General features: G+C 44.9%; 55 protein-coding genes and 1 pseudogene (1 of these 56 running past the window's edge). 37 read left to right on the forward strand and 19 right to left on the reverse strand.

What is annotated here, in order from left to right; genetic code table 11:
• Positions 1 to 85: 85 nt before the first annotated feature.
• Positions 86 to 349, forward strand: coding sequence for a hypothetical protein (locus tag RIE73_RS17020; protein WP_446402305.1), 264 nt, complete (start codon positions 86 to 88; stop codon positions 347 to 349).
• 144 nt (positions 350 to 493) lie between these two features.
• A complete protein-coding gene (locus tag RIE73_RS17025; protein WP_446402306.1) occupies positions 494 to 3,148 on the forward strand; it encodes a DEAD/DEAH box helicase in 2,655 nt (884 codons plus the stop codon).
• A 211-nt stretch (positions 3,149 to 3,359) separates the two neighbouring features.
• On the opposite strand, the gene RIE73_RS17030 is transcribed toward RIE73_RS17025, so the two are convergent.
• The 5 genes from RIE73_RS17030 to RIE73_RS17050 all read right to left on the reverse strand — a co-directional run bounded on the left by RIE73_RS17030 (position 3,360) and on the right by RIE73_RS17050 (position 8,054).
• Entirely contained in the window at positions 3,360 to 4,028 is a 669-nt protein-coding gene (locus RIE73_RS17030) for an HAS-barrel domain-containing protein (RefSeq protein ID WP_446402307.1), read from the reverse strand.
• Between the two features lie 263 nt (positions 4,029 to 4,291).
• Positions 4,292 to 4,477 carry an NAD(P)H dehydrogenase subunit NdhS gene (locus RIE73_RS17035; RefSeq protein WP_446402308.1) on the reverse strand — a complete coding sequence of 62 codons (186 nt, stop codon included), beginning with the start codon at positions 4,475 to 4,477 and terminating at the stop codon, positions 4,292 to 4,294.
• Between the two features lie 242 nt (positions 4,478 to 4,719).
• Entirely contained in the window at positions 4,720 to 5,979 is a 1,260-nt protein-coding gene (gene rodA, locus RIE73_RS17040) for a rod shape-determining protein RodA (RefSeq protein ID WP_446402357.1), read from the reverse strand.
• 368 nt (positions 5,980 to 6,347) lie between these two features.
• Complete coding sequence (locus RIE73_RS17045; RefSeq protein ID WP_446402309.1) at positions 6,348 to 7,415, reverse strand: Mrp/NBP35 family ATP-binding protein; 1,068 nt, start codon at positions 7,413 to 7,415, stop codon at positions 6,348 to 6,350.
• A gap of 156 nt (positions 7,416 to 7,571) precedes the next feature.
• Positions 7,572 to 8,054 carry an SRPBCC family protein gene (locus RIE73_RS17050; protein WP_446402358.1) on the reverse strand — a complete coding sequence of 161 codons (483 nt, stop codon included), beginning with the start codon at positions 8,052 to 8,054 and terminating at the stop codon, positions 7,572 to 7,574.
• Between the two features lie 194 nt (positions 8,055 to 8,248).
• Here RIE73_RS17050 and RIE73_RS17055 point away from each other — a divergent pair, with 194 nt between their 5' ends.
• The 3 genes from RIE73_RS17055 to RIE73_RS17065 all read left to right on the forward strand — a co-directional run bounded on the left by RIE73_RS17055 (position 8,249) and on the right by RIE73_RS17065 (position 11,759).
• Positions 8,249 to 9,508 (forward strand): RNA-guided endonuclease InsQ/TnpB family protein, encoded by a 1,260-nt coding sequence (locus RIE73_RS17055; protein ID WP_446402359.1) that lies wholly within the window; start codon positions 8,249 to 8,251, stop codon positions 9,506 to 9,508.
• A gap of 298 nt (positions 9,509 to 9,806) precedes the next feature.
• Positions 9,807 to 10,841: an oxygen-dependent coproporphyrinogen oxidase gene (gene hemF / locus RIE73_RS17060; protein ID WP_446402310.1), complete on the forward strand. Its 1,035-nt coding sequence runs from the start codon at positions 9,807 to 9,809 to the stop codon at positions 10,839 to 10,841.
• 549 nt (positions 10,842 to 11,390) lie between these two features.
• The gene (locus RIE73_RS17065; protein ID WP_006101536.1) at positions 11,391 to 11,759 is read left to right on the forward strand and encodes an STAS domain-containing protein; all 369 of its coding nucleotides are present in this window, start codon (positions 11,391 to 11,393) and stop codon (positions 11,757 to 11,759) included.
• Between the two features lie 76 nt (positions 11,760 to 11,835).
• Here the strand turns inward: RIE73_RS17065 and RIE73_RS17070 are convergent, their stop codons facing one another.
• Positions 11,836 to 12,438 (reverse strand): CpcT/CpeT family chromophore lyase, encoded by a 603-nt coding sequence (locus tag RIE73_RS17070; RefSeq protein ID WP_446402311.1) that lies wholly within the window; start codon positions 12,436 to 12,438, stop codon positions 11,836 to 11,838.
• A 178-nt stretch (positions 12,439 to 12,616) separates the two neighbouring features.
• Between RIE73_RS17070 and psb29 the strand changes: the two genes are divergently transcribed.
• Positions 12,617 to 13,345 (forward strand): photosystem II biogenesis protein Psp29, encoded by a 729-nt coding sequence (gene psb29 / locus RIE73_RS17075; RefSeq protein WP_446402312.1) that lies wholly within the window; start codon positions 12,617 to 12,619, stop codon positions 13,343 to 13,345.
• 62 nt (positions 13,346 to 13,407) lie between these two features.
• Here psb29 and trxA read toward each other — a convergent pair whose 3' ends face one another.
• Entirely contained in the window at positions 13,408 to 13,725 is a 318-nt protein-coding gene (trxA, locus tag RIE73_RS17080; RefSeq protein WP_446392443.1) for a thioredoxin, read from the reverse strand.
• Positions 13,726 to 13,814: 89 nt separating this feature from the next.
• Here trxA and fabG point away from each other — a divergent pair, with 89 nt between their 5' ends.
• A complete protein-coding gene (fabG, locus tag RIE73_RS17085) occupies positions 13,815 to 14,576 on the forward strand; it encodes a 3-oxoacyl-[acyl-carrier-protein] reductase (RefSeq protein ID WP_446402313.1) in 762 nt (253 codons plus the stop codon).
• A gap of 109 nt (positions 14,577 to 14,685) precedes the next feature.
• Here the strand turns inward: fabG and RIE73_RS17090 are convergent, their stop codons facing one another.
• Positions 14,686 to 14,838, reverse strand: coding sequence for a hypothetical protein (locus RIE73_RS17090; RefSeq protein ID WP_446402314.1), 153 nt, complete (start codon positions 14,836 to 14,838; stop codon positions 14,686 to 14,688).
• A 317-nt stretch (positions 14,839 to 15,155) separates the two neighbouring features.
• Here RIE73_RS17090 and RIE73_RS17095 point away from each other — a divergent pair, with 317 nt between their 5' ends.
• The 19 genes from RIE73_RS17095 to RIE73_RS17185 all read left to right on the forward strand — a co-directional run bounded on the left by RIE73_RS17095 (position 15,156) and on the right by RIE73_RS17185 (position 34,890).
• Entirely contained in the window at positions 15,156 to 15,986 is an 831-nt protein-coding gene (locus RIE73_RS17095) for an ABC transporter permease (RefSeq protein WP_446402315.1), read from the forward strand.
• A gap of 128 nt (positions 15,987 to 16,114) precedes the next feature.
• The gene (locus RIE73_RS17100; RefSeq protein WP_446402316.1) at positions 16,115 to 17,416 is read left to right on the forward strand and encodes an ABC transporter ATP-binding protein; all 1,302 of its coding nucleotides are present in this window, start codon (positions 16,115 to 16,117) and stop codon (positions 17,414 to 17,416) included.
• A gap of 52 nt (positions 17,417 to 17,468) precedes the next feature.
• Positions 17,469 to 18,320: a class I SAM-dependent methyltransferase gene (locus tag RIE73_RS17105; protein ID WP_446402317.1), complete on the forward strand. Its 852-nt coding sequence runs from the start codon at positions 17,469 to 17,471 to the stop codon at positions 18,318 to 18,320.
• On the forward strand, positions 18,320 to 19,414 hold the full coding sequence (locus RIE73_RS17110) for a glycosyltransferase family 4 protein (RefSeq protein WP_446402318.1): 1,095 nt from the start codon (positions 18,320 to 18,322) through the stop codon (positions 19,412 to 19,414). The genes RIE73_RS17105 and RIE73_RS17110 overlap by 1 nt, the downstream gene beginning before the upstream one ends.
• A gap of 53 nt (positions 19,415 to 19,467) precedes the next feature.
• Positions 19,468 to 20,682 (forward strand): hypothetical protein, encoded by a 1,215-nt coding sequence (locus tag RIE73_RS17115; protein WP_446402319.1) that lies wholly within the window; start codon positions 19,468 to 19,470, stop codon positions 20,680 to 20,682.
• 172 nt (positions 20,683 to 20,854) lie between these two features.
• Positions 20,855 to 21,673 (forward strand): FkbM family methyltransferase, encoded by an 819-nt coding sequence (locus tag RIE73_RS17120; protein WP_446402320.1) that lies wholly within the window; start codon positions 20,855 to 20,857, stop codon positions 21,671 to 21,673.
• A gap of 26 nt (positions 21,674 to 21,699) precedes the next feature.
• Positions 21,700 to 22,923 (forward strand): glycosyltransferase family protein, encoded by a 1,224-nt coding sequence (locus RIE73_RS17125; protein WP_446402321.1) that lies wholly within the window; start codon positions 21,700 to 21,702, stop codon positions 22,921 to 22,923.
• 165 nt (positions 22,924 to 23,088) lie between these two features.
• Positions 23,089 to 24,027 carry a Stf0 family sulfotransferase gene (locus tag RIE73_RS17130; protein ID WP_446402322.1) on the forward strand — a complete coding sequence of 313 codons (939 nt, stop codon included), beginning with the start codon at positions 23,089 to 23,091 and terminating at the stop codon, positions 24,025 to 24,027.
• Positions 24,020 to 24,982 (forward strand): glycosyltransferase family 2 protein, encoded by a 963-nt coding sequence (locus RIE73_RS17135; RefSeq protein ID WP_446402323.1) that lies wholly within the window; start codon positions 24,020 to 24,022, stop codon positions 24,980 to 24,982. The genes RIE73_RS17130 and RIE73_RS17135 overlap by 8 nt, the downstream gene beginning before the upstream one ends.
• Complete coding sequence (locus tag RIE73_RS17140) at positions 24,979 to 25,551, forward strand: acyltransferase (RefSeq protein WP_446402324.1); 573 nt, start codon at positions 24,979 to 24,981, stop codon at positions 25,549 to 25,551. The genes RIE73_RS17135 and RIE73_RS17140 overlap by 4 nt, the downstream gene beginning before the upstream one ends.
• Complete coding sequence (locus RIE73_RS17145) at positions 25,551 to 26,423, forward strand: glycosyltransferase family 2 protein (protein ID WP_446402325.1); 873 nt, start codon at positions 25,551 to 25,553, stop codon at positions 26,421 to 26,423. The genes RIE73_RS17140 and RIE73_RS17145 overlap by 1 nt, the downstream gene beginning before the upstream one ends.
• Positions 26,424 to 26,431: 8 nt before the next feature.
• Positions 26,432 to 27,271: a sulfotransferase domain-containing protein gene (locus RIE73_RS17150; protein WP_446402326.1), complete on the forward strand. Its 840-nt coding sequence runs from the start codon at positions 26,432 to 26,434 to the stop codon at positions 27,269 to 27,271.
• 79 nt (positions 27,272 to 27,350) lie between these two features.
• Positions 27,351 to 28,079: a class I SAM-dependent methyltransferase gene (locus RIE73_RS17155; protein ID WP_446402327.1), complete on the forward strand. Its 729-nt coding sequence runs from the start codon at positions 27,351 to 27,353 to the stop codon at positions 28,077 to 28,079.
• Between the two features lie 42 nt (positions 28,080 to 28,121).
• Positions 28,122 to 29,342 (forward strand): glycosyltransferase family 4 protein, encoded by a 1,221-nt coding sequence (locus RIE73_RS17160; RefSeq protein ID WP_446402328.1) that lies wholly within the window; start codon positions 28,122 to 28,124, stop codon positions 29,340 to 29,342.
• A gap of 111 nt (positions 29,343 to 29,453) precedes the next feature.
• Positions 29,454 to 30,911 carry a hypothetical protein gene (locus RIE73_RS17165; protein WP_446402329.1) on the forward strand — a complete coding sequence of 486 codons (1,458 nt, stop codon included), beginning with the start codon at positions 29,454 to 29,456 and terminating at the stop codon, positions 30,909 to 30,911.
• A complete protein-coding gene (locus tag RIE73_RS17170; RefSeq protein WP_446402330.1) occupies positions 30,908 to 32,035 on the forward strand; it encodes a glycosyltransferase family 4 protein in 1,128 nt (375 codons plus the stop codon). The genes RIE73_RS17165 and RIE73_RS17170 overlap by 4 nt, the downstream gene beginning before the upstream one ends.
• Before the next feature lie 136 nt (positions 32,036 to 32,171).
• On the forward strand, positions 32,172 to 33,353 hold the full coding sequence (locus tag RIE73_RS17175) for a glycosyltransferase (protein WP_446402331.1): 1,182 nt from the start codon (positions 32,172 to 32,174) through the stop codon (positions 33,351 to 33,353).
• Positions 33,354 to 33,374: 21 nt separating this feature from the next.
• Complete coding sequence (locus RIE73_RS17180; protein WP_446402332.1) at positions 33,375 to 34,022, forward strand: class I SAM-dependent methyltransferase; 648 nt, start codon at positions 33,375 to 33,377, stop codon at positions 34,020 to 34,022.
• Positions 34,023 to 34,053: 31 nt separating this feature from the next.
• Positions 34,054 to 34,890, forward strand: coding sequence for a glycosyltransferase family 2 protein (locus RIE73_RS17185; RefSeq protein WP_446402333.1), 837 nt, complete (start codon positions 34,054 to 34,056; stop codon positions 34,888 to 34,890).
• Between the two features lie 430 nt (positions 34,891 to 35,320).
• On the opposite strand, the gene RIE73_RS17190 is transcribed toward RIE73_RS17185, so the two are convergent.
• A complete protein-coding gene (locus tag RIE73_RS17190; RefSeq protein WP_446402334.1) occupies positions 35,321 to 36,601 on the reverse strand; it encodes a glycosyltransferase family 4 protein in 1,281 nt (426 codons plus the stop codon).
• Between the two features lie 677 nt (positions 36,602 to 37,278).
• Here RIE73_RS17190 and RIE73_RS17195 point away from each other — a divergent pair.
• Positions 37,279 to 39,576, forward strand: a complete 2,298-nt coding sequence (locus tag RIE73_RS17195; RefSeq protein ID WP_446402335.1) for a GumC family protein — start codon at positions 37,279 to 37,281, stop codon at positions 39,574 to 39,576.
• 404 nt (positions 39,577 to 39,980) lie between these two features.
• On the opposite strand, the gene RIE73_RS17200 is transcribed toward RIE73_RS17195, so the two are convergent.
• The 3 genes from RIE73_RS17200 to RIE73_RS17210 form a co-directional block, all read right to left on the reverse strand.
• A complete protein-coding gene (locus tag RIE73_RS17200) occupies positions 39,981 to 40,664 on the reverse strand; it encodes a Crp/Fnr family transcriptional regulator (RefSeq protein ID WP_446402336.1) in 684 nt (227 codons plus the stop codon).
• Between the two features lie 29 nt (positions 40,665 to 40,693).
• Complete coding sequence (locus RIE73_RS17205) at positions 40,694 to 41,290, reverse strand: SH3 domain-containing protein (protein WP_446402337.1); 597 nt, start codon at positions 41,288 to 41,290, stop codon at positions 40,694 to 40,696.
• Between the two features lie 223 nt (positions 41,291 to 41,513).
• Positions 41,514 to 42,077 carry a hypothetical protein gene (locus RIE73_RS17210; protein WP_446402338.1) on the reverse strand — a complete coding sequence of 188 codons (564 nt, stop codon included), beginning with the start codon at positions 42,075 to 42,077 and terminating at the stop codon, positions 41,514 to 41,516.
• Positions 42,078 to 42,450: 373 nt separating this feature from the next.
• Here RIE73_RS17210 and RIE73_RS17215 point away from each other — a divergent pair, with 373 nt between their 5' ends.
• Positions 42,451 to 43,299 carry a universal stress protein gene (locus tag RIE73_RS17215; protein WP_446402339.1) on the forward strand — a complete coding sequence of 283 codons (849 nt, stop codon included), beginning with the start codon at positions 42,451 to 42,453 and terminating at the stop codon, positions 43,297 to 43,299.
• A 176-nt stretch (positions 43,300 to 43,475) separates the two neighbouring features.
• On the opposite strand, the gene psbM is transcribed toward RIE73_RS17215, so the two are convergent.
• The 5 genes and pseudogenes from psbM to RIE73_RS17240 form a co-directional block, all read right to left on the reverse strand.
• Positions 43,476 to 43,592 (reverse strand): photosystem II reaction center protein PsbM, encoded by a 117-nt coding sequence (gene psbM, locus RIE73_RS17220; protein WP_446392434.1) that lies wholly within the window; start codon positions 43,590 to 43,592, stop codon positions 43,476 to 43,478.
• A gap of 177 nt (positions 43,593 to 43,769) precedes the next feature.
• The gene (locus tag RIE73_RS17225; protein WP_446402340.1) at positions 43,770 to 44,066 is read right to left on the reverse strand and encodes a 2Fe-2S iron-sulfur cluster-binding protein; all 297 of its coding nucleotides are present in this window, start codon (positions 44,064 to 44,066) and stop codon (positions 43,770 to 43,772) included.
• 456 nt (positions 44,067 to 44,522) lie between these two features.
• Complete coding sequence (locus RIE73_RS17230; protein WP_446402341.1) at positions 44,523 to 45,989, reverse strand: DASH family cryptochrome; 1,467 nt, start codon at positions 45,987 to 45,989, stop codon at positions 44,523 to 44,525.
• A 62-nt stretch (positions 45,990 to 46,051) separates the two neighbouring features.
• The gene (locus RIE73_RS17235; protein WP_446402342.1) at positions 46,052 to 46,873 is read right to left on the reverse strand and encodes a hypothetical protein; all 822 of its coding nucleotides are present in this window, start codon (positions 46,871 to 46,873) and stop codon (positions 46,052 to 46,054) included.
• Positions 46,874 to 46,957: 84 nt separating this feature from the next.
• Positions 46,958 to 47,117, reverse strand: a pseudogene (locus RIE73_RS17240) (Uma2 family endonuclease); the annotation flags it as partial.
• Between the two features lie 217 nt (positions 47,118 to 47,334).
• Here RIE73_RS17240 and nuoH point away from each other — a divergent pair.
• The 9 genes from nuoH (at position 47,335) to RIE73_RS17285 (ending at position 57,265) form a co-directional block, all read left to right on the forward strand.
• Positions 47,335 to 48,453, forward strand: coding sequence for an NADH-quinone oxidoreductase subunit NuoH (nuoH, locus tag RIE73_RS17245; protein ID WP_446402343.1), 1,119 nt, complete (start codon positions 47,335 to 47,337; stop codon positions 48,451 to 48,453).
• Positions 48,454 to 48,575: 122 nt separating this feature from the next.
• Positions 48,576 to 49,199: an NAD(P)H-quinone oxidoreductase subunit I gene (gene ndhI, locus RIE73_RS17250; protein WP_446375203.1), complete on the forward strand. Its 624-nt coding sequence runs from the start codon at positions 48,576 to 48,578 to the stop codon at positions 49,197 to 49,199.
• A gap of 73 nt (positions 49,200 to 49,272) precedes the next feature.
• Positions 49,273 to 49,896, forward strand: a complete 624-nt coding sequence (locus RIE73_RS17255; RefSeq protein ID WP_446402360.1) for an NADH-quinone oxidoreductase subunit J — start codon at positions 49,273 to 49,275, stop codon at positions 49,894 to 49,896.
• Between the two features lie 204 nt (positions 49,897 to 50,100).
• Positions 50,101 to 50,412, forward strand: coding sequence for an NADH-quinone oxidoreductase subunit NuoK (nuoK, locus tag RIE73_RS17260; RefSeq protein ID WP_446375199.1), 312 nt, complete (start codon positions 50,101 to 50,103; stop codon positions 50,410 to 50,412).
• Between the two features lie 491 nt (positions 50,413 to 50,903).
• Positions 50,904 to 51,095, forward strand: a complete 192-nt coding sequence (locus tag RIE73_RS17265) for a DUF928 domain-containing protein (RefSeq protein ID WP_446402344.1) — start codon at positions 50,904 to 50,906, stop codon at positions 51,093 to 51,095.
• Positions 51,096 to 51,114: 19 nt separating this feature from the next.
• A complete protein-coding gene (locus RIE73_RS17270) occupies positions 51,115 to 51,366 on the forward strand; it encodes a DUF928 domain-containing protein (RefSeq protein ID WP_446402345.1) in 252 nt (83 codons plus the stop codon).
• Positions 51,367 to 51,595: 229 nt separating this feature from the next.
• On the forward strand, positions 51,596 to 52,459 hold the full coding sequence (locus tag RIE73_RS17275; RefSeq protein ID WP_446402346.1) for a hypothetical protein: 864 nt from the start codon (positions 51,596 to 51,598) through the stop codon (positions 52,457 to 52,459).
• 163 nt (positions 52,460 to 52,622) lie between these two features.
• Positions 52,623 to 54,671, forward strand: a complete 2,049-nt coding sequence (locus RIE73_RS17280) for an ATP-binding protein (RefSeq protein ID WP_446402347.1) — start codon at positions 52,623 to 52,625, stop codon at positions 54,669 to 54,671.
• Between the two features lie 14 nt (positions 54,672 to 54,685).
• Positions 54,686 to 57,265, forward strand: a complete 2,580-nt coding sequence (locus RIE73_RS17285) for a DNA translocase FtsK (RefSeq protein WP_446402348.1) — start codon at positions 54,686 to 54,688, stop codon at positions 57,263 to 57,265.
• Between the two features lie 113 nt (positions 57,266 to 57,378).
• On the opposite strand, the gene RIE73_RS17290 is transcribed toward RIE73_RS17285, so the two are convergent.
• Both RIE73_RS17290 and RIE73_RS17295 read right to left on the reverse strand, forming a co-directional pair.
• Complete coding sequence (locus RIE73_RS17290) at positions 57,379 to 57,588, reverse strand: hypothetical protein (RefSeq protein ID WP_446402349.1); 210 nt, start codon at positions 57,586 to 57,588, stop codon at positions 57,379 to 57,381.
• A gap of 39 nt (positions 57,589 to 57,627) precedes the next feature.
• Positions 57,628 to 57,671, reverse strand: partial view of an AAA family ATPase gene (locus tag RIE73_RS17295; protein WP_446402350.1) — the final stretch only. Its footprint extends 361 nt past the window's final position; only the last 44 of its 405 coding nucleotides appear in the window; the start codon falls outside the window, past its right edge — the gene reads right to left on this strand; its stop codon occupies positions 57,628 to 57,630.

Consider the following 57,671-nt stretch of genomic DNA (forward strand, 5'->3'; position numbering starts at 1 on the left):
TGCTCATCGCTTGTAGATCTCCGTGTCCTTGTTGCTACAGCCTTTTTTCCAATCATTAGGGCGCACATCAGGACAATCCGTAAAATTGGGAGGAGGATGGGGGGGGGCTTGGGGAGTTGAGGGAGATGAGGGAGATGAGGGAGATGAGGGAGATGAGGCAGATGGGAGAGCTGGGGGAGATGGGGAAGCTGGGGAAGCTGGGGCAGAAAAAATTCGATTTAGAAGTTATAGCAGCTATAGCGGCTACCTTGGCAGGGAAAGGAGATTCTTGACTGTTCCCTGTTCCCTGTTCCCTATTCCCTGTTTCCTAATCTCAACCGTTAACCTTAATGAAAGTCCACCTACTTAGCGCTATATCACAGCAGTATTGGTATGCCGATCTGGGGAATCTACTAAAGAGGATGTCAAAATAGAACTACTGCACACTGAACCCTGTGGGGTACAGTGTTTTTCGCCCAATCCCGCTGTCGTGACCTATTTGGAAAGACCTCGTGTGAACGTTTCGACCCCAAAGATAGACCTTGACCCCAAAAACCTGTTTCCGTTTCCTCTGGATCAATTTCAGCTCCAAGCGATCGCGGCGCTGAATGCGAATCGTTCAGTTGTTGTCTGTGCCCCGACCGGTTCTGGAAAAACCTTGATTGGGGAATACGCGATTTACCGCGCTTTGTCAAGAGGAGGGCGAGTTTTTTATACCACTCCCTTGAAAGCCCTCTCCAACCAAAAGCTGCGCGATTTTCGGGCTACGTTTGGTGCGGACAATGTGGGTCTGGTTACGGGCGATGTTTCCATCAATCGGGATGCGCCAATCTTGGTGATGACCACGGAAATCTTCCGCAATATGCTGTACGGCACACCGATTGGGGAAATTGGTACGTCCCTAGAAGGCGTGGAAGCGGTGGTTTTGGATGAGTGCCACTATATGAATGACCGACAACGGGGTACAGTTTGGGAGGAGTCGATTATTTATTGTCCCCCAGAAATTCAACTCGTTGCCCTATCCGCTACAGTGGCGAATTCCGATCAGTTAACGGACTGGTTAAACTTGGTTCATGGAGCAACCGAGCGCATTTATTCCGACTTTCGACCGGTGCCCTTACAATTCAGCTTTGCCAACCCCAAGGGCATTTTTCCCTTGCTAGACTCCAGCCAAACGAAGTTAAATCCTCGCCTCAAACCGAAACGCAAGAAAGGGAGAGGACGGGGAGGACGCCCTGAAAGTCCCAGTAATGCCTTTGTGCTGGCGCAACTTCAAAAACGAGATATGTTACCCGCGATTTATTTTATTTTCTCTCGTCGCGGTTGCGATCGCTCGGTGGAGGAGTTGGGAGAGTTGTCCCTAGTGAATGCCAAAGAAGCAGCTGCATTAAAACAGCACATTGATGAATTTTTGCGCCGGAATCCAGAAGCAGGTCGGGCAGGGCAAGTCGCTCCCCTCTATCGGGGCATTGCTGCCCATCATGCGGGGATTTTACCGGCTTGGAAGGGGTTTGTGGAAGAACTGTTCCAATTAGGGTTGGTTAAGGTGGTGTTTGCCACGGAAACCCTAGCGGCGGGAATTAATATGCCGGCTCGTACCACCGTAATTTCCACCCTCTCCAAACGTACTGATCGCGGACACCGACTGCTGACACCCTCGGAATTTCTGCAAATGGCAGGTCGAGCCGGACGACGGGGGATGGACGCCACGGGTTATGTGGTCACATTACAGACACCCTTTGAAGGAGCAAAGGAAGCAGCGTACCTCGCCACCAGTCAGGCTGACCCCTTAGTCAGTCAGTTTACGCCCAACTACGGGATGGTGCTGAACTTACTCCAAACCCACACCCTTCCGGAAGCCAAGGAGTTGGTGGAACGCAGTTTTGCCCAATATCTGGCGACTCTATATCTTAAACCCCAGCAACAAGCGATTACGGACTTAACCACAGAACTAGCAAAATTAGATATTCAACTCGCCCCCGTTGACCTCAATGCCCTAGGACGCTACGAAAAACTCAAGGAACGACTGAAAGAAGAACGGCGATTACTCAAAACCCTACAACGGCAAGCCCAAGCCGCACAAGTAGCAGAAATTGCTCAAATTATCCCCGAAGCCCCCTTGGGTACACTGCTTTCCCTCAAGGGCAAGTATATTCCCGTTCCCGAACCGATCCCGGCAATCTTGGTGGCGAAGGAAAAAGGGCGGGGACAATCCCCCTATTTAGTCTGTTTAAGTGCCGATAATCGCTGGTATATAGCCACAACCGCCGATTTGGTTGGGGTGCATGGCTGGTTAGAGATGATTGATTTAAGTGAGCTTAACCCACCTGCTGAACTCACACTCAAGCCCGGTCAAACCAGACGGGGGACACCAGACACGGAAGCGATCGCGGCTCAAATTCCCACTGATATAGAACCGATGGTTGCACCTGAAGTTGAAGCACAGCAGCATCGGATGGATGCAGTAAAAGCCCAACTCGAAGATCATCTGGTGCGACAGTGGGGGAATCCGTCTCAACTGATTAAGCGTCATAAACGCCGTTTAGCCCTGCAAGAGGAAATCAACCAGCGTCAAACCCTGTACCGAGAAAATCAAGCCCAGCACTGGCAAGAATTTCTCAATCTGATCGAGATTTTAAGGGAATTTGGGTGTCTGGAGGATGTTAAACCGACACCCTTGGGCAAAGCAGCAGCAGCGATTCGTGGGGATAACGAACTGTGGCTGGGGTTAGCGTTGATGTCTGGTGGGTTTGATTCCTTAGATCCGCATCACTTAGCCGCCGCCGCCTGCGCTTTGGTTACAGAAACTCCGCGTCCGGATAGCTGGACAAATTGTCCTCCCTCAGAACCTGTATTGGCAGCATTGGATAGTTTAAAACAAACTCGTCGTCAGTTGTTTCAAGTCCAACGTCGCTATCAGGTGGCTCTGGCGATTTGGTTGGAACGGGATTTAATTGGCTTAGTTGAGCAGTGGGCGTTGGGTGTGGAATGGACAGAACTTTGTGAGGATACCAGTTTAGATGAAGGGGATATTGTGCGATTGTTACGCCGCACGGTCGATTTTCTCTCTCAAATTCCTCATGTGCCATTCCTGTCGGATGTCTTAAAACGGAATGCTATTCGAGCGATTCAGTTATTGGATCGCTTCCCGGTTAATGAATTGGTTTAGCTTATTCCCGATTACTGGGGGTTAAAACGGTTGCCTGTTGTCGGTTCCCTACCCCCCACCGCAAGATTTATTCAGCAGACCCTAGTGCAGCGCTGCGGAAATACTTGAGCAGCTTCGTAAATACGATGAAGCTGGGGGAGCTGAGGGAGCTGGGGGAGCTGGGGGAGATAGTAGCTGTTCAGTTATTTCTGCCTTCTTGCACTAGCTAAACTCACCAGTGCAGTTGACTCAAAATATACCGCAAACGATCATAATCATCCTTGAGTAAAACACTCAGGGTTCGCCCTGCTTGAACTAACCAGTCGCGATCGCCTTTACGGATTTGATAGACTTGTCGGATCGCCGCCGCCGTTAACGCTTCCACTGGCGCTCCACTCACAAGCAGAAGGGTTCGTAAAAAATCCAACTGCTCACTAAAGTAAATAATCTCGTCGGGCTGACATTGATAGACAGCTTGATGAATTTGCGGCGGACGAGGAGGCAAATATTGATAGGCGCCTCCTCTAGGAGGCTGATCCCCATTATGTCCCTCACCGGGCGGTATAAACCCGACAATCGCCGCCCGAAACTCGGTTTTGAGCATGGCGAAAATCTGCGGTTGTTGCTCCCGCAATTCTGCCAGTGATAATCCTAATGCGACAGCGCGGTGAACTGAATCAATTGGGCTAGTTGTGGCATGATAAACGACTGCCATCACCTGATTGCCCGATTCTTCATCAACGGATTTGACCCAACTGCCGAAGGGGGGCATTACGGGAAAGCTCAAATCTTCTGGCTCTAAGCATTGTGCCAGGAATTCTGTGGTTGCCGTTTCAATGACTTCGGCAATGTGATTATCAGGACGTTCTCCAGCCGTAAATTGGGGTAAAGGAAGGCGCATGTTTTAGTCCTTTGTCATTCGTCATTTGTCATTTATTATTTATACTTTGCTAACCGTTAGAATATATATGGCTATATTAGTCATTTTTTCTTGATTTCTGATAGAGATAAATTTAATGAAACGTGAACCTAAAATAGGATGGTACAGGAAAGATAGGAAAGAAAAACTGTCATTTTTGATTTCCAACTTTAACTAACACACATCTATTCTTGTTCACGAATCATTTTCGCCTACTATAACTGGTCAAAGGTTGCAGGTTCTTTTTATTTTTTGCCTTTAGGTTTCACCTCTTCAAGTTCCGATAAATTAAAGGTGACAATTTTATCCCAATTGCCGCCTTCAAACAGCACACCCGCTTTCCCATCACCGATGCGCTGAACTATCCCTTCAAATTTGTAGTAAGTGTCGTCGCCGTTGATAACGCGAACCATTGAGCCAGGAAGAATCATCGTTTTTTACCCCTAAATCTCTATCTCTTAGCTTACTATAATGCGCTGACGTATCATTCAGCTAATTTATGACAAAGGATGGCTACCCACCCCAGCCGGGACAAATTTGTTCCCTATTCCCTATTCCCTATTCCCTATTCCCTATTCCCTATTCCCTATTCCCTGTTCCCTATTTCCTTTCCTAACCAAAATGTCCCACCTTAGACCGATAGCCCAAAGGACAAATGACGAATGACGAATAACTAAAACTTCAATCGGTGTCGGTGATTGGCAACTGATTCCACTAATCCAATTGCCAGAAAGTTTGCCAGTAATGCCGATCGCCCATAACTTAACAACGGTAGTGGAATTCCGGTAATCGGCGCTAAACCGATATTCATGCCGATGTTAACCACGGTTTGAAACACAATCATCGATAATACACCAATTGCCAAGAGTGAGCCAAAGTTATCCTTAGCATTTTGGGCAATCATCACTAAGCGTAAACACAATAGCCAAAAGGTAAATAGGACGCACAAGCAGCCAATAAAGCCGAGTTCTTCACCAATAGCAGAAAAGATAAAGTCGGTATGCTGTTCCGGAATAAAGTGGAGTTGGGTTTGTGTTCCCTGATACAGTCCTCGTCCCGTCAGTTGACCTGCGCCAATGGCAATTCGAGACTGAATCAAGTGATAGCCGCCGCCTAAAGGATCTTTATCCGGATCTAAGAAAAGAATCAATCGGTCTTTTTGATAATCTTGGAGCAAGCCCCACAACAGATTTCCTAATCCCCCCGAAATCACGTTGACAACCAAAGCCCCAATTCCCCCAAAGAAAGACCAGGGTAAGGTACGCCAACCAATTAACGCCATCGCAATTACCCAGACAAACCAGGCGGGCAAATACACATTGAAGATGATCGCCGAAACAATGGGAGACACGAGTAGGATGAGCCATCCTGGATTCGCATTTCCCCAATAAAGCATCCCCATGGTAATCGCACCAAACACCAACGAGGTACCCAAGTTTGGCTCTAAAAATACAAAGATCCAGGGAACTGCGGCAATGGCTAAGACGCGAAATACTGCATTCAACGTTGAAGCCGGTTTCCAGTGGAGGATCGCGGCGAGGGTAATAATCAAACCAATTTTGGCAAATTCCGAGGGTTGAACGTGAAAGCCTAGGATATTCAACCACCGTTGTGCGCCATTCGCCGTCGTCCCCATAATCATTACCGCAAATAACGCGATATTCGTCACCCCATAAATCATCCAATGCCATTGGAGTAAGCTTTCGTAGCGCGATCGCGAAATGATTAGACAGATAACTAAACCAATACCCCCAATGATCCAATGCCACCACCAATCGGTTAGCCCTTCATTCATTTCGGCGCTGCGAATCATCATCCCACCCAGGAAGGTGAGACCAATTGTGACAAATAATAGCTGCCAGTCTAATTCCCGCCATTGGCTGAGGAACATCAGCCAGCGCATTTGGGTACGGGTTAATGACTTTTGGAACATAATCGTTGGATTAGCGATTGACGTTTCTAGCAATTAGCGCTCTTAAGATGTACTGGTCAGGAATTTCTGAACAAGATGCTGGACAATTCCTGACCAAGTCCTAGTACAAGAAGGCAGAAGTCCGAAGGCTCCAGGGCAGAAGGCTATAAGGAACATAATGTAGCTGCTTTTAAGCAGCTTGTTAACTGGTTAGTATTTGAAGCCGCGCTGCACTAGGCTAGCTGAAAAGAGGGACGAATAGAGGGGGGAATAGGGAAGAAGGCATTACATGTTTATAGCACTACGGGGTAGGGAAAGGACATCACTTGATCCCCGGAGGGAACAGTAAGAACAGTCCTTACCTGCCAAGGTAGCTGCCATAACCAGTATCAGTTGGGGCTAAGGGCAGCAACCGATACTTTTGCCGCAATCGCCTTGGCGATCGCACTCAGCGCTTGGGCTGATGCGGACTCGGGTTCAGCCACGACAATGGGTAAGCCGCGATCGCCCCCTTGTCGCAGGTTAATTTCTAGGGGAATACACCCCAGTAAGGGTATCCCCAATTCCTGAGAGGTTTTTTCACCACCTCCTGAACCAAATAGATCATACTGGCGATCGGGCAGATCCGGTGGAATAAAATAACTCATGTTTTCCACAATGCCCAATACCGGAACCCCCAATTGCTGGAACATCTTCAAACCGCGACGGGAATCCAACAGAGCTACATTTTGTGGTGTTGTCACAATGATCGCCCCAGCCATAGGTACAGCTTGGGCTAAGGTCAACTGAGCATCCCCGGTTCCCGGTGGCATATCTACAATCAGATAATCTAACTCTCCCCAATTCACCTGGTATAGAAACTGGCGAATGATCCCATTTAACATCGGTCCGCGCCAAATCACGGGCTGATCGGGGTCAATCAGAAATGCCATCGACACCAATTTAATGCCGTGGTTAAAAGCGGGTTCGAGTACCTCTCCCTGAGGACTCTGTTGCACCATCACCTTGGCATCCGCTAATCCGAGCATCGCGGCGGTATTGGGTCCGTAGATATCGGCATCAATCAGACCCACTTTCGCTCCCGTCTGGGCGAGGGCAACTGCCACATTCACCGCCACAGTACTTTTACCTACACCGCCCTTACCACTGGAAATCGCGACCAGATTTTTCACGCCATCAATCCCTTGGCGATCGGGTAACGATTGCTGCTGCGGTGTCTCGGCTGTCACATCCACCACAACCTCTTCTATATCCGGAAGCTGCTTCACCGCCTTTTGGCAATCCTCGACAATAAACTCTCGCAACGGACAGGCTGGTGTAGTTAACACCAGGGTAAAGCTAACCGTCCCGCCATCGATTTTAACGTTGCGGATCATATTTAATTCCACCAAACTCTTTTGGAGTTCAGGGTCTTGCACAGGGCGTAGTACGTCTAAAACTGAATGGGTATCAACCATAATCAGGACAAATTCCTAGGGTGACAACGTGCTGGGACAAACATCTTCATCAATCTTAATAGGTTACGAGGCATTGCTCATTCGTCATTTGTCATTCGTCCTTTGTTCGTTCCCCAGCTTCCAGACGTGCCATGGCACGTCTCTACATTGCTCCCTCTAAACCACCACTCCCTGTTCCGCCGCTTGAGCTAATTCAGCCGCGACACGGGCAGCATAGGGGCGAATAAACCACCATAGTAAGGGAGATAGCCATCCCCGCATTGTCACCGAAAAGGACACATAGGTTCCGCACAAGCCTGACTCCACCCGATATGTCACTCGATTTTCCACCCCTGGAATTGCCAGCATCCGGACGCTAATTAATTCACCCGGCAATACCCGTTCCACAAACACTCGCACCGGAATGGGAATCAGGCGCGTTACCACCTGGTAAATCAAACCCGGTTTCGGGATTAACCCTCTCGGTGCATTTGTACTACAGAGCAAAGGATTCCAGGAGACATCTGCCAAATTGATTAATTTTTGCCACAGAACATCCACCGGAGCATTACTGAGGGCGCGATAAGTCCGAAAGAGGGAAAATTTGCACCAAAGCCCCTCTTGACCGGCGACTAGCTTAAAGGAAAAATTTAGAATCACAACACGCCTCCTATCGCGACGCTTCAGCATTGTTTATCTTAGCAGGGGTTTGGGGAGTCGTAAGACCCACGCTGTAACATAAGATTCAGCGCTCTCGAACACGACTCCCCAAGGTCAATTTAGGCAACTCAATGTTACCCTAAATTGACATTTAAAGCTACACAGTTGACTGGTAAATGCTGTATAGTATGGGTATGCTGACATTTAACTATCGTTACCGAATCTATCCAGATGCCGCCACTGAACAACGATTGATTGAGTGGATGGAAATTTGCCGCCGTGCTTACAACTATGCACTGGGGGAGATAAAGGATTGGTGCAATAGTCGCAAATGTTTGATTGATAGATGTTCCCTGGTGCATGAGTACATCATCCCAGCAGAAACCCCATATCCCGGTGAAGTGAGGCAGCTTAACAATTTGCCGAAAGCTAAGAAGGAATTCCCCAAGTTAAAGGAAGTTCCCTCTCAAGTGCTTCAGCAGACGATAAAGCAACTCCATAAAGGCTGGGACTATTTTAGGTCTCGCGGGTTTGGCTTTCCTAGGTTTAAGAAGGTTGGGCAGTTGAAGTCGTTGCTATTCCCTCAGTTCAAGGAGAATCCAGTAACGAACCTCCATATCAAACTGCCAAAACTGGGGACAATCCCAATCAACCTGCACCGCCCTATTCCATCTGGCTTTACGGTCAAACAGGTGCGAATTATACGCAAAGCTGATAAATGGTATGCATGTATCAACATTCAGTGCAATGTTAGTGTCCCCGACCCCAAGCCTTATGGACACCCAATTGGGGTAGATGTGGGACTAGAGAAATTTTTGGCGACCAGCGATGGCGTTGTTGTCAAGCCGCCTAAGTTTTTTAAGGCACTACAAAGCAAGCTGAGATTGCTGCAACGCAGGCTGTCTAGAAAACAGAAACGGTCAAACAATTACGAGAAACAACGGCTCAAGGTTGCTCGACTTCACCACTACATTGACAACATCAGGAAAGACTTTCACTTCAAAAGCGCTCACGCCCTTTGTGATGCTGGCGATATGGTTTTCATGGAAGATTTAGACTATAGAGTTAGCGCCAAAGGGATGTTGGGTAAGCAGATGCTTGATGCGCGGTTTGGTCAATTTCGTACCATTACCCAATATGTGTGTTGGAAGCGTGGAAAGTTTTTTGGTGTTGTTGATGCCAGGGGTACTTCTCAGGAGTGTCCTGAATGTAAAGGTGAAGTCAAAAAAGACCTAAGTGTTCGGGTACATGATTGCCCTCACTGCGGCTACAAAACCGATAGGGATGTTGCCAACGGTCAGGTAATCAGAAACCGAGGAATAGAGCAAATTAACTCCGCAGGACTTGCGGATAAGGAAACTGCCTGTGCAGTCGATCTACCGGGGGTTGGTGAAAACCAATCTAGGCAAGTGGCGCAATCCCGAAAGGGAGTAACCAGGAAATCCTCAAAGTGATTTGGGGGAGCAACGCACCATAATTTCCAATTTGGTGTGGGAGGATGTCACCTTAATTCGGCAAGACACGGTATTGCTACGCCATCGACCCTATTGGCGATCGCACCCAACGACTAAGTAGGGTCTGCTGAATAAGTTTGGCGGTGGGGGTAGGGAGCTGAGCTTTGTCCGACTACTTAGCAATTAGTTGCCATAGTTGACACCATAACCCTTTAAAATAGAGCCTGGAACCCTTAAAATGCCTAACCGTAGCCTTCAGGTTTCAGGCTTAGGTAATACTGTATTTACTATTGAAATTATGACCACAGCTCAGACACCGACCACCAACCCTAATCGTTCCTTACCTGCCACTGACTCTAGGGATAGAGTGAAGCAATTCATGCAGCAGATCCAAGACACTATTTGTGAGTCCTTGGCACAGCTTGATGGTGCAGGTCAGTTCCAGGAAGATTCTTGGCAGCGAGAAGAAGGAGGCGGGGGTCGTTCTCGGGTAATTCGGGATGGCGCTGTCTTTGAACAGGGGGGTGTTAATTTTTCTGAAGTTTGGGGGACTCAACTTCCGCCCTCGATTTTAACCCAACGTCCCGAAGCCGCAGGTCATGGCTTCTATGCCACGGGTACGTCCATGGTGCTGCATCCGCGCAGTCCCTATATCCCCACAGTTCACTTAAATTATCGTTACTTTGAGGCAGGACCGGTGTGGTGGTTTGGTGGCGGAGCCGATTTAACGCCCTACTATCCCTTTGGCGAAGATGCAGCTCATTTCCATAAAACCCTAAAAGCCGCCTGCGACAAGCATCACGCTGAATACTATCCCGTATTCAAGCGCTGGTGTGATGAATATTTCTATCTCAAACACCGTCAAGAAACACGAGGCGTTGGCGGACTATTTTTTGATTATCAAGACGGAACCGGGGAATTGTATAAAGGTCCTCACCCGGAAAAACCAGCCGCCATCTACAGCCAGGAACTGGGGGCGGTAGAACCCCGAACCTGGGAACAACTGTTTGCCTGGGTGCAGGAGTGCGGTCATTCGTTCTTGCCAGCGTATGTGCCAATTGTCGAGCGGCGGCGGGGAATGGATTATGGCGATCGCGAACGTAATTTCCAGCTCTATCGTCGGGGTCGATATGTCGAGTTTAACTTGGTGTATGACCGAGGAACGATCTTTGGCTTGCAAACCAACGGACGCACCGAATCGATTCTCATGTCTCTTCCTCCCTTGGTGCGCTGGGAATATGGTTACCAACCCGAACCCAATACACCAGAGGCTGAACTGTATGACACCTTCCTCAAACCTCAAGACTGGGCAAACTGGACTCCTTCAACCTAAACCGAATAGTATTGAGTGCCATTGAACCTAAGCCAACTATGGGCATTGAACTAGGGGCGTGAGAAACGGTAACCCAATCCTTGCCCATTGATAGCCATCTTTACCAAAATTTGGCAGAAAAATAGCCTCCTCTTTGTCCTGACCTCATTGGGGAGTATGTACAATACAGAAGAGATTGCTAATGTAAAAATCAAACATGGCAATCTTTCTAGGGTAAGTTACACCCGATGTTAAGCCTGTGGACTGGTTGACCCTTGGACTTCGCTCAGGGTCAATACCGAGCGTAGCCGAGGTGTTAAGTGCCATCATGGCTAGGATGAAGCAGGAACCGTCGGGGCTTGTAACCAAGCCCGTACTCCCAAGGATGTCCAGTTTTAGGGAACTTTGGGTAAGTCTTCTGTAATGGATAAGTAGCGTAGGTTGCCCAATTAAGTTACTTGTTGTTTCAACAATTCACCCAACGCCTAAGTAACGGAATTGATACCCAAACCCTGTATGGCTCCTCTTGTGATGTCAAGGGGAGCTACTGCTGCTCAAGGAGGTCTTTATATGATTCATATTGATCAAAAAACACACACGACCAAAGATGGTACAACAGTTATTGTTTTGGCGCCCATTGGACGTTTGGACATTACCACAGCCTGGCAATTTCGCCTGAAATTACAAGAATGCATTTCCAAACTTAGCCGCCATGTGGTGGTTAATCTCAGTCAGGTTAACTTCATTGACAGTTCCGGTTTAACCTCTCTAGTCGCGGGAATGCGCGATGCGGATAAGGTTAAAGGTAGCTTTCGCATCTGTAATGTCCATCCCGAAGCCAAACTGGTGTTTGAAGTTACGATGATGGATTCCGTGTTTGAAATTTTTGAAACCGAGCAAGAAGCTTTGGAAGGTGTACCCCGGAGTATGGCAACCTGAACCAAGGGGTTCATACCCAAGTTTTGATGTAGGTCGTTCACTCCCAAACAACCTGTACAGGAGAATAGTTCCCAGCTTAAATTAGCAGTTCCCCAGCGAAGTCTTGGCGTTTGGTAAATCGAAATGGACCGAGTAAGGCTCCCCAAGTGGCTTTTCCGGTACTAGGGTCGATGCCTTTATCGTAGCTGCGAAATTCATCGGCTGTTACTTCAAAGCCGAGAGAGACTTGGTAATTATTGCCCTGATAACTAAAGCGACAAGGGCGATCGCTGGCTGAAGTAGTGGTAAATTCATAATGATTCAAACCGATTTGGTGCATCTGCACGTTCAGACGGCAATCGGGTAAGACTGTAATATCTTCGCGGCTAAGCTGCTGCAATAATTCGGGATGGCAACCTGCACCGCGAACGATGTCTGGCTTGTTTATCTGATAATACTGTACCTGTAGTTGGTCACTTTGATACAGCCGCAAAATCCGTTGACGGTAGGGGCGATCGAGGTTAGTAATTGGCGCTTGTTCGGCAAAGAGGGTGAGGCTATCGTCGCTAAATAAGGGAATGGGTCGTTGCCAGAGGTGTAAGTGAACATACCAGACTGGTTCAGCCAACGCCTGTTGTTGGTTGTCAAATTTACCAGCCATATAGCTTGCCAGGGTAATCAGTTCTGGCGGTAGAGTCATGAGTCGAGGATTAACATTAACAGACTACATTGAGTTAGGTCAAGCCAAGAAACATTATACTAAGTGGGCTGGTGGAAATAAACTGGTAAGATGGAAGGAATGACTCGATTGAGATTCTATCCCCTAGGGTGAAACTCAAGCGAGACAATGGTAAAAAATATCCTTTATATTTTGCTCTGTGAGTAACGTTCGCACCGTCTCGGATACAAAACGAGATTTTTATAACTATCACACCCGTCCAATCAACTCGATTTACCGACGGGTGGTAGAAGAATTGATGGTCGAGATGCATTTGCTGGCGGTCAATGTGGATTTTAAGTATGATCCCATCTATGCTTTAGGTGTGGTCGCCTCCTTTAACCGCTTCATGCAAGGCTATCGACCGGAACGGGATAAAGAATCCATTTTTAACGCCCTTTGTCAGGCGGTGGGAGGTAATCCGCAACAGTATCAGGATGATGCTGAAAAACTCAAAGCCGCAGTCGGGCGTTTATCGGGGCAAGAACTGGTTGACTGGTTTGGTTCACCAACACCCCTAGAGGGTGCTGAGGATATTCATACCACGGTTGCCGCGATCGCAGATAATCCCAAGTTCAAATACTCTCGCCTGTTTGCCATTGGCTTGTATACCCTTCTGGAACAGGCAGAACCGGAGCTAGTTCAAGACGCGAAACAGTCGATGGAAATGCTCCAGCGAATCGGTGACACTTTGCATCTTCCCCAAGAGAAACTCCAGAAAGACTTGGAGTTGTATCGCAGCAACCTGGAAAAAATGGCTCAAGCCCAGATTGTCCTGGAAGATGCGATTAAAGCCGATCGCAAAAAACGGGAGCAACGGGAACAGGAGAAAAAGAATAAAGCCACGACTCCGCCCAGTGATTCCCCAGAATCGACGACAGCATCTTGACCTCAATCCGGAGATAGGAATCATGAGCATAGAGGGATCGCAGTCTTGATCCCTCTTAACATTTACAGTAAAGGTTGTAGTCGTTCCATAAGCTGCTTGTCGGAGACAACTCCCTCAATCCGTTCTACCGCTTTGCCATCCTTAAACAGAACCAAGGTCGGCAGAGCTTCAATATGATGCTCAGACGCAATCTGGGGATATTTGTCTGTATCAATTTTGACTACTTGTAACTTACCCTTGAGCTGAAGACCGACTTGCTCGAGGGTTGGTGCGATCATCTGACATGGACCACACCAGGTCGCGTAAAAATCGACCAACACGGGTACATCCGATCCAGAAAGGAGTTCCTGAAAACTGGCAAACTGTTTTTTAACTGCCATAACAAAACATCACGGTGATTAGTGGTTTGGCTCGATTCTAGTGCAAAATGCTAAGAGCTGACTTCAGCGAATAGATAGAGGTATTGTTTATGGAAGCATCACAGACATCTGCCCAACTTAGCGATCGCGTGGCGATTGTCACCGGGGCGTCACGGGGAATTGGTCGTGCTGTAGCATTGGCATTAGCCGCAGAGAGCGCAAAGGTGGTGGTTAACTATGCCAGTTCCAGTGGCGCGGCTGATCAGGTTGTCGCCAAAATTACCGAAGCCGGGGGAGAGGCGATCGCGCTTCAAGCAGATGTCTCCAAACTGGAAGAGGTGGAGACTCTGATCAAGGAAACCAAAGACAAATTTGGTCGCTTAGACGTACTGGTGAATAATGCTGGCATTACCCGCGACACCCTCTTGATGCGGATGAAACCCGATGATTGGCAGGCGGTGATTGACCTGAATCTGACCGGAGTCTTTTTATGCACGCGGGCAGCCAGTAAAATCATGCTCAAGCAAAAATCGGGTCGAATTATTAATATTGCCTCCGTTGCTGGACAAATGGGCAATCCAGGTCAGGCAAATTATAGCGCCGCCAAAGCCGGAGTGATTGGGTTTACCAAAACCGTGGCGAAGGAAGTCGCGCCTCGCGGGATTACCGTGAATGCTGTGGCACCCGGATTTATTGAAACCGATATGACCAAAGAGATTAAATCGGAGGATATCATCAAATATATTCCTCTAGGTCGCTATGGGAAGCCAGAGGAAATTGCGGGCATGGTGCGGTTTTTAGCCGCTGATCCAGCCGCCGCTTATATTACCGGGCAAGTGTTCAACGTCGATGGTGGTATGGTGATGGCGTGAGCTCGCTGTAGGTTTGTAGTTGCGCTTTAGCGCCATAAACGCTTGTATCGTCAACTATAAACCCTAGATTCAATCCTATTCATCGATAGAGACATGACATATCGTGTCTCTACTCTAGTTTTGCCATCGTCCCGACAAAGTAGCTAAACGTATCGGGGCAACTGATGCTGAGATTGAGTAGGCGCGATCGCTGTTGACCAGTCGAATTACAGCTAGACCAGCGCGGCGGAAGTAACTCTCCAGTTAAAAAAGGTGCTCTCATCTTATGGTATAAGCTTTCTGCCCTTCTGCCTTCTGCCTCCTGCCTTCTGCCTTCTTGCACTAGGATAATATCGCCTAAACAGTCATCCTACCAAATGTGGGTTAGCCACCCCCTTTATAATCTAGTCCGCGCAGGCGGACTACCCTTCGGCAAGGCTTCGCATACATTTGTGTAGCTGCGACTTCCTCCTCGCCATGGCAAAAAGGGGTTTACTTGAGTAATTTTATCCGGATCGAGTCAACAAGATATGAATAGGTTTACGGAGTTTAGCAACAGATCGCTGTAATCCATGGAACACATTCAGCACTTTTATCGCCATGGTTCAACCAACAGAGTTAGTCATTGAAGCGGGTCGCACCGAACGGCAATATTGGAAAGACCTGTGGCGCTATCGGGAGTTGTTTTACTTTTTAGCGTGGCGGGATATTCTGGTGCGCTATAAGCAGACAATTATTGGCATCGCTTGGGCGCTGATTCGACCATTTCTGACGATGGTAGTGTTTACGGTGGTGTTTGGCAAGATTGCCAAGTTGCCATCGGAAGCAGGTGCGCCCTATCCGATTTTGGTATTTGCAGCGATGTTACCCTGGCAGTTTTTTGCCAACTCCCTTTCTGAGTGCAGTAATAGTTTGATTACTAATGCCAATTTAATTTCTAAGGTGTATTTTCCCCGCTTAATTGTGCCGACAAGTGCAGTAATCGTCAGTTTCGTCGATTTTATGATTTCGGGGATGATTTTGTTGGGGTTGATGGCGTGGTATGATTTCGTACCGAGTTGGCGGATTATCACGCTACCGCTGTTTATTGGTATTGCGTTTATGGCGTCGATGGGAGTGGGGTTGTGGTTAGCATCACTGAATGTGAAATATCGGGATTTTCGCTACATCGTGCCGTTTATCGTGCAGTTTGGCTTATATATTTCCCCAGTAGGATTTAGTAGCAGTTTGGTGCCAGAAGAGTGGCGGTTTATTTATTCGCTCAACCCAATGGTGGGGGTGATTGATGGCTTCCGCTGGGCAATTTTAGGGGGTGAGTCAAAGCTGTATTTGCCAGGGTTTACGTTGTCGCTGGGTTTAGTGGCGCTGTTGTTTGCCAGTGGGATTTGGTATTTCCGAAAGGTAGAACGCACGTTTGCGGATGTGATTTAGTCAAGTCTTGATTAGCGTGATATTTTTAATTTTAAAGAATTCAGTTATTTAAATAAATAGTCTGTTTTTGTATTTTTCCGGATAAATTAGCAAAGCCTTGCATCTATAGATAACAGCTTTTTTGCAGCATGTCTAATACGATAATTCGGGTCGAAAATTTAGGGAAGAAGTACGTTATCGGTCACCAGAAGCAGGAACGGTATACGGCGCTGCGGGATGTTATTGCGAATGGGGCGAAGTCTGTGGGGCGCAGGTTGCTGAAGCCTCTGGGGAAGGGGGAGTCTGACCCGACGGTTGAGGAGTTTTGGGCGCTTAAGGATGTGTCGTTTGAGATTCAGCAGGGGGATAGGGTTGGAATTATTGGGCGCAATGGGGCGGGGAAATCAACGCTGTTGAAGATTTTGAGTCGGATTACGGAACCGACTCAGGGAAGTATCCGGATTAAGGGTAGAGTGGCGAGTTTATTGGAAGTAGGAACGGGGTTTCATCCGGAGTTGACGGGACGGGAAAATATTTATCTCAATGGTGCAATTCTGGGGATGAGTAAGGCGGAGATTAAGCGGAAGTTTGATGAGATTGTCGCTTTTGCTGAGGTGGAGAAGTTTTTGGATACGCCGGTGAAGCGGTATTCGTCAGGGATGTATGTACGGTTGGCGTTTGCGGTGGCGGCGCATTTGGAACCGGAGATTTTGGTGGTGGATGAAGTGCTGGCGGTGGGGGATGTTCAGTTTCAGAAGAAGTGTTTGGGAAAGATGGAGGAAGTTGGAAAAGAAGGCAGAACAGTTTTGTTCGTAAGCCATAATATGGGTACAATAACGCAACTATGTACGCGAGCTATTCACCTTAGCTTTGGTCAGATTGAGCATATAGGAAATGTCAACTCTGTTGTTTCAAAATATCTAACATTTGGAGATATTAATTCTAGTACTTTACAGTTAAGAGGTAAAGAAAAAACAAATATCAATAACAAAAAAATGTTTTTTCATAAAATATCTATTGTCGATCAAGAGGGGGTTGGTTCTACTGAACTTGATGTTCGTCATCCTTTCTACTTAGATTTAGAATATGAATTTAAAAAAACTCTCAAGAATATAGAGTTATCAGTTCGGATCTACACAAATGATGGAAGACCAGTACTTACTACCTGTCAATCTGACTGCTCACCAGAAAGTTTGGGCTTAAGAAGTATTGGCATTTATAAGACTACCATCAAGTTTCCTGCAATGTTTCTAATGCCAGGTGCTTATTTGGTAACGATAGCTGCTCACGAACCCATGATAGAAATACTAGATATTCATGAATACGTAATCCAATTTTCAATACTTGAAACAGGAACTAAATTGGCAAAATATAAACAACATCAGAATATAGGTGTTGTTATTTATGATTTGCCTTGGTCTGAATTGAAATTATCAAAAATGGATCTATAATTCTCAAATTTTCATTTAAACAATCAACTATTTAAAATTCAGAGAGTGAATAATGTCTATCTATACCTATGAAGAATCCGTTAAATGGATGCGAGAGCAGTCAGAGCATTCTGAACTGGTTAAGCTATGTTATCTTGATGAAGATAACTGGGTTGCTGCTAATCGCTTTTCATCAAGTGAAGAGTTTTCTGAAATTGTAAAACTATTGAGACTGCATACAAAGTTAAAAATTCTTGATCTTGGTTGTGGGAATGGTATTGCTTCCTATGCCTTTGCTTCTCTAGGACATGATGTTTCTGCGGTAGACCCTGACCTTAGCGAAGATGTAGGATTAGAGGCGACAGCAAGACTAGCATCTAACGTAAGTAATGGTTCAATAACAACTTTCCATGCAGTTGCAGAATCTCTGCCTTTCCCCGATTCTACATTTGATGTTGTCTATGCACGTCAAGCGCTACACCACTTCTCTGATTTACATAAAGGACTAGCCGAATGTTCAAGAGTTCTAAAACCTCAAGCTTGTTTCCTTGCAACCAGAGAACATGTCGTTAATGACGAACAACAGCTTAAAGTCTTTCTAGAGAGTCATCTTCTACACAAATTACATGGTGGAGAAAATGCCTATCCCCTGAATGATTATATTTCAGCACTCAAACAGTCAGGTCTTAGAGTCATTCAATGTCTGGCTCCCTTTGATACTGTTATCAATCACTTTCCAATTTCTAATATGCAAGTTAAGCAGTGGTTGTTTCAGGTTATAGAAAAGAAACTCGGACAAGCAGCCGCCTCAGTTCTAGCCAAATTTTATCCTGTTGAAAGTCTATATCGATATCGCTTATCTCGTTCTTGCGACTCTCCAGGTAGACTTTACTCATTTTTTTGCATCAAAGAGGGAAATAGGTAATGCGTATTCTTTACGATGGAGCAATATATGCAAACCAACCAGCAGGAGGAATTAATCGTTATTTTGCTAACTTGATTAGCAGATTGCCAGAAAATATTAAACCGGCTCTAACTACCTGCCAACCTCAAACTATTAATTATCCCGCTCACCCCAATTTAGAAACTTTTTACTATCAAAGATTTGGGTTGCGACCAGGGTTTATTTCATACTGGCTGGAACAAAAATATTTTCAAACTATTGCTTTATTTAACAATTTCAATATCATTCATCCCACTTATTACTCTCTGCTCATTAACCAAGAATTTAGGCGATGTAAGTACCCCATTGTCCTGACAGTTTGGGACATGATTCATGAGTTATTTGGCAAGCCCATCGTCCCTAAAGGTCTTGAAGTTGAGAAAAAGCGACAAGCTATATTGGCAGCACAGGCAATTATCTGCATTTCAGAAAATACCAAAAATGATTTGTTGGAACTCTATTCATTACCGGAAGATAAAGTAACAATTACGTATTTAGCTTCTGAGATAGATATAAGTCTGTCTTATGGCTCTGAGCCTGTCCCCTCTCGACCATATTTTCTATACGTAGGTGGTCGTGCAGGATATAAAAACTTTGATGGCTTGTTAGCCGCTTTCGCAAAAGTTACCTCCGTTCAACCGGATATTACCCTCTGCGTTGTTGGCTCACCGTTTAAAGAAACAGAAGTAAAACTGATTGCTGAGCTTAACCTGAGCGCTCACATCGAGCATTATGGATACGCCAGTGACACGCATCTTGCTAAACTCTACCGTTGCAGCATTGCATTAGTTTATCCTTCGCTTTACGAAGGCTTTGGCATTCCACCTCTGGAAGCCATGTCCTGCGGCAGTGCTGTTGTCGCTTCTAATTGCTCTAGCATTCCCGAGGTTGTCGGTGATGCTAGCATCCTATTCGATCCGAAATCGAGCAGCGACTTAGCAGATAGTTTGCTTTTCTTGCTCGATCATCCCTTAGAGCGCGATCGCTTAATTGACAGAGGATATCAAAGGTCAAAATCCTTTAGCTGGGATAAAACAGTTGCTCAGACTCTAGAGGTTTATCGAACCTTTGCTTGAATCGAACATTCAGTCGGATGACTTTGACGAACTAGAAGACTCAACTAACCAACATGGATCAACTACCTAACCTACTTGTTCTTTCTCAAACAATCCCGCAGAGTATATATGCTGGCTCTATAGTATTATACCGCTTACTGAAAGACTATCCTAAAGAAAAATTATTAGTTTGTGGTTCTCTACCTTCTTCAAACGCTGAGATTTTAGAATGCCGCTATGAGGTACTTGAAAGTCCATTTAAGCGATTTGAACGCACTCGATTTTCAATATTAATTCGCTCCCTACGCACGTTTAAAATAATTCCAAGCTTTAAAAATAGCACCATAGAATCTACTCTCGGTGGATTTAAACCTGATGTCATTCTATCCGTTATGCAGGTTCAAAAGTATTATTTTCTTGCTTATCGATATGCCAAATATAAAAACTTGCCTTTGATACTTCTCGTTCATGATATTCCCGAGGTATTTGAGCGAGTTTACCGATGGGCTGACAAACTACAATTAGCGAGAAATGCTGAGGTTTATCAATATGCCTATAAACGGCTATGTATTAGCCCAGAAATGCGAGATAAATTGTCAAAAAAATATGGCGCTGAAGGAGACGTACTTTATCCAAATCGTTCTGATAATTTGACTCCACGTCCTGCTCATGAATCCATACATTTAAAACAACCAGGTACTTTAATAATTGGATATGCAGGGAGTTTAGCTTATGGGTACGGCATCCAACTTCATCGCATGATAGCTTCTTTCTCGGAAATAGGTATAAAGTTGCGTATCTACTCTGACTATGTAAAGGGAACTCATCATCCCTTGTCCGATTTATCGGATACTGTCACTTACTGTGGCTATGCGGCGTCACCCTCTGAAACTTGGTCGAGAGTAAAACAGGAATGCGATATTGTTATCCTGCCCTACTGTTGGATAAACAATAAGTACCAAAACTTATATAAGACTCATTTTCCGAGCAAACTTCCCGAATATTTAGCGTTGGGAATGCCCCTTTTCATTGTTGGTCCTGATTATGCGACAGGCGTGAAATGGGGATTGCGAAATCCTGAAGCCGCTTTCGTAGTAACGGAAAATAATCCCGCAGCTTGGATAAGAGCATTGACTCAACTGAAAGAATCAGCCTCTTTACGCCAAAGCTTGAGTCAAAATGCTGTATCTATAGGTACACGCAATTTCGATCCGGCTACGATCCAGAATCAATTTTTGCACCACCTCAGACAGACCCTGAAAAATAAGGAGAGTACTCATGCGGAGTAATAAAGGAATTCGTGGTGTATGGTGGCTCGTACAGCCTGTGCGAAATACTAGAAGTAAAGAACTACTAAAATTACCCACTCTTTATAATCACTCCTTAAAAGAATGACTTGAAGCAAAAGACTAAATATTAACAATTTTTACCACTAATTTTTATTGTTAAAATAACTCATATATGCCTAAATTTAGCCGTTTGAAGCAGATTATATCATTTACAAAAATAGCAGCGTATCCTATGGATTTACTCAAGTTAGCAATTTTGGGTTTTTCCCGAGGACATCCTTTCAGCTCTTCTGACTTAATTTCTAAGTTTGGTCGCCAGCTTTTTCCGCAAATAGTTATTAGACCAAATTTAATGAAAGGGTTACAGATAGAATTAAATCCCAGTGACTTGGGTCATCTTATATCCTTTCAAGAAATAGTGCTAGAGCGATGCTATAAATTAGAGTTAGTTCCATTCAAGCCAGAAAAAGTCATCGATTGCGGTGCTCATATCGGTCTTTTTTCATTATTGGCAAGTCGTGCTTATCCTGAAGCTAAAATTATTGCCTTTGAACCTAACCCTGACAACGCTAAATTTATCCAAAGGCAATTACAACTCAATACACTGAATGTATCTCTAGTTGAGGCTGCTGTATCCTCCCAAGAGGGTGAAGCCTGGTTTCAGTCTAACTATAGCAATACTGGATGTTTGCAAACCGAGGAGTCAAAAAATTCAGATAGCTATCGAGTAAAAATCATAGACTTACCACATTTCCTAAAACAGCTTCAGCTAGAAAGTCTACTACTAAAAGTGGATATTGAAGGTGAGGAAGCCCAACTTATTCCTGCTTTGATTCCACACTTACCTCAACGGTGTGCAATATTCTTTGAAAGTCATAATGGGGAGGATGGCTGGAAGCAACTTAGCCAATGCCTTACCAATGCTGGTTTCCACGTTCAGCAACTACGCTGCTCTTACCCGTATGTTGATGGATTTACCTTACGAACCTAAATCATATTTCTCAGATCGTTATTCAGATGAGAATTTTCACTGCCGTTCGCCACTCAATTGAGCCAAAATTCTATTATAGTGGACTCTGGAGTGGCAACTTTTACCCAGCGCTGCGGCAACTAGGACATGAGATTTTTGAGTCTCAAGTTGACCTATTACCAGCCAGTCGATTTATGCAAATTTCAGGCAATTTCACACGACAAGAACAGGAGGTTCGTTCCCAGATTACACAGAAAATCATTGATGAAGTCCGGCAAGCCCATCAACAGCAACCCATAGACCTCTTCCTTAGCTATTTCTATAATGCCCATTTTGACCCAGCAGGCTTTGAAGAAATTCATCAGCTAGGTATCCCTACCGTCAATTTTTACTGCAACAGTATCTATCAATTTGAATTGGTATTAGAAATTGCGGCTAAGGTCAACTTCGCTTGGCACGCAGAGAAAGAAGCGCGTGACCTGTACTTGAAGGTAGGAGCAAACCCCGTGTGGGTGCAGATGGGTGCAGACCCAGAAGTGTACTATCCGATGCCATCGGCAACCCGTCAGGTAAAGGCGTGCTTTGTCGGTCAGCGCTATGCCGATCGCGATCGCCTCCTTGCCGAACTCATCACTAGCCAGGTTCCCATAGATATTTATGGCAGAGGTTGGGGTGTTAAGGATTCCGGTAAACACTCAGGAACAATATCAGATCGACAAGACTTCGTATATTTGGGGCGGCGATCGCCTAAACCAGGTGGACTCATAAGTTATGCTCGAGCAACCTGGCAAAATATCAAAAAACAGGGTGTGGTTGCAGGCATCGATCGAACTATTCACCAACTGCACTATCGCCGTCAGAGTCGCCAGTTGGCTCCATTTTTTACCTCATCTGCCTGTGGCTTTGCAGAAAATATCAGCCAAACCTTTGCCCGCTATGAAGTTGTCCTCAATTTCAGCAATGTTTGGGCTGACGGGCGTCCTGGCTCCCAGCTAATCCCCCACGTGCGTCTGCGTGACTTTGAAGCTCCCATGTGCCGAGCTTGTTACCTCACTGGCCACACAGACGAGATTGCAGAATTCTATGAACTGGGAAAAGAAATCGACACCTATCGTAGTCCTGAAGAGCTAGTGGATAAGACCAAGTTTTATTTAACCCATTCTGCTGAAGCCGAGAAATTACGAGAGGCAGGCTATCGACGGGCTTTGCGCGACCATTCATGGAAACGCAGGTTTGAACAACTTTTTCAGGAAATCGGCTTAGAGATTTGAAAAATTTCTCATTCGTCCGGAAGCGCTCGTCGATAAGACGAAGTTCTGTATAGTTCATGAATGTGCGAAATTTGCTTGTAGACATGAACAAACTGCTCGTTACAGGTTCTTCCGGTTTAATTGGCTCTGAGGTTGTCGATCCTAGATTGGAAGGAGGATCTAGATTTGGAGTTAACTTTACCATCCTTCTTGAAAGTCAATTCTAGCTTCTTGAGTCAAAATTGGGCGATACTAGATATGATATCTGATATTCTGAATTGCACTCTCGAAAACCTTGTATCCCGAGCCAAAAAAGAAGCACTTTCTGCAACAATGGCAGGTAAATTTATTAGAGCAAGCCGAGATATAACTAGAGAGCTGTATACCTATCCCTATGCTCTCAACCCGATTATAAAGTCAGCTTCTAATAAATTTTTAGTTTTAGCTCAACCACGAACGGGTAGCACCTTACTGTTTGACTTGCTCAATTCACACCCAAAAATTAGCTGTGAGGGAAATGCACGAAATGCCGAAATTCTACGCAAACGCTTAGCTTTCCCACTTTTATTTATCAACGGTAGAACCAAAATTCATTGTGATAAGGTTTATGGATTTAAGCTCATAACTAACCACCTTCAAATCCAAAACATCAAAAATGAAGAACGATTTATTGAAAATTTATATGATCAAGGGTTTCAAATAATTTTTTTAAAAAGAACAAACATTCTGAAACAATCTCTTTCCATTATGTCAGCTAATTCAACAGGTGTTTGGCATATTGAAAAATGGCAAGACCAGACAACCCTTACAAAAAAAAAGATCCAGGTTAATTGCAAACTACTCATGCAGTACATGGAAGCTCTGCAACGCCAGGAGAAACAATACGAAACAATCCTGAAAAACTTACCTCATCTAGGGGTAACCTATGAGAAAGACCTCTTAGGAGCAGATAAGCATCAACAAACACTTAACCGAATATTTGAATATTTAGGTATTCTATCCAGAAATGTTGAAACAAGCTTGCTTAAAATTGGATCTGAATCACTATCTGACTCTATTCAAAATTATGAAGAACTTGTAGAAACCATTAGCGGAACTGAATATGCAAAATTCCTCGATGAGTAAGCCTCAACTACTTCCTATCTCTGCGCTCATTCCCACCCGGAACCGTAGCCTCCCACTCAGCAAAATGCTCAATAGTTTAGCTGAGCAATCTGCACAACCTATTGAAATAATCGTGGTTGACGGTTCCTTAGACAATGATACCCAAAAGCTGTGCCAAGCCAACATCCCTGGCTTGGCAACTCAGATTATTTACCACAAAGCCACAGAAATAGGTGCGGCAGCCCAGCGCAATCAAGCCATGAGCTACGCCTCCCAAAATACCATCTGGCTTGTTGATGATGACATTATTTTTGAGCCGGATTGCTTAGCTCGACTTTGGGCAGCACTCCAGAGTGATACCCAATTAGGTGGTGTTAATGCCATGATTGTCAACCAAAAATATTTACCTCCAGGTAGGGTAAGTCACTTACTGTTTAGATTTTTACATGATCGTACTGAAACTAGCTATGCAGGTAAATGTATTGGTCCTGCTCTTAATTTATTGCCTGAAGATCGTCCTGATTTACCAGCAGTTGTGCCTGTTGAGTGGCTGAATACTACTTGTGTTCTTTATCGACGAGAAGCATTACCCCGACCATTATTTCCATCTATGTTTACTGGCTATTCCCTAATGGAAGATGTGACCCTCTCCCTTGTAGTTGGCAAGAAGTGGAAATTAGTTAATGCTAGAACTGCTCGGATTTTCCACGATAGTCAACCAGGAGACCATAAAAACAATAAAGCTGTATTAGCCAAGATGGAATTGGTGAATCGTCACTATGTCATGACTTCCATCTTAGGTCAAAGACAACCAGCAGATTATCTCAAGCTAGCTGTACTACAGTTGTTTTGGATTGCTGCCTCTCTAGTGTCCGTAAAAGGTTGGCTCTCTCTACCATCTGTGCTGCTGGGCAAATTTAGTGCAATTAGAGAGATTATTTTCTCCGGATACAGTGCGGCTGGTAACGAATCATGAATCAAATTCGTACTGGAATTTTAGCAACGAATCGAGCCATTGCAGGATTAAACAGTCGCTGGCGCAATCTTTATTACCGCTCTCTAGGAGTGAAGCTACATGGCTACATCTGGATGCGGCAAGTTGAAATTCCCCGTAACTTTGAAGATATCGAGATTGAGAGTGATTGTGCTCTGGATCGAGGGGTGGTACTACTTTGCAGTGGGGAACCCTTACCCCATCCCAAAATTCACATTAGAGCTAACACATACATCAACCGTAACACCTTTATCGATGCTATAGAGTCCCTGACAATTGGTAAAAATTGCGCCATTGGTCCCGGTTGCTATATCACCGATCACGATCACGGTCAAGACCTCACACTTCCACCTCTGAAACAACCCATGATTGCCAAACCTACCCAGATTGGCAACCGCGTCTGGATTGGAGCCAACGTCACCATCCTCAAAGGAGTAACCATTGGCGATCGCACTATCGTTGGTGCAGGCAGTGTTGTCACTCGCGAGCTACCATCAGACGCGATCGCAGTGGGAGTTCCAGCCACAGTCATCAAGTACCGAGGCAAATAATGATTACAATTCAGGATATAACAGATTTAGTATCCATTGGGATTACAACCAAAAATCGCTGGCAGGACTTAAAAACTACGCTCACCAAGATTACAGAAGCTGGCTTGGGTTCACTGCCGATCCTAATTTTTGATGATGCTTCCGATCGACCTTGCCCATTTGATATTACGTCATTTCCCCTTAAAGTTAAACTGAAGAGATTCACGGAATCGAAAGGTTTAATTGTCAGACGCAATCAATTAGCGCAGGCAATACAAACGAAGTATTACCTAAGCCTTGATGATGATTCTTTTCCGGTTTCTGGTTCCCTACCTGCGGCAATTGAATTTGCAGAATCCTGTAAAAATTTATTATGCCTTAGTTTCCCCATCTACAATCCGGTAATGGGTAAGTATCAGAGCCAGTCTATACAGAATGAACCTTATCAGACCAGAGCCTTTATCGGCTGCGGACACCTTCTCCATTGCCAAATATTTTTGCAGCTAGGAGGGTATTGCGAGGAACTAATTCATCAAGGAGAGGAGATGGAAATAGCTGCCAGAGCATTTCAAAAAGGCTTATGCTGCTACCATTTTCCAGGCTTTGAAATTCATCATACTGCCTCTAATATAGGACGTAATTGGTATCGAATGGATTTTTATGGAGCACGTAATAATGTCCTTTGGAATGATTGGTTTATACCTGAAGAACTAAAATTTATCAAGCAAGTTCGTACTTTTTTGTCGAGGTTAATTCAATCTACAAAAGTGGGTAGAATAGGTCAGTTGCAAGGAGAGTTTGCTGGATTTATAGATATATTTCGTTATAAACATAATCGCCAGCCAATGTCATTGGAACTCATAAAAATTTGGCAAAAACTACCTCATGGCTGAACTTATATATGAAATATTATGACAATTTATTAAATCAAAATCTGGAAAAAATCGGCAAGCCAATTGTCATCGCTAGCCATCCCCGTTCTGGTACACACCTAACTATCGATCTACTTCGCAAGCAGTTTCGAGAGTGTCAGTCTTGGAAGCACTTTGGTGAACCACTAGACCGTCTCTATCTAGTTATTGATGCACTTGCCGCCTCCAAAAAACCGCTTAGCAAAGATGTGGATCTACGGATTATTCAGCGTTCACAAAGACCAATCATCAAAACACATTCTAGTCCAAACTTTATACATTTGCTGAACGAACACGGCAGCTGGATTGACTGGCTCAAGGAAAACGCTGATACCTACTACATCCTCCGAGATGGAAGAGATGTGATGTGTTCTTTGCATCTTTTCATGCAGTCATTCGACCCAACAACACGCTGTTCCCTTAGTGAGTTTATGCGCCAGAAAATAAACGGCAACAGTCGCCCTAGAAGATGGGCAAACCATGTTAAGCATTGGCGTAACACTCCCGGAGTCCAGATTCTACACTTTGAGGAAATCGTTCGGAATACTCGAAGGGTAATTGCACAAATTGGTGCAGAATTAGAGCTTGACCCCCTCTATGTTGAACCGCTATTGCCAGAACGTCTCGCTAGTCTTTGGCATAGTCGTGCAGCAAGGTTAGCCCAGCGTCAGCCGGAGAGTACGGCAATCCTTGGTTGCTACCGTGGTCAAAAAGTTCAAAAGTGGCGAAAAGCTTTTACTGCGTCAGATTATGAATTCTTTCATCAGGAGGCAGGTGACCTGCTAATCGAATTAGGTTACGAAACTTCTGAAGCTTGGGTGGAAACTTAAATACTTTGTTGATTCGCTTTGAAATAGTTCAACGAATTCACTAGATAGAATTGTAATTTCCTAGTTTAAAGCCACAATTATGCATCAAGAAGTTGAAATTCAGCGTCAGTACTATGCTTCGACGGCAAGCTCCTATGATGAAATGCATTTGGAGAAAGATCAAGAGCATTTTTTAGCGTTGCATTTGCTTGCGAGTTATATCAATTTTTATCAGATTCGCAGTGTATTGGATGTAGGGGCAGGTACAGGACGTACATTTCTCTGGCTAAAAAACAGGTTTCCCGATCTAGTCGTTAAGGGTATCGAGCCAGTAGCAGCTTTACGTGAGCAAGGTTATAAAAAAGGAATTCCGCCAGAAGATTTGATAGATGGTGATGCTTACCACCTTCCTTTTCCAGAAAACAGCTTCGATCTAGTCTGCGAATTTGCTGTCTTACACCATGTTAGAGAACCGGAAAAAATGATTCGGGAGATGTCGCGAGTGGCATCCAAAATGGTTAGCATCTCAGATTGTAATTTTATGGGGCAAGGTTCCCTACCTCTGCGCTTTCTGAAATACACCATCTTTTCCCTGGGGTTCTGGTCAGTTGCAAACTGGATTAAAACAAAAGGCAAAGGATATACCATCAGTGAAGATGATGGATTAGCTTATTCTTATTCTGTTTATCAGAGTTTACGAACAATTCAAAAATCATGGAAAACTCTGCGAATGACCAGTACAAAAGGAGAAAGCGATACTTGGTTTGGTTCAATTGTTTCTACAGAACAGTTGCTGCTTATTGCCTTGAACAAAAAGTCGTCTTATTAGAAATATTATTCAAGCTTTTCTCAGATTCAGTCTGATAATTTTATGTCAGAACAATCACCCCTATGGATCTGCGCTCAACTAGGAGCTCGCGAACATTACGCTATTCCACGAGTATTACACCAATCTAACCAACTCGCCCATCTGATAACCGATGCCTGGGTCTTACCTCAGTCTCCCCTAAATCAACTCCCGAAATCTCTCTTAGCTAATTTACGGGAACGCTTTCACCCAGACTTAACCCAAGCCTATGTCCGCGCCTTCACGGGTTCGTTAATTCGCTTTGAAATCGCTCAACGCATCCAAAAAACAACTGGGTGGAAACGCATCATTGCCCGTAACCACTGGTTCCAGCAACAGACAGTCCAGTCGCTCAATACCCTCACCCCTCAACTCCACTCTCCCCCCACTCTCTTTGCCTACAGCTACGCCGCCTTAGACCTATTCCGCTACGCCAAGTCTAGAGGCTGGCGCACTATCTTAGGACAAATCGATCCGGGACCCATTGAGGAGAAATTAGTTCTAGAGGAATATTCCAGACATCCTCACTATCAATCGATCTGGCAACCCGCACCGCCCCACTACTGGGACAGTTGGCGGGAAGAATGTTCCCTCGCCGATCGCATTGTGGTGAATTCACCTTGGTCGAGTCAAGCCTTACAGCAAGAAGGTATCCCTGCCAACAAAATTGATGTCGTTCCCCTTGCCTACGAACCCCTCGAACAAGCCCATGACTTCGTGCGAACCTACCCTCCGGCTTTCTCCGCCGAACGTCCGCTGCGAGTGCTGTTCCTCGGTCAAGTAATCTTACGCAAGGGCATCGCCGCACTACTAGAAGCCGCCAAACTGCTCCGCGACCAACCTATAGAATTCTGGCTAGTCGGTTCCCCAGGCATCACCAGACCCCAACCAGAGTCAGGACAGGTGCAGTGGATTGATGCTGTCCCTCGCAGTGCCGTAGCTAAGTACTACCAACAGGCAGACATTTTCTTGTTTCCCACCCTTTCCGACGGTTTTGGACTGACCCAGCTCGAAGCTCAGGCTTGGAAACTGCCAATAATTGCTTCCCGATTCTGTGGCGCTGTAGTGAAAGATGAAATAAGCGGATTGCTATTGCAGGAGGTTACTGGAGAAGCGATCGCGAATGCTCTCCGCTTCTGCCTTAACAATCCTCAACGATTAGAAGCGTTTGCCAGAGCGAACACCTTTTGTTTTAGCCTGTCGCAATTGCAGCTTCATCTTCAATCCCTATGCCATGTTAATTGACCACCATTACTCGGATTACAGCATCGGTTCTCTAGCGATCATGAGTTCCAAGCCAAAACATTCCTTTTACGCTACTAATTTTTTTTATTATTTACTCCATTTTTCAGGAATATGGTAGTACAAAGTAAATTTTTTTTTATTTTATGGTTCATTTTTTTATTAGCTCTGGGATATTTATTAGGCTTGCAGTTGGGAAATATAAGTATTTTAATTAGTGTTTTGCCTCCCGCCGCAAGTTTTTATTATTTTTTAACTTCAATCCTATTGGTACTGCTAATAATAGAATCTTTGTTTAAAAAAAATATTTCATGGAAAAAACCAGCAGTTATCGTTTATATTACCGTTGCAATATGGTATTTGACTGAACCGATTTATACTCCCGATAACTTAACAATTTTTTCCAATGCAATTTTAGAAAAATGTTACTGGCAAATCATTCTATTTCTGGGTAGTTTTAGATTTTTTGTTCCTCAACTTTCCCAAAAAATGGTCATCAAGCCTTCATTAGCATATCAACTATTAATTACATCAATCGACCCAGCTAAACTGTTAACATACCTTTCACTTGTCTGGCTAGGTCTATTAATGTACGGAATCAGTCGGATGAATGGGGACATTTTTGGTGCATTGTTTCCCATCAACTCTCGTGCTGGTGGATATATGTGGGGAAGGGCAGCCGGTGCTGCTGCTGGAAGTAGCGGTTTTATCGTTTCTTCTGCTTCCTATATTTACATTCTAGTTTGTTCTTTCTTCGGTATTACTCTCTTAATGCAAAAACAGTTAAAGGTACGACTTTTAAATTTATTAGTGATTTTAATTTCTTGGCCATATTTTATATTAATGGGAGCAAGAAATATATTTTTAGCCGTCGTCATGCCGTCAATCTTAAGCTATGTTTTATTGTCTAAACAAAAGTGGTGGATAAAAATTATTGTACTAGGAATTGCGTTCGCAATCATAAATCATATTTTAACTTTGGTAATTACCTATCGCCATGTTGGATTTGCCGAAATTTTTAACCAATCTGGTATAGAGATAGCTTTAAAAGCAGAACAGAAACACTTAGGATTAAATATGCTTGAGGAACTCTGTTTTATTAACGACTTTTACCAACAGGGTAGGCTACATATAAGCTATGGAGGCGATTACTTAGCACAATTCCTTAATTTTGTACCTCGTGCGATTTGGCCCAACAAACCACTTGTTGGCATCTATTATGCTATCCTTCGAGGTTTTGCAGACAATAGTAGAGATATCGGAGTTTCTACTACTGTATCCACTGGTTTAATCGGTCAAGGAGTTACTAATTTTGGCCCTTATTTGGGTCCTGTAGCAGCAGCCTTCCTGATGGCTTTATGGGCAGCATTTTTAGCTAGGCTATGGAGCCAACGTAATTCACCGCTTCGTCTTTGTCTTTTTCTGGCTGGTCTAGGAATTACATTTAACCTCGGACGAGAAATGACCTTACTTGTCCTCTGGCCTATTGTATTCGGATATGCTCTAGTGCGATTCCTAGAACACATAAACAAAAAAAAATTAAGATCCAGTGAATTGAACAAATACTCATGAATTCCATTGCAATACTTTTTGCGAGTTATGGTCCATATCATATAGCTCGACTAGAGGGTTTCTATAATCGCTATAATAGCTCATTCAAAAAGATAGTAGGTATTGAATTAGCCCGTAAACAAATAGAATATGCTTGGCAATCTGAAGTCGAAGGGCTTCCTTTTCCTATCGTCTCTGTGATTAAATGGCGGCAACTTGAACAGGTAACATTTAGTCGGTTACTGTTACAGGTTTACAAGGTTTTATCTCAGATCGATCCAGATATTTTGGTAATTGCTGGTTATGCCAGACCTGCCATGCTGGCAGCGCTGTTGTGGTGTCTGTATCAACGAAAAGCTGTGATTCTTGTTTCTGAAACCAAGCAAGATGATGCTCCGCGATCGCTGTGGAATGAAACTATCAAGAGATGGATACTAAAACACTACAACGCGGCGCTAGTAGGTGGACAACCACAAAAGCGTTATTTGATAGAACTAGGTATGCCTGCGGAGGCAATTTTCTTAGGTTATAACGTAGTAGGGAATAAGTTTTATCACCCAAACCAAATCAAGACATTACCTACTCCCATTTCTAAACCTTACTTCTTAGCAATCAATCGCTTTGTACCGAAAAAAAATCTTTTGTTTCTCATTTCATCGTATGCCGCCTATCGCCAAGCAGTCGGTACTCAGGCGTGGGACTTAGTGCTGTGTGGTGATGGTCAGCTTCGCCCTCAGATAGAGCAATATATTGCAGAATTCGGTTTACAAGATACTGTCCATCTACCTGGTTTCCTCCAGCAAGATGAACTTCTTCCTTACTTTGCTCATGCCAATTGTTTTATCCATGCCAGCATTCAGGAACAATGGGGATTAGTGGTAAATGAAGCAATGGCAGCTGGTTTGCCCGTACTAGTTTCTAACCGCTGTGGCTGTTTTGAAGACTTAGTAATTGAAGGTGTCAATGGTTTTGGTTTCGACCCAGAAAATAGTCAACAGTTAACTGATTTAATGATCAAAGTCAGCTTGGGTAATGTCGCTCTAGAGACAATGGGTCAGGCGGCACTCGAACATATCAAAAATTTTTCTCCAGATTACTTTGCCCAAGGCTTAATGCAAGCAATTGAGTATGCTTTAGCGCATTAACCATTAAATATTTTTTTAGTAATTAATTTATTAACAACTTAATTATTTTTAACAGTTGTAATCAATTAATTGACATCCGGATAATACCTGAGATCGCTGTAGAACTTTATAAGAGTGAATCTCTGTTGAATTTCCTATGAAGCTTTTAATCGTTGTCCCTGCACTTGGTCTGGTTTACGGTGGTCCTTCTAAAATTGCAGTTGAACTTGCTCAATCCCTTGGTGACTTGGGAATCAGCGTTGATCTTGTCACTACGAATGCCAATGGCTCTGTTAGTTTAGATGTTCCACTTTATACCTGGCTACCTGAAAAATATCACCGCATTCAATACTTTCCATACTGGGCTTTGAGCGACTACAAAATCAGCTTTTCTATCACTAAATGGCTATTTCAACATATCGCCGATTACGACCTAGTACACACTAACGCTATTTTCTCCTATCCGATTTTACCCGCCTACTGGGCTTGCCGATGGCACCGAGTTCCCTACATCATCACCCCTCACGGTATGTTGAATCCTTGGGCGCTATCCTACAAAGCAGGGAAAAAGCGCTTCTACTACGCCTTTTTGGAAAAGCCGGCCCTCCAGTGTGCCAGTGCCATCCAAATGCTCGCCTCGACTGAAGCAGAACGCATTAAACCGCTCAATCTCAAGGCTCCTCTGGTTGTAATTCCTAACGGCATTCACCGTCAAGACTTTGAAAAGTTACCAAATCCAGAGCTTTTTTACCAAAAATTTCCGGATACTCGCAACAAAACCTTGATTATATTTCTGGGCAGGATAGATCCAAAAAAAGGACTCGACTTGCTTGCTGCTGCCTTTGGTAAAGTACATACCCAATTTCCTCAGACGCATCTAATTATTGCCGGACCAGATAACATTGGCTTTCTGCCAACGGCTAAAAATTACTTTACCAAAGCTGGATGCTTTGATGCTGTAACATTTATCGGCATGCTCACAGGGTCCCTTAAATATGCCGCTCTTGCCGCCGCTAGTATTTATGTGGCTCCTTCCTACTCGGAAGGTTTTAGTATGTCTGTTTTAGAAGGTATGGCATCAGGATTGCCTTGTGTTATCACTATTGGCTGCAATTTTCCCGAAGCGGCAATGGCTCAAGCTGCTCATGTTGTTGATATTAATGCCGAAGCAATCGCCGATGCTTTGATGCAATGTTTGAAGCATCCCCAGCAAGCCAAAGCAATGGGAAACCGCGCCCGTCAACTTATCCTCGAACAATACACCTGGGAGCGCATCGCATCAAATTTGATTGAGGTTTATACAGCCATCATTAAAAAAGAGCCTGTTCCTACTCTTTAGTAATGGACTACCCATTTATCTATGGAAACCACTCTTAGCAAGTACAACTATGCTTATCAAAATAATTTTTCAGGACATCATCATGCCTATCTGATAGCTCCACTCCTGGAAATGCTCTCTCAGGTAAAAAGCTCCAGCCAGCAAAAGCTACGTGTATTAGATATCGGCTGTGGAAATGGCAGTCTAACTCATCTCATTGCCCAACAAGGTTATGAAGTCGTTGGTATTGAAGAATCTGAGTCGGGTGTGACATTTGCTAGTTCGAGTTTCCCAGATTGCCAATTTATCCAGGGGAGTATTTACAATTTACCTTATGACAAGTTGGACAACTCATTTGATATTGTTATTTCCTGCGAAGTCATTGAACACTTATTTTATCCCAGAGAACTCGTCAGAGCTGCTAATAAATGTTTGAAGCCCAAGGGTGTTTTAATTCTTACCACTCCTTATCACGGCTATTTTAAAAACCTGACTCTAGCTCTTTCTGGAAAAATGGATAGGCATTTTACCACTCTTTGGGATGGTGGTCATATTAAGTTTTTTTCTACAAAAACTCTAACTGAACTCTTAAAACAAGAAGGCTACACAAACATTAAATTCCGATTCTCTGGCAGATGCCCATATCTTTGGAAATCAATGCTCTGTTCTAGCTCTCCAGTGAATAGTTAAGTTTAAATATTTTAATAGTAAACTCAGGCTCATGCTTGAACAAATAACGCCTCTTATCCTTACCTTTAACGAAGCCCCTAACATCGATCGCACTCTGGCAAAACTCATTTGGGCAAAGCAAATCGTCGTTATTGATAGCTACAGTACCGACGAAACCCTGGACGTTGTAAAATCTTATCCGCAAACCCAAGTCTTCCAACGCCAGTTCGATACCCATCACAACCAGTGGAACTACGGCTTGGCACAAGTCAAAACTGAATGGGTACTCTCCCTGGATGCCGATTACATCCTTACTGACGAACTAATTGCTGAACTTGCGTCTCTTCCCACAGATTCCCCTATAGATGGCTACTTTGCCCGGTTCAAATATTGCGTATTTGGCAAGCCACTGCGGGGAACATTGCTTCCACCTCGACAAGTTCTATTCCGACGCGAAAAATCTATCTATCTCGATGACGGACATACCCAGCTACTTCACGTCAGAGGTGAGTCTGGTACACTCAACTCCTATATCTACCACGACGATCGCAAACCTCTAAGTCGCTGGTTGTGGGCGCAAGATCGCTACATGCTGATTGAAAACCAGAAAATCCTGGAAACGTCTCCTGGTGAACTTAGTTTAGGCGATCGCATCCGGCGGCAAAAAATCCTCGCCCCCTTCGTCATCCTGTTCTACTGTCTGATCTTCAACCAAGGTATTCTCGACGGTTGGTATGGCTGGTATTATGCACTTCAGCGTACCCTGGCAGAAATCCTACTCTCCATTCGTCTCATCGAAATGGAAAAATTTGCATCTCGATTACCCACTACGCCGGACAGATCTGTCTCCAACAGACCGATTAACCCTTCTGTCTTGGTGGAAAAATAAACCCAATCTGCCAGAATACCTCTCTTATACAAGCTATGGCATATCTTTATATCACTGCTTTACCTGAATAAGTTGGGTTGAGGTAAGCGACGAAACCCAACTTTAAAAAATTGACAGATACCCAATGCTGACTTTTCACGGGAAGTCTTAAAACTATTGTAGAGACGCGCCATGGCGCGTCTGGGCGGGTGTAGTGGACTGACACAGCTAAAATTGTGGAATAGATTTGACGTTTAAACTGGGCGCAAGCCTTGCGCCCCTACAATTCTAATCCACCAATTAAGGTGTGCCACGCCAGTAGGGTGCGTTAGCGTTAGCGTAACGCACCATTTCAAAAGATAGTAGTGAAACCCGCCCCTACAGATGTGCCAAATACCGTGAAAAGTCAGATACCCAATGTTACCAGAGGCTGACAACAGCAAATTTGGTATTATCCTCTTGTTCCTTGACCCATTCTATTCGTTTGATGCCCTTTTCTCCCATCTCTTCCATTAGGGCTTGATGCATACTCTGAAATGACTGACTGATGCAATACGCTAGAATACTCTTGTGCAATCCGATCTGGAGTAAAATGGGATTGTAAATATCGACGACCCGCTTCACCCATACGCTTGACTAACTGGTCATCTGTAGACAAGTGTTGAATAAATTCTGCCAAACCCTTCGCATCCCCATTACTAAACGCTGCACCACATTCAGCCTCCGCAATCAGCGCCTGTAAATAAGACTGGGGTTCACAAATCGCAGCGATTGGACGCCCTGCGGCTAAGGCGGCGTAAAGTTTACTGGGGGCAACTAAACCTTCCATCCCTGAACTAATGCTAACTAAAGATAAGTCCCCTGAAGTGAGTGAATAGGGTAGGTTTTGTTTATCTTGATAGGGTAAAAAGCGACAATTCCTTAAGCCAAGCTGACGAGTTTGGGTTTCAAAAGCTTCCCGCTTAGCACCATTGCCAATAAACACAAACAAAATTGGGTCAAGTTGTAACAGTTGGGCGGCGTTGAGAATCGTATCCATATCATGACAGCGACCCATATTTCCGGAATAGAGTACCGTAAACTGATCAACTAAATTAAAGTTTTGGGCAAACCAATTATCCTGTTTAGCAATGGGTACAATCCAATTGGCATCTGCCCAATTATGAATAACGGTAATTTTATCGTTCAGGGAAGGACATTTAGCGGCGACACGATTTTTCATTGATGGACTCAAAACCACAATTTGTTGAGCCTGTTTCCAAATATGGCAATTCACTGTATTCCAGAGTCTAACTAACCAGTGCCGACGAGACACAACATTGAGTTCGACGGCAACATCTGGATATAGATCATAGACTAAACAAACATAAGGTAGTCCAAATAACTTTTTCGCTAAATATCCCAGAATGGGCAAAAAAGGAGGAGCAGTGGTTAACAAAAGTATATCTCCCCGACTACTGGTTCTGAGCAAATGCAGTCCAGCCCGCAGGCAAAAGATTAGTCCATTCAAGGCTTTGCCACGAATACGTTTTGACCAAATCCGAGTCGCTCGCGATCGCTGAACGATCAGTTGCTGAAAATACTCCCTGGCTGGTGCTGAATGGCTATGAAATGCATAACCCGGTTGTCCAGTAAACACTCGCACCGATAAACCTTGTTTTCCTAACTCGACAGCCAGTTCTTCTATCAACTGTCCGGTTGCGGCGTAGTCAGGGGGGTAATATTGAGTCAAGATCGATAACCGGAGGGATTTACTATGCCGTAGGGGAGTCTCACTATTGCTCATGTTTCTGTGTTACTGACTGGAACCTAAAATAGATATCAAATTACGCTAGACTTTACACATTAATTTGCCTATATCCGGATCGGATCAGAACTCAATTGTCCAACTTTGTTAAATATTTACTTTACCCCAATTTAAACCTATTTTTTATTTTTGCGTTGGTAAACTAATAAATAAAAATTTAATAAAGAGTCCAAAATTGAGACTGATATTGGATGTGACAGTTTATCATCAATCTAAATTAGGTGATTGCCTAGGTGATCGCCGTCATTTTGGCATCACCACATCTTAACGAACATTTCCAACACCTTTGGATAGATTTAAATCATTCGTTGGTATTCGTTTGCCCATCCACCGCAGCGATAGGCAAGATTCGCTAGCTACAAATGCCTACACCCTGACCCTGCTAAGGATTATCCTGATTAAGTACACCAGCGCTGTATTTGTAAGTAGTCATTATGATCAGCGTACACCAAAACATCTAACAAAGTTGTTCTCCTCCTGTGACCGGGAGTTCTACCTGAGTCGTGAGGTCTAACCTTCGCACATCCCCACCCCCCCTGGGATTAAGGATCTAATTGTCCACTCTTCGCGTCAGTTTGAGGAACGCCAACGTTTAACGAATTATGGGTTCAAATGGAGAATATCAGCCGTTACCACCCAATCGTAATGGACAACTACCGTCGGAACTGTCCAGTCTCTCCCTGTATGAGTTAGTTGAGACAGAGGACGACAAGCTGGATTTGCGTAAGATTTTGGCGGTAGCGCGGCGACGGGCATTGGTTGTCGCTGGGATGGCGATCGCGGTGACATCGGGCATTGTCACGAAAGTCTTGCAGCAGACGCCTAACTACGAAGGGAAGTTTCAGTTATTAGTTGGAGCAGTTTCCGGTAAAGATCAGCTCGATCAGATTAGTGAATCCCTGAATCAATCCTCTGGGGGTCAAGCCAACAGTATAGATTACGACACCCAGATTCAGGTGCTGTGGAGTCCTCAAGTGATGACTCCGATTGTCGAACAAATTCAGTCTCGCTATCCAGAAATTGACTATAGTACGCTTCGCCGCCAACTGTCGATTAATCAGTTACAAGAAACGAAAATACTAGAAGTACGTTACCAAGATTCTGACCCGGAAAAAATTCAATTTATTTTAGAGCAAATTGCCCAAGGGTATGTGAACTACTCGCTCTCTGAACAGCAGACGAGTACGCGCCAGGGGATTGAGTTTGTCGAAGAGCAACTGCCGAAACTTCAAGGGCGGGTGGATACTCTCCAGCAAAAACTGCAACGATTTCGCCAAAATAATACATTAGTTGATCCAGATAGTCAGGGTCAAGTCTTGACCAGTCGAGTTAGCGCCATTGTCCAAGAACGTCAAAACACCCAAACCCAACTGGATGAAGCCCGCACCCTGGCGCGGAAACTGCAAAGTCAGTTAGGGGAACTGGGACTATCTCCAGAACAAGCGATCGCGGCTTCCGCCCTCTCAGAAGCCCCCCGTTACCAGCAGTTGCTAAATCAGTTGACGGAGATTGAAAGTCAAATTGCTAGTGAATCGGCGCGGTTTACCGAAGAGAGTCCCACGATTCAGGCGCTACGGGAAAAGCAACAAAATTTACTTCCCTTGCTAAGTCAGGAAGCCAGCACTGTATTAGGCGCAAATACCAGCGCCGTACCCGAAAATCCGGAATCTCTGGCGTCTCCTAGTTCCCTGCGTTCGATACTAACTCAACAGCTGGTGGAGACAACCAACCAAATTAATACGCTAGAAGTGCGGGCGGGTGCGATCGCCAAAGCGGAACGGTTGATGAGTCAGCAACTGAAGAATTTGGCAGTGGTTGCCCGTCAGTATACGGATTTACAGCGGGAGTTGAAAGTCGCTACCGAGAGTTTGAACCGCTTTCTAGCGGTGCGAGAAACGCTACAAATTGAAGCGGCGCAGAAGACATTACCTTGGCAGCTTATTGCTAAACCGCAACAACCGCAAGTACCCATCTCACCCAACATACCCCATGGTATAGCGTTGGGGGCTGTAGCTGGATTACTAGCAGGTGCTGGGGCGGGGTTTTTAGCGGAAAAATTAGACAAGGTGTTTCACTCAGCCGAGGAGTTAAAGGACAAGACAGGGTTAGCGGTTTTGGGTACGATTCCTTTTCATAAGCCTCTAAAGAAACAGAGTAAATCGGCAAAAACAGCCGGGAAACCGGAAACTCCACTCTTGGCATCTCCCATCAGTCAATCCACGTATCGCTATCAGGCGTCTCCATTTTTAGAGGCTTTTCGTTCGCTGCAGACGAATCTTCAGTTTATTAGTCCCGATCAACCGATTCGTTCAGTAGTAATTAGTTCAGCGGTTCCTGCTGATGGCAAATCCACTATAGCGACGTTTATGGCACAAGCCGCTGCTGCGATGGGACAACGGGTATTATTAGTGGATGCCGATTTGCGGCGTCCGCAGCTACATGCGAGAACGGATTTACCGAATGTTTGGGGATTGAGTCATGTTATTTCCAGTGACATTAATGTGAAAGATGTGATTCAGCCATCACCATTGGAGGAGAATTTGTTTGTGTTAACTGCCGGACAAATTCCCCCTGATCCAACTCGACTCCTCTGTTCTCAAAAGATGCAGCATTTAGTTGAGTCGTTTGAAGAAATGTTTGATTTAGTTATTTTTGACACACCCCCAATGTTAGGTTTAGCTGATGCGCGGTTGTTGGCGGCGCATACCGATGGAATTGTTATGGTGGTGGGATTGGGAAGAACGGATCGGACGGTATTGACGCAGGTATTATCTGGATTGAAAACCTCTCATGCCAGAGTGTTGGGAGTGGTGGCGAATGGGGTTAAGAATTACACCACAAGTTCTTATGATTACTATCATCGCTACTATGCGAAAGTGCCGCAGGAAACGACGGTGTAGAGTAGGTGAGTATCGTCATTTGTCATTAGTCATTTGTAAGGTGAAATATTTATTAGTGTGTAGGAGAGACAAGAGAAATTGTAGGAGAAATTGTAGGGGCGGGTTTAGAAATTGTAGGGGCGGGTTTAGCCACTCAGTCAGATGATCTGACCATTAGCCTTGCAACAAAACCCGCCCTTCCCTAGTGTGGAAGTACTTTTATTTAATACAAATTAAAACCTCTCCTACTGGCGTGGCACACCTAAAATGGTGGGATAGATTTTACCATTGAATCGGGCGCACGCCATGCGCCCCTACGGTTTCCGGGCGTAATTCTAATTCATCAAATAAGGTGTGCCACGCCACTACCAATTAATTTCGATAACTTCTGTTTTTACGTCAAAAAAAATTAATTGTGGGCGTGGCTATCGTTCCGATAAAATCTGTAATCTTTCTGGATTTAATATCCGAATTTTCGACCCCTGAATTGAAATCAATCCTTCCTGACTCAACTTGGCAAATACCCGTGATAAGGTTTCAGGAATTGTTCCTAATAAAGAGGCTAACTGAGTCTTGGTTATATCTAATTCTACGTGATTGGAATGCTCAGACTGGGCGTTTAAATAGAGCAAATAAGCCGCTAACCGTCCTGGTACTTCTTTTAAGGATAAATCTTCGATTAATCGGGCAAAGCGCCGCAAATGCCGCGCAAAAACGGCTAACATATTAATCGCTATCGTTGGCTGTTGCTCTAGCAAGTCTAAAAAAGTATCACGCTCAAAAAATAATAATTCCGTTTTCTCTAAAGCCGTAGCTGATGCGGGAAAGGATTGACCATCAAAGGCAGGTACTTCAGCAAAATGTTCTCCCGCCCCAAAAAATTCGAGTATCTGTTCTTTACCCTCTGCCGATAGCTTGAATACTTTTACTCGACCAGATTTTACCACAAAAAATCCGCACCCCTCCTCCCCTTCAACAAAAATTACCTCACCTTTATGATACGATTTAGCGATCGCAATGGTCGCGATCGCGTCTAACTGCTCATCCGGCAAACCTCGCCAGAGTTTGGTGTTGGCGAGAAAGTCTCGCTGTTGAGAGGGTTGACTCACGGGACAAAATGTGTTATGTGTAAAACGGTTTACTGATAACAGTAGCCCAGATTTGCCGCATTCACATAGCCGTCTATTGGTCTTTCAATCGGCACCCAACCATTGTTTCCCTCGTTGGCGATATAAACTGTCCGATTTTTTTCTAGCGTACCAATTACTTCGCCATTCGGTTGCGATCGCACTGATATATTCGGCGAAACTACCTGACGACAGTTATCACCGGGTACAGTGGAAACCTGCTCATTTCCGGGGGGAGTTGGCTGTGTTTGACCGGTGGGTTCAGAGGGAGGTACTGCACCCGTACAATATTCTAAATATCTGGCTGCCACATAACCATCCATGGGAGCGTCAATCTCTACCCATCCATCCTCAGGTTCCCCGATAATAGTGACGGTTTGTTCATTTTCCAAAGCTCCGATAACCTGTCCATAAGGCTGTTGTCGGATATTCAGCATGGTGTTGACATCAACCTCTCGGCAATTGGTTGCTTGAGCAATCTGATACTCATCAGAACCCTGTACAGGTGAGGGTTGATTCCCATTGGCAACGTTGGGCAAAATGGTTAGTGCCAGTGAATAGATTGTCGTAAATCCTAGGATTTGCCAAGTCTTTTTCGGATAGTTCATTTGATCTACTTTATTCTTAAAATACTTCTATACACCCCCTAATTTTCTATAAACTGGAAGTAATCTCATCTATCTCAAGTAGAATATAACGATGAATCATCAGAATTAATTTAAGGGAACAGGGAATGGGCAATAGGCAAGAAGTACCGATTAGCTGCATCTTTAATGGATTAGCTTGGTAGGGGCGCAAGGCTTGCGCCCAGAAAATTCGCTTGCGCCCAAGTTATGAAGCGGTGGCGGAAATTTGTCCAATAATATCAGCCAAGCGATCGCGCACCTGAAGCATCGCATCCGCTATTTCTTCGTCAAGGAGGCTAGGATTCTCCCGGAGTGTGAGAATCTGTTGTTTAAGCTGTTGCAGTTGTTCTAACTGCTCTTGTTCCACATCCTCACTATTAATCGCGGCTTCGAGTTGAGAGAATTGCTCGTCATTTTGCATCAACGACTCAATCTGTTCCCGTTGAGCCAGCAGTTGCGCGATCGCATTATAGTACGCTTGAATCACTCGCACCCGCGCATAAGACTGATTGGCTTCTTCTTGTTGTCCTAAAGCCGATAACACCCGATAACGCCCATACCACGGAATTACGTCATCTGGATGCAGTTCAATGGCTTGATCACAAGCACTCAGAGATGTCTCTCCTTGGAGTTCCAGACATTCCTGCACCAAAGCATTAAATGTATCAGTTCTAGGGGAAAGGGTTTCAGCCGCCGTCACCGGGGGCATATAGAGTCCCAGAACTAATACTACTGTAATAATTACCTGCCAGAGTCTTGAAAGGTTCATGGAAATATATTCTCAATAGACTGTTCTACCCTAACGAATGTTAACGTTGACCGAGAAACTTTGTTAACCATCCGCCAAGAAGTCTTAATCTTCTCCATCTTTCCCATCTGCCCCATCTGCCCCATCTCCCTCATCTGCCCCATCTGCCCCATCTCCCCCCGAAACCTCCAGTCGTTGACAAATTGTCAAAGTTTGGAACCCCGATTCCCAGTATCCTTAGTTTTAGAAGACGCAAATACGATAACGTTCAGGACTGATGCATTGTCAGGGAAACAACTACTACTTCCGGGGCTTGCGGAATTTACCCCAATATGGCTCCGACTCTCCTGCAATAGCGAAAGTCTCATCGTAATCACTCACAACGATTCAAACCATGATTGAAAAAATTTTGCTCGCTGTTGCTGGTCGCGGATTATGTGAAGAAATGTTTAATATGTTGACCGAAATCCCAATCATGCAACAGGCATCGGTTACGGTTCTCCATGTGGTCACACCTCAAGTTAGTGCTGACGCCATGTCAGCCAAACTGGAAGAGGGGGGTAAGATTTTGGCAGACGCCATCAAGTCTCTCAAAACCGATCCCAACAGAATCACACCCCGACTCAAACAGGGAGATCCCAAAGACGTAGTGCTGCAAGTGGCTGAGGAAGAGCAATCTGACCTGGTGATTATGGGGTCCAGAGGACTCAAACGATTGGAAGCAATCTTGGAAAACTCGGTCAGCCAATATGTTTTCCAATTGTCCTCCCGTCCCATGCTATTGGTGAAAGACGAGATCTACGTCAAACGGATCAACCGAGTCATGGTGTCTATGAATAAATCCGAGAGTGCTAAGCAAGGCTTGGATTTGGCACTGTCTCTGATTCGGGATGTCAAAGGCGGTCAACTGTATTTAGTTCACGTTAACCCTGACCAACAAACGCCATCGGGTGAACCGATAACCACGCCTGAAACCGATCCCGTTTTGGCATCGGCGGCGGCTGAAGCGAAAAAACAAGGCGTTGCCTATAAATGCATAAATAGTAAGGGTCAGGCTGGACGAGAGATTTGCCGCTTGGCAGATGAAATGAATGTGGACTTGTTAGTCCTCGGTTCTCCGGAACGCCGTCCCACCATTGCTAAGTCTCTGCCTGATTTAGACCGATTGCTGGGGACTTCCCTGTCGGACTATGTGCGGGTGTATGCGAATTGCCCTGTGCTATTAACCCGTACACCGGATTGAGTAAAATGGCACGCTCCTTAAGGTTGGTGGGCAATGCCCACCCTACTCACTGTCGGACTATGGGCGGGTGTGTGCGAATTGTCCTGTGTTGTTAGCCCTTACACCGGATTGAGTGCCAGATCCCCGACTTCTTGAAGAAGTCGGGGATCTCATGGGCGGAGGGTAGACAGCCAATGCTAAGAATTTCTATTGCTTTCTCGGCTAGCTGTCTGGATATACAGAATCAACAAAAAAACTGTGGGAACCAGCACAAACAGAAGACTGGCAACGAACCCTAAATCATTAACTTGCATTGAACTAGTGCCTCTACAATTGGTTTTGAACCGCTCTTCTTAGAATATCATTGGCTTCTGCCAATCGTGCAGGTTGACTGCAAATATTGATCAGCTACATTATTTCCTCTGCTCCCAGACGCACCATGGCACGTCTCTGTATTGCTTCCCCTGTTCTCCCTGCTCCTCGTCGCCGCTTCAGGGTTTAGTTTTCACACTGACTGGCCCATTGACCAAGGTTTGACAGGCTAATCGGTAACTTTCCGGTTTTTTCTTGAGTTTACGCTGTTCTACCTCAGTTCGAGGTGAGAGATTTTCCATCCCTTCGACTACCTCGACAACGCAGGTGCCACATTGACCATAGCCTCCACAGTTCATCAACTTCCCTTTGAAGGTATACAAGTCAATCTTGTTTTGCAGGGCTTTCTCCCGTAAGTTCGCGCCATCTGCTGCAATGACTTCCTGGTCTTCCTTAACAAATTTGATATTAGCCATCTAGTTTTCTGCTATGTCACTCCTGATATATCCTAGAAGAGTTTGCACTCAGGATATGTCATCCTCTGATTTACATCGACAACAACTGACCTTCTTCTAGGCTAGCGAATTATAAAGACAGTCGTGGGGTCTCTGACTTTTCACAGCATATCGTTTTGATTGTGTAGGGGCGGGTTTTACCGATAACGCTCCGGCTCAAACCACTAACCTAACTAAACCCGCCCTGACTTGCGCCGATTTTAATCCCAAATCCGCGTTTGAAATTAAAGGCTGCTGAATCAGTCTTGCGGTGGGGGGTAGTCAACAGGCAACAGTAAAGATTTGAGGCTTGTTAACATTTCTTAGTACAGCGTACAGATTTTATATCTAGGTACTTATCCCAGCTAATCCGATAAGTTGGGTTGAGGAACGAAACCCGACCTAAAACGTTGATAAGCAGTCTCCCAATCACCAAAGTTATCGACGACTCAAGGCGGCGTTGTAAACTTTCTCGTTTGCTTTAACCGACTTCATTAAGTCTACAACCGGATTAGGATAATCGACGCCAATCCTCATCCCAAACTGTTTTTGCTCGGCTGGGGTTAATGTCCACGGTTGGTGTACTTTAGCGGCGGGTAAGGAATTCAGTTCGGGGAGCCAATGTTTGACGTAGTGACCTTGGGAGTCATAATCTTTCGACTGTTTTTGAATATTGAAATAGCGAAACCCACGGGCATCATTACCCACTCCTGCCGTATAATTCCAGTTTCCCCAATTACTACAAACATCGTAGTCAATTAGCAGCGATTCAAACCACTCCGCGCCGATTTGCCAGTTGATTCCTAGGTTCTTGGTGAGAAAACTAGCAACATTTTGTCGTCCCCGATTAGACATAAATCCAGTGGCGGCAAGTTCCCGCATATTGGCGTCAACTAAGGGAAAACCTGTCTTTCCTTGCTGCCAAAGGGTAAAGCGCTCCCAGTCTTTTTTCCAGGGAATGGGTACACCTTGTAACCCTGATTGGCGAAAGATTCGGTTGCCATGCTTGGCACAAATAAACCGAAAAAAGTCTCGCCAAATTAATTCAAATACTAACCAATAGGTTGAATCATTTTTGACTCGTTCCTGTTCGTATTGCTGAACCTGTTCATAAATAAAACGCGGCGATAAGCACCCCAATGCGAGCCAGGGAGAAAATTTAGAGGAATAATCTGCCCCCAACATACCATTGCGGGTTCGTTTGTAAACTTTGAGACAGTCTTTTTTCCAGAAATAGTCTTCGAGTCTGGCTAATCCGGCGGTTTCTCCCCCTGTGAATTGTAAGACTGCCCGTTGGTCAAATATAGGGGCTTCTAGTCCAAAATCAGTGAGTTGAGGCAATTTACCAACTTTGATAGAGGGGAGAGACGGTAAACGTTTGGGAGTGGGAAAGGTGGGGTAAATTGTAGATTTTTTTTCCACTTGTTTGCGAAAGTTGGTAAAAAGTTCGGGGATTTTTGAGAGATTGAATGGTAAGTTGTCGGGATGGTAGAGGGTGCTTCCCCAGAAGGTTTGTACGGTTATACCAATCTCAGATAAGGCTTTTTTGAGTGCAGATTCTACCGCCACTTCTTCGGCGGTAACTTCCTGGTGAAAATAAACCTCGGCGATACCAAGTTCTTTTGCTAATGTGGGAATCACCTGCTCAGGTAAACCCCGGCGCACCAGTAACTCACTTCCCCGCGATCGCCAACTCTCTCGCAAATTTGCTACACTTTCCACCAAGAATTGGGCGCGAAATACCCCAGTTTTCGGGAATCCAAAGCATGTGGTGTTAAAGTGGCGATCGTCAAAGCAGTAGAGTGGAATCACCTGCGCCTTTGTCTGAAGTGCCTGGTGTAGGGGTTGATGATCGTGCAGGCGCAAGTCGTTGCGATACCAGAGGAGAATTCGTTTTTCACTCACAGTTGATTGAACCTGTTATCTCAAAATGATGCAGAGTTTAAACCAAAATTAACCATAATTCACTACTGAGCAATCGCTGTATTTTTCTGAGCATAATTGAGATTCTCCTGATACTCAACAACCTTTTGTTGGGCAAGGCGATGTTGAGGATGGGAAGGGGGTACAGCATCCATCAGTGCGATCGCCTCTTGCCAATGACTCACCACGATGTCCCATTCCTCTGGGGTTTGCGCTGATTGAGTCAGTGTCGCCGCACGCATGGCTTGATTCACCGCCTTCTGGAAGGGTTCAGCTTGAGAAGATAGGGGGGAAGAAGGCAACCTCGGTGAAGATGAAATAGCGGATTGAGGATCAACAGGCTGATCAGGAGAGTGATCTAAGGGTTCTATCGTCGGCTGTTCTATTTCCTTGGCGTTGAAGGAGGTTGACTCGGTTTGTACAGGTATAATCGATTTTCCTAAGGGAAGTGGTAAACAAACATAAAAACCAATCACCCCCAAGGGAATCAACCCTAGGAGCAGCAGAGATTTTGCCCACCATTGGCTCAATACCTTGAAAACATTGGTTTTGGATTCCAAGGGTGGGATCTCATCCCGCAATTCGATAACTTCCATCCAAGAGGGGGCAGGTTGTCCAACCTGTTTACCATACATTTGCACAGAGGTGATTGATGGGACTCGCAAGTAGGTCATCAGTTTGCGGACAATCATCACCGATAATTTTTGGTCAGGGACTTGAACGGCTTTCAGGAGTACCAACAGACAATTCCCTTTAAGTGCGGCTTGGGCAGTAATATTGCGGTCTTGCAGCACATAATTCATGACTGAGAGAATCGCTGCATCATTACCCTGTTTCGCTAATTCCAGAAGAGTTGCTTGGGTCATAACCACCCCTTGAAGTGAAACGCTGAAAACTTAATATTTTCTATATGTTCTTCCAAGATGCCTTGTTTGCCCCGATTGAGCAAGGGGATTCACAATTAACTCTCCGGCTGCGGTGCGTTCTAGTCTCAAATCTTGATTCGCCACAGCGAGCGATCGCCTCAAACGGTTCGGGGGTGACGTAGAGTGCGATCGCACGAGGGAGTTCAAGAGATAGGGTTTCCATTTCCGAGGGGGTTTGTACCATCGTTGCTTCGGGATCATGCTCAAGCAAGGGTCTGATTTAATTGTCGTAGCATATCCGCTGCGATCAACTGAAATTCTCCTTGTCTTGGCTAAGGGGATCACCTCGAACGATATACTAGGCAGTGAGGCTGTCAAAAAAACTTCACAAACCAAATCGATAGCATAATTTGATACGGTAAGTGTCAAATTACCTCAGTAAATATCACATAGCTGCCAAGATGAACGCAGGAATTGACCTTCAAGGAAGTTTTATTGAATCGCTTAAAGATTTTGGCATCCCCAGTGGTGCTGCCAAGGCGATGTGGATGCCCTTACCGATGTTCCTGATGATTATCGGTGCCACCGTGGGTGTCCTTGTCGTCGTCTGGCTGGAACGAAAAATTTCTGCTGCGGCTCAACAGCGGATTGGTCCGGAATATGCTGGACCTCTGGGTGTTCTACAAGCCGTCGCCGATGGTCTTAAGTTGGTATTTAAGGAAGATATCGTCCCCGCCAAGTCAGACCGATGGCTGTTTACCCTCGGACCCATACTCGTCGTCATCCCCGTCTTTTTGTCCTATCTGATTGTCCCCTTTGGACAGAATCTGGTGATTACTAACGTAGGACTGGGGATATTTCTCTGGATTGCCCTGTCGAGTATTCAGCCCATTGGGTTGCTGATGTCAGGCTATGCCTCCAATAACAAGTATTCCCTACTTGGGGGGTTAAGAGCCGCCGCCCAGTCAATTAGTTATGAAATTCCCCTAGCGCTGGCAGTATTGGCAGTGGTGATGATGTCCAATAGCCTAAGTACCATCGATATTGTGGAACAGCAATCCGGGTATGGCATCTTAGGCTGGAATATTTGGCGTCAACCCGTCGGCTTTTTGATCTTTTGGATGGCGGCGTTAGCCGAATGTGAGCGACTTCCTTTTGACTTACCCGAAGCCGAGGAAGAACTGGTTGCTGGTTATCAAACCGAATATGCTGGCATGAAATTTGGTTTGTTTTATATCGGGTCTTACGTTAACCTAGTCCTTTCTGCTGTATTAGTGGCAGTGCTGTATTTAGGCGGTTGGGAATTCCCGATTCCCCTTGACCGATTAGCCACTTGGCTAGGTGTGAGTGAAACCAGTTCCTGGTTACAGGTGATTACCGCTTCTCTGGGAATTACCATGACCTTACTCAAAGCTTACTTTCTCGTCTTTATTGCCGTTCTGCTGCGCTGGACAGTTCCCCGTGTACGGATTGACCAACTCCTAAATCTGGGATGGAAATTCCTTTTACCGGTGGGATTAGTGAATCTGCTGTTGACAGCTGCGCTTAAACTCACCTTTCCCGTTGCATTCGGGGGTTGATTGTTAGATGGGTCATTGTTCATGGTTCATTGGTCATCGTTAAAAACATAAGACGAATGACCAATGACATAAGACAAATGACCAATGACATAAGACAAATGACGAAGAACGAATAATAAACTATGCTCAAGTTCCTCAAACAAGTTGGCGATTATGCCAAAGAAACCGCTCAAGCTGCCCGTTATATTGGTCAAGGTTTATCTGTAACCTTTGACCACATGCAGCGCCGTCCCGTTACCGTGCAGTATCCTTATGAGAAACTGATTCCCTCTGAACGGTATCGGGGTCGGATTCACTTTGAATTTGACAAGTGTATTTCTTGTGAAGTCTGTGTGCGAGTTTGCCCGATTAATCTGCCCGTGGTAGACTACGAGTTCGATAAAGCCAGTAAGAAAAAGAATCTCAAGCACTACAGTATTGACTTTGGGGTTTGTATTTTTTGCGCCAACTGCATTGAATACTGTCCCACCAACTGTCTGTCGGCGACAGAAGAGTATGAAATGTCTACCTACGATCGCCACGAACTCAACTATGATAATGTGGCGATGGGACGCCTGCCGTACAAGGTGACGCAAGACCCGATGGTTACACCGTTACGGGAATTGGCTTACCTACCCAAAGGAGTCACAGATCCCCACGATTTACCGCCCGGTTCTCGACGTGCAGGTTTGCGTCCCGAAGAAATTGTCGAGCAAATGGAACCGGCTGAAGCAGAAAAAGAAGAAGAAACAGCGAAGAATGCTTAAAGCTGATCCCACGGAGTCTATTTCCGTGGGATTAATCTGTCATTTTAACGAGAGTGCAAGGAGTGAAGGTACAGTGGATCTAGCCCAAGGGGTTCAGTTTGTTTCATTTGCGATTTTGTCGGTGATGATGATTGGGTCAGCCTTAGGAGTTGTCCTACTCAATAGCATCGTTTATTCGGCATTTTTACTCGGTGGTGTCTTCATTAGTATGGCGGGGTTTTACCTGTTACTCAATGCTGATTTTGTCGCCGCCGCGCAAATCTTGGTTTATGTGGGTGCAGTGAATGTGCTAATTTTGTTTGCCATTATGTTGGTGAACAAGCGAGAAGATTTTAAACCGATCACGAATCGTTGGATTCGTAAAGGTGCAACCGCGCTGGTTTGTTTGGGGTTATTTGCGCTGCTGGGAACGATGGTGTTAGCGACACCTTGGTCGATTTATTCGGGTACGGCGGTTCTCGGTGAAGGGTCAGTGGTGGAGATTGGTAAGCATTTCTTCAGTGACTTTTTACTACCCTTTGAACTCGCCTCGGTACTGTTATTGATGGCGATGGTGGGGGCGATTATTTTGGCACGTCGCGATTTTATTCCAGAGAGTTTGGTGCCTCGCGATACATCAGAAACTGAGTATTCTACCTTACCAGAACGCCCGCGTGAGTTGGCATCTGTAGGCGGAGAGTCTCAAAAAAGTACCTGATAAAAGTCTTTGGTAGGGGCGGAAATAGGGGCGGGTGTAGGGGCGGGTTTAGCCTTTCAATAGACTTTGTGACTGAGTAAGTGATCAACAAAACCCGCCCAACTTTAGGTAAGGACAGGGTTAGGTTTTCAAGGGACTTGGTTACCGATAACTGATCAACAAAACCCGCCCGATTGTCAAACGTCAAACATTAAACGTCAATTCATGGAACTACAACTTCAATATTTTTTACTGCTAGCGGCGGCTCTGTTTTGCATTGGTATCTATGGCTTAATTACCAGCCGCAATGCTGTGCGCGTGTTAATGTCCATTGAACTGCTGTTGAATGCGGTCAATTTGAATTTAATGGGGTTTTCTAATTTTATTGACCCTGTGGGAATTAAAGGTCAGGTGTTTACGGTGTTTGTGATTACGGTAGCAGCGGCTGAAGCGGCGGTTGGTTTGGCGATCGTGCTTTCGATTTATCGCAATCGCGACACCATTGATATGGAGCAGTTTAATTTGCTGAAGTGGTAAGTGTGGGCTGAGGGGGTATATTGGTGAGGGCGCACATCTAACCCCGCCATGGCACGTCTCCACTCAAAAGTCATGAAGGGTCAATTTTAGGGGCGGGTTTAGCTGTTGAATTTTGATAGTTAACGATAACTTCTCAACAAAACCCGCCCTGGGTCAAAAGCTCGCACTGCCACCCTATTCCCCCTCTAGGGAGAGTTGAGACAGTGGTGACGATAAAACCTTTTGCTCCCTCTCAACTGCCTGAACCTAGTGTTTCCAACACCATCAATGAGAAACCTATCAGTACCCAAGTTGAGCAATTAGAATTGTAGGGGCGCACGGCGTGCGCCCATTCTAACAGTAAAATCTATTGCACTATTTTAGCTGGGTCACGCCACTACTGCCGTGACTAAACCCGCCCCGACCTAACCATTCAATTATCACAAATGACCAATGACCAATGACTACCAGCAAAAGGTTGCATCGTTTAATTCAACTGCGAGACGTTTTAATTGCCAGTCTCACTGTTACGGGCGGAATTTATCTTGGAAGATTCTCAAGGGAACATGATTTACCAAACCCCGGTTAAACTGCCCAAAAATCCCAGCGTAATTAGTGTGACTCTACCCGCCACATCTACCACCAATGAACTACAGAACACCACTTCCAAAAGCAACGATATTTCAAGGGTTTCAGCTCCCTAAAAAGAGCTAACGCGCAAAATTGGGATGCTCCCGCTGGATTCAACGAGTCAACCCACCTTCAAATCTACTGGTGCAATTGGATACAGCCACTTCTCGTGAACTTCCCTTAATTTATGCCAACGCGGGAATTTGGCACGAAACGTTGACAACTTTAGTTAAACTCCGCCAGGAAAATCCCAGGGATGAGGAATTGGAAAATTATTGGATTAATATTTTAAGGTCAGTTGGCTTAAACGATATTGCTCAAGAACCCCTAGCTCAATCTTTTTAGTCTCCTAAACATCATTGATTTAGACGTTTGTAGTAAGCACTTTAGTGCCTTAAGCGCTGAAGCGCTGACTACAAACCTAATGTATGAAGCTAGGATAGAGTTGTGTTGTTTGCCGATGCAGTTATGCGATTGGCTGTTGAGTTGGTTTGAGGTGAGTATGCCAAAACATTGGTCATGGGAGCCTCTTACTCTCTAGAATTTGGAAAGCGAATTAAATAAGGTTGATTCTATGGACGTTAAAGAACTAAAGTTTCTCTTGAAACTGGTGGGAAAACCGGATTATCGAGCATCAATTACCGAACTCAAGCCGAATTCTAAAACGTCAGCCTCAGAACGCGATCGCATTTGCCGTCAGCTAGGGGAACGGGATTTGGTTGGCTATAGTGAGGAGATTCAAAAGCTGAAAATTGCTCCTCCTGGACAATCCCTGCTGAAATTAGATCCAGCGGGATTACCTGTAACCCCACAAGAGTTGAAAATTCTCCAAGCTTGCGAGAAGGGCGCGATTACTCCCGGCAAAACCAACATCACCCCGACTAAAACCCGACAGGCACTCATCGACAGTTTGGCACATCGGGGGTTTATTGAGCCAGTACAGACACGAATTAAAGAAGTCTGGCTGACGGAACCGGGGAAGGAGTATCTGCGGGAAGAATACATGCCTCTGGGTGCGGGGAATCTAACGATGACTAAAGCAATGCTGGCAGATTACCTGCGCTTTCTGCGGAAATTTCTGCCCCGAGAGTTACAAGCTGTTACAACGTCACCCACGCCAGCGACAGCCGCATTGACAAGCCAGCCAGGTAGAGACGTGTCATGGCGCGTCTCCAATGATGAAGAGATTTTACAGATCATTCAAGATTTAGACCGACAATTGGGGACTGACAACTATTTGCCGATTTTTTATTTGCGGGATAAGTTACAACCGCCCCTATCCAGGGAAGAATTAGATCAGGCACTCTATCGCCTAGAACGGCAAGATAAGATAGAACTTAGTGCTTTGCAAGAAGTGAGATCCTATACCTCAGAACAACTTCAGGCGGGGATTCCTCAAGATATTGGGGGACCATTGTTCTTTATCATCGTGACTTAATATGAATGGTACTGACTTAAGGCTGGTGGGCAATGCCCACCCTACATATCAAGGGTTTCGGCGATCCCAAAATGCACGCTTTTCAGTGCCATTCGACTTAACATCCCATCCGCTAATTCTATTTATTTGTCCCGGCAGTCTCTGAGTAAAACCCGATTTTAGCATGGCATCTCTCAATCAAATTATTCGGCAAGAGATTAATCCTTTTGACCCAGTAACGTTTAAAACAGGCAACTTTTGGCAGGAACGGCAAGACCAAGCGATCACGGTTGATTCAATTCATAAAAACGTGATTATTCAAATAGAAAGGGTGTTGGATCAGGTTGCAAAAGACCATTATCCGCGCACTTTACTATTGGCGGGAGATTCTGGTTCAGGTAAGAGTTATCTTTTAGCACGGCTGAAACGAACGCTTAACCCCAAAGCCTTTTTTGCTTATATTGGACCCTGGCCCGATAGTGATTATATCTGGCGTCATATTCTGCGGCAAACGGTCGATAGTTTAATGCATGTTCCTGAAGGTCAACAGGACTCTCAGTTGCTGCTTTGGCTCAAGGGTTTACCCGCATTCAAAAAAAGTAGCTTGATGAAACAGCTACTCGGTGAGCAGAAGAAATTTATTAGTGATTTGACAGCCAGTTATCCTACAGGGGTTTACAATCCAAAAGAGTTTTTCAAAGTTCTCTATCACCTGACGAATCCTGAATTACACGCTCTTGCCTGTTATTGGTTGCGGGGAGATGAATTGGATGAAGCCGATCTCAAAGAATTGGGGGTTAAACGTCTAATCGACACTGAAAATGTGGCTCAGAATGTTTTAGCTAACTTTGGGCGAATTTCAGCCAGCAGCCAACCGATTGTATTGTGTTTTGACCAATTAGATAACATTCCTCGTTTTCCCGACGGTTCTCTAGACTTGCAAGCTTTATTTAATGTAAATTCCAGTATTCACACGCGCTATCCACAAAACTTGCTAGTAATTATTAGCATCATTAACAGTACTTGGCATAACAATAAAAATAAAATCCACTCGGCTGATATAAGTGAAGGTCGAATCATTGGAGCACTTTCTCTCAAACCGATCACATTAGAGCAAGCCAAAGCACTTTGGGCAACTCGACTTTATCCGTTACATCAGCAAGCCAATCCTCAACCTGACTCGCAGATTTATCCCTTAACTTGGCAAGATTTAGAAGACAAATTTCCCCGTGGCAAAACCACTCCTCGCTACGCTTTACAATTAGGGCGTCAGCGATTTCAAGAGTACAAAGCTGGTTTAGTTCAAGATGACTTTCCCACGCCCAAGCCGGAACCCAAGACTCCCTCGCCCAAACCGCCAACTCCTCCGACTGATCCGTTGGCTGCATTTGATTTAGTCTGGCGCAAGGAATTCAAAAAAACGCAGCAAAAAATTGATAGAATTCCTAAACTTGGATCGCCGGAACTGATTCAAATGTTGCAAGAAGTTCTAGCGGCATTACAAGTCGAGGGCATTAAGTCCCAACTTTTACAGAAAACCAAATATTCGATTTATTCCTTTAGTTATCAACCTTCAGATAGTCGTGAAATAATTGGCATTGTCTGGAGTGAAGAGGCTAGCCTGAGAAGCTTTTCTTATCTCATGAAAGCCTGCGAAAAAGCGCTGAAGCAAAAGTTCTGCGATAGTCTAATCCTAATTCGGGCGGCTCAATTGGGTCAATCAAACAACGCTGGATACAAACTGTTTAAGCGCATCTTTACAGGTTCACCCCATCGTCACATTATCCCCCATTTAAACTCAGTCCACTACCTGGCAACGTATCACAGTTTAGTGAATGCGGCTCTGGGTGGGGATTTAGTCGTGGGCGATTTAACTCCTAATTTAAAGGAGTTGGAATCATTTATTCGTGACTCCCAAATTTTGCATAACTGTAATTTACTACAGGAGTTGGGAATTGTTCCGGCGGATACTGGAAATGGAGGAGGAGATAATAACGGTGATGAGCTAGAAAAAATACGGCAAGATGCCAAAGATTATCTAGTAACACTTGTGCGAAATGATGGCATGATGCTAGGGCGAAAAACCTTACTCGAAAACGCTAACCGCGAATACTCTCAGTTCAACGAATCTCAGTTAAACCCCTTAATTGATGAACTGTGTCAAGAAAATAAACTGCAAATTCCTAATTTAAACGAAAAACTCGAAAAACAAGTCGTCTGTCTAGTTGTATAATCATATCCCTTAAAATGACGAATTCCTTAACCGCTACTGATATCCGGGTTGCTGTTGAATGCCCTCGCCTATTTTATTTATCCAAAAAACTGGGTGGTAAAAGTTTATTTTTACCCCCAGAGAGTTCCCAGGGGATTGGCACTACCTTTCATAAACTGGCGAATCAGTTGGTTAAACTGGCTTGTCAAAACGGTAAATTTAAACAACTGTTTGAAGCTGATCCAGAACACCTAAAAAAAGAGGCGATCGCGACTCAGATGGAACAGTTGTTGTATCAACTCGCATTTTATCCCTATTTCCAAGAGATCACCCAAGCTGATCCGGGAAAAGCCCAGCCTTTATTTCAAGTTTGGCAGGGATTACGGGGATTAATCCAGCGTTGGGCAGAACTGTTAATTAAAAATCGTCACTATCACAGTGCAGCCGAGGTTATTGGTAAAACCTTTATTGATCCCGATCCGAAACTAATTCAACACCAGTTTACCTTACCCGATGGCACAAAACAAGTCGTTAAAGGTCAATTTGATAACTTGATTTTCGATAGCGATCGCCAGCGTCTTTGTGTGGTTGAATACAAAACTTATGAACCTGTTGATCCATCCGCTCAGTTAGCCCAAGTTGCGGTTTATAGTTATCTCCTCTGGGAAAAGACAAAGCTACCCGTTGACTCCGCTATCTATTGTGTTTTACCCGAATTTAAAGAGTATTACTATTCCTGGGAACAGCTAGAAACTACCGTACATCAGCTTATTCCGCCTAAATTACAGCAAATGCAGGAATGGTTAACTTGGGAACCCGGACAACCTGATCCACCGCCGTCAACCTCCCAGCCTCATCTGTGCCAAATTTGCCCCCAGCATGAAAAATGTCAGACGTTATTTGAGGGTGATGAATCGAATCATTATCTAACCAAACCTGCTGATATGCGAGTCATGATCCAGCAATTGACGAGTGCGAAAACACTCTGGCTGGATACAGAAGTGGCGGATTGGAATACCGCAAATCCCCGATTATCTTTGATTCAGGTGTTAGCGAATCCTACCGATAGAACCGGGAAACAGGCTTATATATTCGATGTCTTGGATCAGCCGGATGTGGTACAGGATTTTGTTGAGCAAATTATGGCAAATCCTGGAATAGAAAAAGTCTTTCACAACGCCAGCTTCGATCTAAGGTTTCTGGGAAAAGAACAGGCGGAGAATGTCACTTGTACGCAAAAGATGGTGAATCGGCTGACGAGAAAAAGGCGCTCGAATCGGCTGCAAGTCTCCAACAAGAAACTGAAAACCTTAGCCGTAGAACTGTGTCAATTCTCCAATGTAGATAGTGAGGAACAGCAAAGCGATTGGGGACAGCGCCCACTGACAGAAAAGCAGATCAAGTATGCTAAAATGGACACGGTTTATCTGGCTCATGTCCATCGCTATTTATTAGAATTTATTGCAGCAGCGCCTAGTCAAACGCCTCAAACTATCCCCTCTCAGCCTACTCCTGAGACAGGGGAAACTTCCCCGCCTAATAATCACCAGGATACCCCTCGCCAGCCCGAACCAGAAACGACTCCTGATGCTGACGCGATCGCGCAACAGTTAGTTGAGACGTTACAATCCTTTAAGATAGATGTGACTTGTGTGGGAACCGCCGTTGGTCCAGCGTTTATTCGGGTGAAACTGAAACCCAGTTTGGGGGTAAAGATTAGCGCTCTGCTGAAATTGTCGGCTGATTTACAGGTACAGTTAGGGATTACCAATCCCCCGCTAATTGCACCGCAACCTGGCTATGTTAGCGTCGATTTACCGCGTCCAGATCGACAAGTAGCGCGGCTTGAGGATTATATCACACCTCAGACAACGCCGACTCAGGCTCTGGTAAAAATTGCCATTGGTGTGGATTTAGATGGGAAACTGGTAGAAGCCGACTTATCCGATGCGAATACCTGTCACTTTCTCGTCGGGGGAACAACTGGAAGCGGGAAAAGTGAATTTTTGCGATCGCTCCTGTTATCCTTACTCTATCGCCATTCGCCCCAGCAGCTTAAAATCGCCCTGGTTGATCCTAAGCGTGTCACCTTTCCCGAATTCGAGCAAATCCCCTGGTTGTACGCTCCTATCGTCAAGGATAGCGAAGATGCGATCGCGTTGATGGAAAATTTAGTAACGGAAATGGAACGGCGTTATCAGCGATTTGAGCTAGCGGGATGTTCTCACCTTGATGCTTATAATCAAAAGCATAACCCACTTTTACCACGTCTTGTCTGTATTTTTGACGAATATGCTGACTTTATGACCGAAAAAGATATCCGCAATGCTTTAGAATTGAGTATTAAACGGTTGGGTTCAATGGCGAGAGCGGCGGGTATCCATTTAATTATTGCTACGCAACGCCCTGAAGCGAAGGTGGTTACGCCGATTATCCGGTCAAATTTACCGGGACGAGTCGCGTTGCGGACAGCTAGCGAAGCGGATTCTGAGATTATTTTAGGGGGAAAACAATCGGAAGCGGCTTATTTGTTGGGGAAAGGAGATTTACTGTATCAAGTCGGGGCGAAGTTGCAACGGTTGCAAAGTTTATTTGCTCAAAGGATTGAATTGTGAAGGGGGGATTATATTTTTTCAACGCAGAGGGGCGCAGAGGTTTTAACGCAGAGGTACGCAGAGGGAGTGTGAGAGTTTTGTCTCTAAAATTGAGTTGATCTATCTTAACTGCTCTAACTGGGATATCCAAGCATTAAAATGAGGGCATTTTTTATTTTTCCATAACTGACGGCTCCACCTCGATAAACCTTCTTTTTCGTTCGTTTACTTGTAATGCAATGAACATCAGTTGAAATATTAAGAATTCCCAAATGTTCCGTTAAAACCGACTTAACAAATTCTTCTTCTGTTTGACCCTCCGCAACAATATGTAAACGAATCATCAGCTCGGTCTTCCTCCAATAATATTTTTATTCCATAGCTCAGACAATGAATACTCTTCTAACCAATCTTCCAGTGTTTCGGT

It is taken from the genome of Coleofasciculus sp. C1-SOL-03 (assembly GCF_040220555.1).
GTDB lineage: Bacteria > Cyanobacteriota > Cyanobacteriia > Cyanobacteriales > Coleofasciculaceae > Coleofasciculus.

Coding starts and splice junctions, on each gene's coding strand:
- RIE73_RS17030 (WP_446402307.1), bottom strand. CDS start 4,028: ATGCGCCTTCCTTTACCCCAATTTACGGCTGGAGAACGTCCTGATAAT.
- RIE73_RS17035 (WP_446402308.1), bottom strand. CDS start 4,477: ATGATTCTTCCTGGCTCAATGGTTCGCGTTATCAACGGCGACGACACT.
- rodA (WP_446402357.1), bottom strand. CDS start 5,979: ATGTTCCAAAAGTCATTAACCCGTACCCAAATGCGCTGGCTGATGTTC.
- RIE73_RS17045 (WP_446402309.1), bottom strand. CDS start 7,415: ATGGTTGATACCCATTCAGTTTTAGACGTACTACGCCCTGTGCAAGAC.
- RIE73_RS17055 (WP_446402359.1), top strand. CDS start 8,249: ATGCTGACATTTAACTATCGTTACCGAATCTATCCAGATGCCGCCACT.
- hemF (WP_446402310.1), top strand. CDS start 9,807: ATGACCACAGCTCAGACACCGACCACCAACCCTAATCGTTCCTTACCT.
- RIE73_RS17065 (WP_006101536.1), top strand. CDS start 11,391: ATGATTCATATTGATCAAAAAACACACACGACCAAAGATGGTACAACA.
- RIE73_RS17070 (WP_446402311.1), bottom strand. CDS start 12,438: ATGACTCTACCGCCAGAACTGATTACCCTGGCAAGCTATATGGCTGGT.
- trxA (WP_446392443.1), bottom strand. CDS start 13,725: ATGGCAGTTAAAAAACAGTTTGCCAGTTTTCAGGAACTCCTTTCTGGA.
- fabG (WP_446402313.1), top strand. CDS start 13,815: ATGGAAGCATCACAGACATCTGCCCAACTTAGCGATCGCGTGGCGATT.
- RIE73_RS17090 (WP_446402314.1), bottom strand. CDS start 14,838: ATGAGAGCACCTTTTTTAACTGGAGAGTTACTTCCGCCGCGCTGGTCT.
- RIE73_RS17095 (WP_446402315.1), top strand. CDS start 15,156: ATGGTTCAACCAACAGAGTTAGTCATTGAAGCGGGTCGCACCGAACGG.
- RIE73_RS17100 (WP_446402316.1), top strand. CDS start 16,115: ATGTCTAATACGATAATTCGGGTCGAAAATTTAGGGAAGAAGTACGTT.
- RIE73_RS17105 (WP_446402317.1), top strand. CDS start 17,469: ATGTCTATCTATACCTATGAAGAATCCGTTAAATGGATGCGAGAGCAG.
- RIE73_RS17110 (WP_446402318.1), top strand. CDS start 18,320: ATGCGTATTCTTTACGATGGAGCAATATATGCAAACCAACCAGCAGGA.
- RIE73_RS17115 (WP_446402319.1), top strand. CDS start 19,468: ATGGATCAACTACCTAACCTACTTGTTCTTTCTCAAACAATCCCGCAG.
- RIE73_RS17120 (WP_446402320.1), top strand. CDS start 20,855: ATGCCTAAATTTAGCCGTTTGAAGCAGATTATATCATTTACAAAAATA.
- RIE73_RS17125 (WP_446402321.1), top strand. CDS start 21,700: ATGAGAATTTTCACTGCCGTTCGCCACTCAATTGAGCCAAAATTCTAT.
- RIE73_RS17135 (WP_446402323.1), top strand. CDS start 24,020: ATGAGTAAGCCTCAACTACTTCCTATCTCTGCGCTCATTCCCACCCGG.
- RIE73_RS17140 (WP_446402324.1), top strand. CDS start 24,979: ATGAATCAAATTCGTACTGGAATTTTAGCAACGAATCGAGCCATTGCA.
- RIE73_RS17145 (WP_446402325.1), top strand. CDS start 25,551: ATGATTACAATTCAGGATATAACAGATTTAGTATCCATTGGGATTACA.
- RIE73_RS17150 (WP_446402326.1), top strand. CDS start 26,432: ATGAAATATTATGACAATTTATTAAATCAAAATCTGGAAAAAATCGGC.
- RIE73_RS17155 (WP_446402327.1), top strand. CDS start 27,351: ATGCATCAAGAAGTTGAAATTCAGCGTCAGTACTATGCTTCGACGGCA.
- RIE73_RS17160 (WP_446402328.1), top strand. CDS start 28,122: ATGTCAGAACAATCACCCCTATGGATCTGCGCTCAACTAGGAGCTCGC.
- RIE73_RS17165 (WP_446402329.1), top strand. CDS start 29,454: ATGGTAGTACAAAGTAAATTTTTTTTTATTTTATGGTTCATTTTTTTA.
- RIE73_RS17170 (WP_446402330.1), top strand. CDS start 30,908: ATGAATTCCATTGCAATACTTTTTGCGAGTTATGGTCCATATCATATA.
- RIE73_RS17175 (WP_446402331.1), top strand. CDS start 32,172: ATGAAGCTTTTAATCGTTGTCCCTGCACTTGGTCTGGTTTACGGTGGT.
- RIE73_RS17180 (WP_446402332.1), top strand. CDS start 33,375: ATGGAAACCACTCTTAGCAAGTACAACTATGCTTATCAAAATAATTTT.
- RIE73_RS17185 (WP_446402333.1), top strand. CDS start 34,054: ATGCTTGAACAAATAACGCCTCTTATCCTTACCTTTAACGAAGCCCCT.
- RIE73_RS17195 (WP_446402335.1), top strand. CDS start 37,279: ATGGGTTCAAATGGAGAATATCAGCCGTTACCACCCAATCGTAATGGA.
- RIE73_RS17205 (WP_446402337.1), bottom strand. CDS start 41,290: ATGAACTATCCGAAAAAGACTTGGCAAATCCTAGGATTTACGACAATC.
- RIE73_RS17210 (WP_446402338.1), bottom strand. CDS start 42,077: ATGAACCTTTCAAGACTCTGGCAGGTAATTATTACAGTAGTATTAGTT.
- RIE73_RS17215 (WP_446402339.1), top strand. CDS start 42,451: ATGATTGAAAAAATTTTGCTCGCTGTTGCTGGTCGCGGATTATGTGAA.
- psbM (WP_446392434.1), bottom strand. CDS start 43,592: ATGCAAGTTAATGATTTAGGGTTCGTTGCCAGTCTTCTGTTTGTGCTG.
- RIE73_RS17225 (WP_446402340.1), bottom strand. CDS start 44,066: ATGGCTAATATCAAATTTGTTAAGGAAGACCAGGAAGTCATTGCAGCA.
- RIE73_RS17235 (WP_446402342.1), bottom strand. CDS start 46,873: ATGACCCAAGCAACTCTTCTGGAATTAGCGAAACAGGGTAATGATGCA.
- nuoH (WP_446402343.1), top strand. CDS start 47,335: ATGAACGCAGGAATTGACCTTCAAGGAAGTTTTATTGAATCGCTTAAA.
- ndhI (WP_446375203.1), top strand. CDS start 48,576: ATGCTCAAGTTCCTCAAACAAGTTGGCGATTATGCCAAAGAAACCGCT.
- nuoK (WP_446375199.1), top strand. CDS start 50,101: ATGGAACTACAACTTCAATATTTTTTACTGCTAGCGGCGGCTCTGTTT.
- RIE73_RS17275 (WP_446402346.1), top strand. CDS start 51,596: ATGGACGTTAAAGAACTAAAGTTTCTCTTGAAACTGGTGGGAAAACCG.
- RIE73_RS17280 (WP_446402347.1), top strand. CDS start 52,623: ATGGCATCTCTCAATCAAATTATTCGGCAAGAGATTAATCCTTTTGAC.
- RIE73_RS17285 (WP_446402348.1), top strand. CDS start 54,686: ATGACGAATTCCTTAACCGCTACTGATATCCGGGTTGCTGTTGAATGC.
- RIE73_RS17290 (WP_446402349.1), bottom strand. CDS start 57,588: ATGATTCGTTTACATATTGTTGCGGAGGGTCAAACAGAAGAAGAATTT.